The sequence below is a fragment of the Streptomyces sp. NPDC050842 genome (assembly GCF_044456565.1).
GTDB lineage: Bacteria > Actinomycetota > Actinomycetes > Streptomycetales > Streptomycetaceae > Streptomyces.
Genome location: NZ_JBITGA010000012.1, coordinates 167,332 through 225,002, shown reverse-complemented (window position 1 = coordinate 225,002; position 57,671 = coordinate 167,332). Strand labels below are relative to the sequence as shown.

Below are 57,671 nucleotides of genomic sequence, written 5' to 3'. Positions count from 1 at the left end.
GCGTACGTGGGGACGAGCGCCCCGCGCATATGCGTGTACGCCCCCGCAGCGTGACCCAACTCCCGGTGGCGCGTTGGTCAAGAGAGATTGACCGAATCGGGTCGCCGCTCCCCCCTGCGACCCGCCCCCTTTACACGCCGGTTCGAGAGGCTTTCACATGGCCGACCACGCAACCCACGACGCCCAAGCCCGGGCGAGTCTGCACCTGTTGGTGCGGGACATCGAGCGGGTCCGGCGGCAGGTGGACGCACTGCGCACGCTCACGGCCCAGTTGGGCAATGTCTACCGTCCCCGCCGCTCCGGCCCGTCGACGGGCTTCGTCGTCTACGGGCGCGCGCCCGCCCCGACCGTACGCCTCGCCCAGGAGCTGCGGGACAGCGTCGAGACCCTGGTGACCGCGGCGGTCGACTTCGACCGCTCGCTCGGTTTCTCGTGGGACGCGGTGGGTTCCGCGCTCGGTGTCACCAAGCAGGCCGTCCACCGCCGTTACGGTGCCCGGCGCGCGCCCCAGCCGGGGATCGTCGCGGAGCAGCAGGACCACGGTACGGAGCCGGGCGTGGCCCGCCCCCTTCCCTCGGTGCCCGCCGCCCGCTCGATGCCGCCGCAGCCCACCTCGGGCAGCGCCACCCTCCGCGAGGACCCGCGCCCGTCGGCCTTCCCCGGCCCGCGCAACGGCTGACCCGCCTAGCCTCCGACGGCCGCCCGCCCCCTGGGCCGGCGGCCGTCGGGCGTACCGGCCGATGTCCGGTCGGCACGCGCCACTGGTCCGGGTGCCGTCGGGCGTTCCGGCCGGTGCCGGCCGGCTTCAGCCGATGTCCGGCGGGTCGACGCGGATCCGTACGGGTTCGCCTCCGCCGCGCGCGAGCCCGGCCGCCCTGGCCTGCTTGAGGGCCGCCGCCAGGGCCGCCCCGCTGCCCGGCGGCACCCGGACCAGAGCGCGGTCCCACTGCTCGCCGGGAGGCGGGTCACCGGGCCGGCGCGGCCCGCCGGGGCGGACCACCGGCAGCGGCACCGGACCGAGGACCTCCGCGTCGCCCGGCAGCCCCGCCACCGCGAGGAACCCCTCGACGGCCTCCGGCGTACCGGACACCGCCGCCATCCGGGACACCGGCGGGAAGCCCAGCTCGGCCCGCTCGGCCAGCTCCCGCTGGGCGTGCCCCACCGGGTCCCAGCGGACGAGCGCCTGGACGGGCCGCAGCGTCGGCTCGGCGACCACGACGACCGTGCCGCCCTCGGCCTGGCCCCGCACCAGCGAGGCCGCGTCGATCCAGCGGCGCAGCGCCTCCTCGCCCGCGCGCAGGTCGGGCCGGCCGAGCATGGCCCAGCCGTCGAGCAGCAGCGCGGCCGCGTAGCCGCCCTCGGCGACGGGTTCGGCGCCGGGGGTGGAGACGACGAGCGCGGGCCGCCCGGGCACGGTGTCCAGGATGTGGTCGCGCCCCGAGGTCCGTACGGGCACCGCCGGGAACGCCCGGCCGAGCTCCTCCGCCGTGCGCCGCGCGCCGACCACCTGGGCCCGCAGCCGGTTCGAGCCGCATGCCACGCAGTGCCAGTCGGGAGCGCCGTTCCCGCACCAGCCGCAGCGCAGCTCCTGCTGCTCGGGGGCCTCCAGGGGCCCGGCGCAGTGGCGGCAGCGGGCGGGCGTCCGGCAGCGCTCGCAGGCCAGCCGGGGTACGTATCCGCGCCGGGGGACCTGGACGAGCACCGGCCCGGTCTTCAGCCCCTCCCGTACGGCCTGCCAGGCCAGCGAGGGCAGCCGGGCGGCGCGCGCGGCCTCGTCGCGGGCCAGCTCGCCGTCGCCGACGGTCCGGATCAGGGGGGCCGCCCTGCGGACCTGCTCGCGTCCGGCGGTCAGCGCCTTGGCCCAGCCGGACTCGACGAGCTGGGCCGCTTCGACGGTGCAGCTGGTGCCGCCGAGGAGGAAGGCGCACCGGTCGTGGGTGGCGCGCAGGATCAGTACGTCGCGCGCGTGGGGCTGCGGGGCGTGCGGCTCGCTGTGGCTGCCGTCGCCGTCGTCCCAGATGACGACGAGGCCGAGGTCCCGTACGGGGGCGAACATCGCGGCCCGGGTGCCGACGACGGCCCGCACCGCACCGCGCCGGACCGCGAGCCACTGCCCGTACCGCTTCTCGGGGCCCGCGTCGGCGGTGAGCAGCGCGTGCCGCCCGGGCCCCAGGACCTCGGTCAGCGCCGCGTCGGCCCGCCCGGCCGCCCGGCCGTCCGGGACGACGACGAGCGCGCCCCGGCCGGAGGCCAGGGTCGCGGCGACGGCCCGGGCGATCTCCTCGGCCCAGTGCGGTCCCGGCAGCGCGTTCCACACGGCCCGGGGCGCGCCGCCGCGCGCGAGGGAGTCCAGGAAGGCCGCCCCCTGCTCGTACCGCGTCCAGCTCCCCGGCTCCGGGGGCTTCGGCGGCGGCAGGGGCTCCGGAGAGGTCCGGCCTTCCGCGCGGGCGCTGCGCGGCGGTACGGCGAGCTGGAGCACGTCGGCGAGGCTGCCCGCGTACCGGTCGGCGACGGCCCGGGCGAGGCCGAGCAGCTCGGGGCCGAGGACCGGCTCGGGCGAGACGACGTCGGCGAGGGCGGCGAGGGGCCCGGAGTAGTCGGAGGTGGCGCGGCGCTCGACGAGGAAGCCGTCGATCAGCCGGCCGCCCTCACGGCGCCCGTTCCGCACCTGGTGCGCGCCCGCCCCGAACCGCACGCGGACACGGACTCCGGGCCGGGCGACGTCGTCCAGTTCCTCGGGGACCGCGTAGTCGAAGAACTGGTCGAGGTGGAGCGCCCCCTTGTTCACGACGACCCGGGCGACGGGCAGCTCCTTGGCCAGCGCGGCCCCGCGCCAGGTCCGCGGCTTGGCCTTCGGCACGTTCGCCTTCCGCACGGTCTCCCGAATGAGCGCGAGCTGCTCGGGCCCGTCGGAATTCTCCTTCTCGCTGCTCACAGCCCCATACCTACCAGACGGCACCGACAGTCGGGCAGACGGAAGCCCGGCACCCCAAGGGGTACCGGGCTTCCGTCACGTGCAGCCGGGAGTTCCGGGAGCTCTCACACTCCGGGACTCCGGGAATTACAGGCCTGCGGCCTTCTTCAGGGCGTCCACGCGGTCCGTGCGCTCCCAGGTGAAGTCCGGCAGCTCGCGGCCGAAGTGGCCGTAGGCGGCGGTCTGCGAGTAGATCGGGCGGAGCAGGTCGAGGTCGCGGATGATCGCGGCCGGGCGCAGGTCGAAGACCTCGCCGATGGCGTTCTCGATCTTCTCGGTGTCGACCGTGTTCGTGCCGAAGGTCTCGACGAAGAGGCCGACGGGCTCGGCCTTGCCGATCGCGTACGCGACCTGGACCTCGCAGCGCGAGGCCAGGCCCGCGGCGACGACGTTCTTCGCGACCCAGCGCATCGCGTACGCGGCGGAGCGGTCGACCTTCGACGGGTCCTTGCCGGAGAAGGCACCGCCGCCGTGCCGGGCCATGCCACCGTACGTGTCGATGATGATCTTGCGGCCGGTGAGGCCGGCGTCGCCCATCGGGCCGCCGATCTCGAAACGCCCGGTCGGGTTCACCAGGAGGCGGTAGCCGTCGGTGTCGAGCTTGATGCCGTCCTCGACGAGCTGCGCGAGCACGTGCTCCACGACGAACTCGCGGATGTCGGGGGCGAGCAGCGACTCGAGGTCGATGTCGGAGGCGTGCTGCGAGGAGACGACGACCGTGTCGAGGCGGATGGCCTTGTCGCCGTCGTACTCGATGGTGACCTGGGTCTTGCCGTCGGGGCGCAGGTACGGGATGGTCCCGTTCTTGCGGACCTCGGTGAGGCGGCGGGAGAGCCGGTGCGCGATGTGGATCGGCAGCGGCATCAGCTCGGGGGTCTCGTCCGAGGCGTAGCCGAACATCAGGCCCTGGTCGCCGGCGCCCTGCTTGTCGAGCTCGTCCTCGTCGCCCTCGACCCGCTTCTCGTACGCGGTGTCGACACCCTGCGCGATGTCCGGGGACTGCGATCCGATGGACACCGACACGCCGCAGGAGGCGCCGTCGAAGCCCTTCTTCGAGGAGTCGTAACCGATCTCGAGGATCTTGTTCCGGACGAGGGTGGGGATGTCCGCCCACGCCTTGGTGGTCACCTCACCGGCGACGTGTACCAGGCCGGTGGTGATCAGCGTCTCGACGGCGACGCGCGAGGTGGGGTCCTCTCGCAGCAGTGCGTCGAGGATGGTGTCGCTGATCTGGTCAGCGATCTTGTCGGGGTGACCCTCGGTGACGGACTCCGAGGTGAACAGACGACGGGACACAACGCTCCCTGGGGTTGCAGCGGCTGCTGGCTACTCGTGACGGACCGGCAGGGGGCTGCGCCCCGCGACGTTCCACGAACAGTCTATCGGTCGTGGTCGGGCAATGGACCAGGTGTCTCGCCTGGCGAATGGTCGGCGGTGACCGGAACCGGCGCCCGGCCCGGCGGGAGAGCCCCTTCCGGTGGGGCGTAAATCACTCGGGAATCACTCGCGAGTCGGCGTTTCTCACCCTGCGGAACGCCTCCGCAGGGTGACACCGCGCCAAGCCCGGGCGCGTCCGATCCCCCGCGAGGCCCCTCAGGCGGTGGGACGCAGAAGCGGCAGGACCAGGTCCCAGACCGTCTCGGCGAGCGCTTCCTTCGGCCCGTACGGCACGGGGGTCTCGGCGCCGTCCGCCGCGAGCACGACGGCCTCGTTCTCCTCGGAGCCGAAGGTCTTGCGCTCCCCCACCTCGTTGACGACGAGCAGGTCGCAGCCCTTGCGGCGGAGCTTCTCGCGTCCGTTGGCGAGGACGTCGTCGGTCTCGGCGGCGAAGCCGACGACGACCTGACCCGGCAGGGCGCGGTCGGCGGAGAGCTCGGCGAGGATGTCGGGGTTGCGGACGAGTTCGATGGTGGGCGCTCCCCCGTCGTCCTTCTTCTTGATCTTCCCCGAGGCGTAGACGGCCGGGCGGAAGTCGGCGACGGCGGCGGCCATCACCACGGCGTCGGCGTCCCCCGCGGCCTTGAGGACGGCCTCGCGGAGCTGGAGGGCGGCGCCGACGTGGACCACGTCGACCCCGGCGGGGTCGGGGATGCCGGTATTGGCCTCGACGAGCGTGACCCGGGCGCCGCGCGCGGCGGCCGCCCTGGCGAGGGCGTACCCCTGCTTGCCGGAGGAGCGGTTGCCCAGGTAGCGGACGGGGTCGAGGGGCTCACGGGTGCCGCCCGCGCTGACCACGACGTGACGACCGGCGAGGTCGGGGGCGGTGACGCCGCGCGCGACGATCCGCCGGCAGACCTCGAAGATCTCGGCGGGGTCCGGCAGCCGTCCCTTGCCGGTGTCGACGCCGGTCAGGCGGCCGACGGCGGGCTCGATGACGACGGCGCCGCGGCGGCGCAGCGTGGCCACGTTCTCCTGGGTGGCCGGGTGCTCCCACATCTCGGTGTGCATCGCCGGGGCGAAGACGACCGGACAGCGAGCGGTGAGCAGCGTGTTGGTGAGGAGGTCGTCGGCGAGGCCGTGGGCGGCCTTGGCGAGCATGTCGGCGGTGGCGGGGGCGACGACGACGAGGTCGGCGCCCTGGCCGATCCGTACGTGCGGCACCTCGTGGACCGACTCCCACACCTCGGTCGAGACGGGGTGTCCGGAGAGCGCGGACCAGGTCGCCGCGCCGACGAAGTGGAGGGCGGAGTCGGTGGGCACGACGCGCACGTCGTGGCCCGACTCGGTGAGCCGGCGCAGCAGCTCGCACGCCTTGTAGGCGGCGATGCCGCCACTGACGCCCAGAACGACCTTCGGCTTCGTCACCACTGCCACTCCCCGCACTCGGATGCCTACGACTCCATGAGACACCAAAGGCCCGGCGGTTTTCCGCCGGGCCTTCGGTGACGAACGTTACGTGCTTACTGCGCCGGGCCCTCGATGGCCTCGGACGTCAGCAGACCCGCGTTGATCTCCCGCAGGGCGATCGAGAGCGGCTTCTCGTGGACGTGGGTGTCGACGAGCGGACCCACGTACTCCAGCAGGCCCTCGCCGAGCTGGGAGTAGTACGCGTTGATCTGACGCGCGCGCTTGGCCGCGTAGATCACGAGGCTGTACTTCGAGTCGGTTGCCTCGAGCAGCTCGTCGATCGGCGGGTTGATAATGCCCTCGGGCGCAGTCATCGAAGAGGACACGCTCTACCTTCCGAAGATGGAAAAAAGATCAGACAGACACTGTGGGTTCTGGGGGCCTGTGGCGTCAGCCACTGATGTCCGGGTCCCCAGAAGACAGCAGCATCAACGTTAGCAGCTCGCGGGCGACGTCCTCGACTGAGGTATTGACGAGCGTGGTGTCGAACTCCGATTCGGCGGCCAGCTCGACCTTCGCGGCCGCCAGCCGGCGCTCGATGACCTCGGGCGACTCGGTGCCGCGGCCGGTGAGCCGGCGGACCAGCTCGTCCCAGCTCGGCGGGGCCAGGAAGACCAGCTGGGACTCGGGCATCGAGTCCTTGACCTGACGGGCGCCCTGGAGGTCGATCTCGAGGAGTACGGGCTCTCCCGAGTCGAGGCGGTCGAGCACCGCGCCACGCGGGGTGCCGTAGCGGTTGCCCGCGAACTCGGCCCATTCGAGGAGTTCACCATTGGCGATCAGCTTGTCGAACTCGTCGTCCGTGACGAAGAAATAGTGGACGCCGTGCTTCTCGCCGGGGCGGGGCTTCCGTGTCGTGGCCGACACCGAGAGCCAGACCTCGGGGTGGACCTTGCGCATATGAGCGACGACCGTGCTCTTGCCGACCCCTGAGGGGCCGGAGAGCACGGTCAGCCGCGGACGTACCTCTGCTGCCATGCAGCGATTATTCCAGCTTTACCGGTGTGCCCGGGACGCGTGTCCCGGATCAGGCGCCGGTGCTGCCGAACTCGCGCTCCAGGGAGGCGATCTGGTTGGAGCCGAGACCACGGACTCGGCGGCTCTCGGAGATGCCGAGGCGCTCCATGATCTGCTTGGCGCGGACCTTGCCCACGCCGGGCAGGGACTCGAGCAGAGCGGAGACCTTCATCTTGCCGATGACGTCGTTCTCCTGCCCGGTCTTGATGACCTCGTGGAGCGAGGCGCCGGAGTGCTTGAGTCGATTCTTGACCTCGGCCCGCTCCCGGCGAGCCGCGGCGGCCTTTTCGAGCGCGGCTGCGCGCTGTTCAGGGGTAAGGGGCGGAAGAGCCACGCCTACGTCACCTCGGATGTCGATCTGTCGGATACGGACCGGTGAGGAACCCAGCGCCCCACACCAGTGGAGCAACGTCCGACGGCGTGGCCGTTGAACGCCTGCTCTGCCCCGGAGACTAGCGGCCGAGGCCGCTCCAGTCAGCGAGAACAGCGGAAAAGTCCTGGTCAGCATCGACCGACCAGGACTTTTCCGGCATAACGACCCGGTTTTGAGCCAAGTTTTCGTCAAGTGGCGAGACGGCTGGTGAGACGGTTCCTCTCGCCGGACCGATTCACGGCCGGCTCACGGCCGATTCACGGCCGATCCTGTGGGCCGATCCGCTCCGACCTGCGGATTGACCGCGAGCCCGGCGGAAACGCGCTCACGCGTCGACGGCCGCGCGGATCTCGTCCGCGTACCGGTCCGCCGAGGCCCGCAGGGCGGACACGTCCGGACCGTGACGGAGAACACCCCGACTGACGTTCGGGACGACGTTGCGGACGGCCGCGCCGAAGACGGCGGGGAGGTCGGCCGGGGTCGCGCCCTGGGCCCCGATGCCGGGCGCGAGGAGCGGGCCGTTGATGTCCAGGTCGAACGAGGACAGGTCGCCGAGCGTGGCGCCGACGACCGCGCCGAAGGAGCCCATGGGGGTCTCCCCCGCGTTCTCCTCGGCGAGGTGCGCCAGCATGGTCGCGCCGATGGTGCGCCCGTCCTCGCGGACGGCCCGCTGGACCTCCGAGCCCTCCGGGTTCGAGGTGAGCGCCAGGACGAAGAGACCGGCGCCGGACTCCCGGGCCAGGTCCACGGCCGGCTTCAGGGAGCCGTAGCCGAGGTACGGGGAGACGGTGAGCGCGTCGGAGAAGAGCGGCGAGTCCTTGTGCAGGAACGCCTCCGCGTACGCGGCCATCGTGGAACCGATGTCGCCGCGCTTGGCGTCCATGACGACCAGGCCGCCCGCGGCGCGCACGTCGGCGACGGCGCGCTCCAGGACGGCGATGCCCCGCGAGCCGAAGCGCTCGAAGAAGGCGGCCTGCGGCTTGAAGACGGCGACGGTGCCGGCGAGCGCCTCGACGACCGTGAAGGTGAAGCGCTCCAGACCGGCGATGTCGTCGGTCAGGCCCCAGGAGTCGAGCAGGGCGGCGTGCGGGTCGATGCCGACGCAGAGCGGGCCGCGCTCGTCCATGGCGGAGCGCAGGCGGGTGCCGAATGTCAGGGGCCGCCCGACGGGCGTCGATGAGGGGCGGTGGTCGGGCGACGGGAGGGCGGTCACTTGGCGGCCTTTCGGGAGTCGGCGCCGACGGCTTCGGCGAGGGTGGCGTACGGAGAGGCGGCGAGGCGCGCGGCGAGGCCCTTGTGGATCGCGCGGGCGTAGAACGGGCCCTCGTAGATGAAGGCGCTGTAGCCCTGGATCAGGGTGGCTCCGGCGAGGATGCGCTGCCAGGCGTCCTCGGCGTTCTCGATGCCGCCGACGCCCACCAGGACGAGCCGGTCCCCCACGCGCGCGTGGAGGCGGCGCAGGACGGCCAGGGAGCGCTCCTTGACGGGCGCGCCGGACAGGCCGCCGGTCTCCTCGACCAGGGCCGGGTCGGACGTCAGTCCGAGGCCCTCGCGGGCAATGGTGGTGTTGGTGGCGATGATGCCGTCGAGGCCGAGCTCCAGGGCGAGGTCGGCGACCGCGTCGACGTCCTCGTCGGCGAGGTCGGGGGCGATCTTGACGAGGAGGGGGACCCGGCGGTCGGTGACCGCGCGGTCCGCCGCTTCCCGTACCGCCGTGAGCAGCGGGCGCAGCGACTCGGTGGCCTGGAGGTTGCGCAGCCCGGGGGTGTTCGGCGAGGAGACGTTCACGACGAGGTAGTCGGCGTGCGCGGCGAGGCGCTCGGTGGACTTCACGTAGTCGGCGGCGGCCTCGGCCTCCGGGACGACCTTGGTCTTGCCGATGTTGACGCCCACGACGGTCTTGAACACCGGCACGCGCGCGTGGAGGCGGTCGGCGACGGCGGCGGAGCCCTCGTTGTTGAAGCCCATGCGGTTGATCAGGGCGCGGTCCGGGACCAGCCGGAAGAGGCGCTTCTTGGGGTTGCCGGGCTGGGCCTCGCCGGTGACCGTGCCGATCTCGACGTGGTCGAAGCCGAGCATCGCCATGCCGTCGATGGCGACGGCGTTCTTGTCGAATCCGGCGGCGAGACCGAAGGGGCCGTGCATGCGGAGGCCGAGGGCCTCGGTGCGCAGCTCCTTGTACCGGGGCGCCAGGACGGCGGCGACGAAGGTCCGGAGAACGGGGACGCGCGCGGCGAGGCGGATCCAGCGGAAGGCCAGGTGGTGGGCCTCCTCGGGGTCCATGCGCTTGAAGACCAGGTGGAAGAAGAACTTGTACATGCGGGAGATCCAGGTGTGCTCATGAAGAGGGGGACACCGCGGTGTTTCCGGTGTCCCCCTGCTTCGTACGGGCTGCTAGTCGCGGGCCGCGGTCAGATGCTCCGCGTGTTCCTGGAGCGAGCGGACGCCGACGTCGCCGTGGTTGAGCGCGTCGATGCCCTGGACGGCCGCGGCGAGCGCCTGGACCGTGGTGAGGCACGGGACGCCGCGCGCCACCGCGGCCGTACGGATCTCGTAGCCGTCGAGGCGGCCGCCGGTGCCGTACGGGGTGTTGACGATCAGGTCGACCTGGCCGTCGTGGATCAGCTGGACGACGGTCTTCTCGCCGTTCGGGCCCTCGCCCTCGCTGAGCTTGCGCACGATCGTGGCATTGATGCCGTTGCGCTTGAGGACCTCGGCGGTGCCGGAGGTGGCGAGCAGTTCGAAGCCGTGGGCGACGAGCTCGCGCGCCGGGAAGATCATCGAGCGCTTGTCGCGGTTGGCGACGGAGATGAACGCGCGGCCCTTGGTGGGCAGCGGGCCGTAGGCACCGGCCTGCGACTTGGCGTACGCCGTGCCGAAGACCGCGTCGATGCCCATGACCTCGCCGGTGGAGCGCATCTCCGGGCCGAGGACGGTGTCGACGCCGCGGCCGTGGATGTCGCGGAAGCGCGACCACGGCATGACGGCCTCCTTGACGGAGATCGGCGCGTCGATCGGCAGGGTGCCGCCGTCGCCGTTCTTCGGCAGCAGGCCCTCTTCGCGCAGCTCGGCGATGGTGGCGCCCAGCGAGATGCGGGCGGCGGCCTTCGCGAGCGGGACGGCGGTCGCCTTCGAGGTGAAGGGGACGGTCCGGGAGGCGCGGGGGTTCGCCTCCAGGACGTAGAGGATGTCGCCGGCCATGGCGAACTGGATGTTGATCAGGCCGCGGACGCCGACGCCCTTGGCGATCGCCTCGGTGGAGATGCGCAGGCGCTTGATGTCGAAGCCGCCGAGGGTGATCGGGGGCAGGGCGCAGGCCGAGTCGCCGGAGTGGATGCCGGCTTCCTCGATGTGCTCCATGACGCCGCCGAGGTAGAGCTCCTCGCCGTCGTAGAGCGCGTCGACGTCGATCTCGATGGCGTCGTCGAGGAAGCGGTCGACCAGGACCGGCCGGGTGGGGCTGATCTCGGTGGACTCGGCGATGTACGACTCGAGGCGGGTCTCGTCGTACACGATCTCCATGCCGCGGCCGCCGAGCACGTACGACGGGCGTACGAGGACGGGGTAGCCGATCTCGTCGGCGATGGCCTTGGCGCCGGCGAAGGTGGTCGCGGTGCCGTGCTTCGGGGCGGGGAGGCCGGCCTCGGCGAGGACCCGGCCGAAGGCGCCGCGGTCCTCTGCGGCGTGGATGGCCTCCGGCGGGGTGCCGACGACCGGCACGCCGTTGTCCTTGAGCGCCTGCGACAGACCCAGCGGGGTCTGGCCGCCGAGCTGGACGACGACACCGGCGACGGGTCCCGCGAGGGTCTCGGCGTGGACGATCTCCAGCACGTCCTCGAGCGTCAGCGGCTCGAAGTACAGGCGGTCGGAGGTGTCGTAGTCCGTCGAGACGGTCTCCGGGTTGCAGTTGACCATCACGGTCTCGTAGCCGGCGTCGCTGAGCGCGAAGGAGGCGTGGACGCAGGAGTAGTCGAACTCGATGCCCTGGCCGATGCGGTTCGGGCCGGAGCCCAGGATGATCACGGCGGGCTTGGTGCGCGGCGCGACCTCGCTCTCCTCGTCGTACGAGGAGTAGAAGTACGGGGTCTTGGCGGCGAACTCGGCGGCGCAGGTGTCGACCGTCTTGTAGACCGGGCGGACGCCGAGCGCGTGCCGGACCTCGCGGACGACGTCCTCGCGCAGGCCGCGGATCTCGGCGATCTGGGCGTCGGAGAAGCCGTGGCGCTTGGCCTCGGCGAGGATCTCGGGGTCGAGCTTCTCGGCGGCGGTCAGCTCGTCGGCGATCTCCTTGATCAGGAAGAGCTGGTCGACGAACCACGGGTCGATCTTCGTGGCGTCGAAGACCTCCTGCGGGGTGGCGCCGGCGCGGATGGCCTGCATCACGGTGTTGATGCGGCCGTCGGTCGGGCGGACCGACGCGCTCAGGAGCTCGTCCTTGTCGCCGGGCTCGCCGACGAAGGTGAACTGCGAGCCCTTCTTCTCCAGGGAGCGCAGCGCCTTCTGGAGCGCCTCGGTGAAGTTGCGGCCGATCGCCATGGCCTCGCCGACCGACTTCATGGTCGTGGTCAGCGTGGAGTCGGCGGAGGGGAACTTCTCGAAGGCGAAGCGCGGGGCCTTGACGACGACGTAGTCGAGCGAGGGCTCGAAGGACGCCGGGGTCTTCTCCGTGATGTCGTTCGGGATCTCGTCCAGCGTGTAGCCGACTGCGAGGCGGGCCGCGATCTTGGCGATCGGGAAGCCGGTCGCCTTGGAGGCGAGCGCCGAGGAGCGGGAGACGCGCGGGTTCATCTCGATGACGATGATCCGGCCGTCGACCGGGTCGATCGCGAACTGGATGTTGCAGCCGCCGGTGTCGACGCCGACCTCGCGGATGATCGCGATGCCGATGTCGCGCAGCCGCTGGTACTCGCGGTCGGTGAGCGTCATCGCCGGGGCGACGGTGATCGAGTCACCGGTGTGGACGCCCATCGGGTCGAAGTTCTCGATGGAGCAGACCACCACGACGTTGTCGTTCTTGTCGCGCATCAGCTCCAGCTCGTACTCCTTCCAGCCGAGGATGGACTCCTCCAGGAGCACCTCGGTGGTCGGGGAGAGCGTGAGGCCCTGGCCGGCGATGCGGCGGAGCTCTTCCTCGTCGTGCGCGAAGCCGGAGCCGGCGCCGCCCATGGTGAAGGAGGGGCGGACGACGACGGGGTACCCGCCGAGCGTGTCGACGCCCTGGATCACGTCGTCCATGGTGTGGCAGATGACCGAGCGGGCGGACTCGCCGTAGCCGATCTTGGCCTTGACGGCCTCGACGACGCCCTTGAAGAGGTCGCGGTCCTCGCCCTTGTTGATGGCCTCGACGTTGGCGCCGATGAGCTCGACGCCGTACTTCTCCAGGACGCCCTGCTCGTGCATGGAGATCGCGGTGTTGAGCGCGGTCTGGCCGCCGAGGGTGGGCAGGAGGGCGTCGGGGCGCTCCTTGGCGATGATCTTCTCGACGAACTCGGGGGTGATCGGCTCGACGTACGTGGCGTCGGCGATCTCCGGGTCGGTCATGATCGTGGCCGGGTTGGAGTTGACCAGGATGACCCGCAGGCCCTCGGCCTTGAGGATGCGGCAGGCCTGGGTGCCGGAGTAGTCGAACTCGGCGGCCTGTCCGATGACGATCGGGCCGGAGCCGATGACCAGGACGGACTGGATATCGGTGCGCTTAGGCACGCTCGGCCTCCATGAGGGCTACGAAACGGTCGAAGAGGTACGCGGCGTCGTGCGGGCCCGCGGCCGCCTCGGGGTGGTACTGGACGGAGAAGGCAGGCTGGTCGAGCAGCCGGAGACCCTCCACGACCTGGTCGTTCAGGCACACGTGGGAGACCTCGGCGCGCCCGTAGGGCGTGTCGGAGACCTTGTCGAGGGGCGCGTCGACGGCGAAGCCGTGGTTGTGCGCGGTGACCTCGACCTTGCCCGTGGTGCGGTCCTGGACCGGCTGGTTGATGCCGCGGTGGCCGTACTTCAGCTTGTAGGTGCCGAAGCCGAGGGCGCGTCCGAGGATCTGGTTGCCGAAGCAGATGCCGAAGAGCGGGGTCTTGCGCTCCAGGACGGCGCGCATGACGGCGACGGGGCCGTCGGCGGTGGCCGGGTCGCCCGGGCCGTTGGAGAAGAAGACGCCGTCCGGGTTCACCGCGTAGATGTCCTCGGCGGTGGCGGTGGCGGGCAGCACGTGGACCTCGATGCCGCGCTCGGCCATCCGGTGCGGGGTCATGCCCTTGATGCCGAGGTCGACGGCCGCGACGGTGAACTTCTTCGTGCCGATCGCGGGGACGACGTACGTCTCCTTGGTGGCGACCTCGGCGGAGAGGTTCGCGCCCTTCATCTGGGGCTGCTCCTGGACCTTCGCGAGGAGGGCCTCGTCGCGGATGCCGGTCCAGGCGTCGCCGGAGAAGATGCCGACGCGCATGGCGCCGCGCTCGCGCAGGTGGCGGGTGAGGGCGCGGGTGTCGATGCCGGAGATGCCGACGACGCCCTGGCGCTCCAGCTCCTCGTCCAGCGAGCGCTGGGCGCGCCAGTTGGAGGAGACGCGGGCGGGGTCGCGGACGACGTAGCCGGAGACCCAGATGCGGCCGGACTCGGGGTCCTCGTCGTTGACGCCGGTGTTGCCGACGTGCGGGGCCGTCATGACGACGACCTGGCGGTGGTACGACGGGTCGGTGAGGGTCTCCTGGTAGCCGGTCATGCCGGTGGAGAACACGGCCTCGCCGAAGGTCTCCCCCACGGCCCCGTAGGCGCGGCCGCGGAAGATGCGGCCGTCCTCCAGGACGAGTACGGCGGGAGCCTTGGCGGCTCCCCTTGTGGAGGTCGTCATCGTGCGATGCCTTCCGTCGTGGTGTGGTTCATGGAGTTGAGGGCCTCGACCCAGGCGGTGTGCTCGGCCGCCCGGTCGGAGCGGAAGCCGGAGTCGAGCAGCTTCTCGCCGTGGGCCCAGGTGACGATCAGCAGGCCGCCCTCGGCGAGGACCTTGCCGGCGATGCCCTTGTCGAGGCGGGCCTCGCGCAGGGCGTCCGTCGGGATGAAGAAGTCGTTCGCCCCGGGGCGTACGACCGTGATTCCGGCGTCGGTGAGCGTGAGCTCGACGCGGCTGCGGGTGCCGAGGCCGTGGGCGACGATCCGGTCGAGCCACTGCCCGGCGGTCGTGGACCCGTGGTAGCGCCCGCTGAGAGTCAGTTTCGCCGCTCCGGGAGCCTCCGGCGCGGTGGGCGGTTCGGGCAGGTCCGACTGGAGGCTGCCGCGCCACTTCCAGCCCTGGCGCATCAGCCAGTAGACGAGGACGACGAAGAGCAGCAGTCCGGCGACCCAGCCGATCCGTCCGGCCCAGTCGGTCACTTCCGCCGACTTCTGATCCGCTGCCTCTGCGGCGATTGCGATGAGTGGTGTCACGCCAGCTTCCCGTCCACGACCGTTGCCCGGCCCCGCAGGATGGTGTGGGTGACGCGTCCCGGCAGCTCACGGCCCTCGTAGGGGGTGTTACGGCTGCGGGAGGCGAAGTCCGCGGGGTCCACGACACCACGGTAAGCCGGATCGACCAGCGTCAGGTTCGCGGGCTCACCAGCCGAGACGGGTCGTCCGTGGCCCTTGGCCTGTCCGATGCGGGCCGGGGCGAAGGACATGCGGTCGGCGACGCCGGCCCAGTCGAGGAGGCCGGTCTCGACCATCGTCTGCTGGACGACGGAGAGGGCGGTCTCCAGGCCGACCATGCCCATGGCGGCCGCGGCCCACTCGCAGTCCTTGTCCTCGTGCGGGTGCGGGGCGTGGTCGGTGGCGACGATGTCGATCGTGCCGTCGGCCAGCGCCTCGCGCAGCGCGAGGACGTCCTTCTCGGTGCGCAGCGGCGGGTTGACCTTGTAGACGGGGTTGTACGAGCGGACCAGCTCGTCCGTGAGGAGGAGGTGGTGCGGGGTGACCTCGGCGGTGACGTCGATGCCGCGGGACTTGGCCCAGCGGACGATCTCGACGGAGCCGGCGGTGGAGAGGTGGCAGATGTGGACGCGGGAGCCGACGTGCTCGGCGAGGAGGACGTCGCGCGCGATGATCGACTCCTCGGCGACGGCCGGCCAGCCGCCGAGACCGAGCTCGGCGGAGACGATGCCCTCGTTCATCTGGGCGCCCTCGGTGAGGCGGGGCTCCTGGGCGTGCTGGGCGACGACGCCGCCGAAGGCCTTCACGTACTCCAGGGCGCGGCGCATGATCACGGCGTCGTCGACGCACTTGCCGTCGTCGGAGAAGACGGTGACGCCGGCGGCGGAGTCGTGCATGGCGCCGAGCTCGGCGAGCTTCCTGCCCTCCAGGCCCACGGTGACGGCGCCGATGGGCTGGACGTCGCAGTAGCCGGACTCCTTGCCGAGCCGGTAGACCTGCTCGACGACACCGGCGGTGTCGGCGACCGGGTGGGTGTTGGCCATGGCGAAGACGGCGGTGTAGCCGCCGGAGGCGGCGGCGCGGGTGCCGGTGAGGACGGTCTCGGAGTCCTCGCGGCCGGGCTCGCGCAGGTGGGTGTGGAGGTCGACCAGGCCGGGCAGCAGGATCTGCCCCTCGGCCTCGATGACCGTCGCGCCCTCGGCCGACAGGCCCGTGCCGACCTCGGCGATGGTCTCGCCGTCGATCAGGACGTCCTGGGCCTCGCCGCCGAGCACCTGCGCACCACGGATAAGGATCTTGCTCATGATTACTTGCTCTCCTCGGTGCGGGTGGTGCTGGGGGCGGTGGCGGCGGAGTCGTTGCCGCCGAGCAGCAGGTAGAGGACGGCCATCCGGATCGAGACGCCGTTGGCGACCTGCTCGATCACCGTGCAGCGGTCGGAGTCGGCGACCTCGGCGGTGATCTCCATGCCGCGGACCATGGGTCCGGGGTGCATGACGATGGCGTGCTCGGGCATCTTCGCCATCCGGTCGCCGTCGAGCCCGTACCGGCGCGAGTACTCGCGCTCGGTGGGGAAGAAGGCGGCGTTCATCCGCTCTCGCTGCACACGCAGCATCATCACCGCGTCGGACTTCGGCAGCACCCTGTCGAGGTCGTACGAGATCTCGCAGGGCCAGGTCTCGACGCCGACGGGGACGAGGGTCGGCGGGGCCACCAGGGTGACCTCGGCGCCGAGGGTGTGCAGCAGGTCGACGTTGGAGCGGGCGACCCGGCTGTGCAGGATGTCGCCGACGATCGTGATGCGCCGGCCGGCCAGGTCCTTGCCGAGGCCCGCGTCACGGCCGACCAGCCGGCGGCGCATGGTGAAGGCGTCCAGGAGGGCCTGGGTGGGGTGCTGGTGGGTGCCGTCGCCGGCGTTGACGACGGGGGCGTCGATCCAGCCGGAGGTGGCGAGGCGGTACGGGGCGCCGGAGGCGCCGTGCCGGATGACGACCGCGTCGACGCCCATGGCCTCCAGGGTCTGCGCGGTGTCCTTGAGGGACTCGCCCTTGGAGACGCTGGAGCCCTTGGCCGCGAAGTTGATCACGTCGGCGGAGAGGCGCTTCTCGGCGGCCTCGAAGGAGATCCGGGTCCGGGTGGAGTCCTCGAAGAACAGGTTGCAGATGGTCCGGCCGCGCAGAGCGGGCAGCTTCTTGATGGGCCGGTCGGCCACCCGGGCCATCTCCTCGGCGGTGTCGAGGATCAGGACGGCGTCGTCGCGGGTGAGGTCGGCGGCCGAGATGAGGTGACGCATCATCGGGGTTTCTCTCCGTGGTGGGGAGGTGCGAGGGCATGCGGGGGCGCAGGGGTGTGCCCCTGCCCCGCGGGGAAGCCGGTCCGGCTAGGAGGAGGTCTTGGAACCGAGCAGGACGGTGTCGCGACCGTCTTCCTCGGCGAGCTGGACCTTGACCGTCTCCCGCAGCGACGTGGGGAGGTTCTTGCCGACGTAGTCGGCGCGGATCGGAAGTTCGCGGTGGCCGCGGTCGACGAGGACCGCGAGCTGGACGGCGCGCGGGCGGCCGATGTCGCCGAGGGCGTCGAGGGCGGCGCGGATGGTGCGGCCGGAGAAGAGCACGTCGTCGACGAGGACGACGAGGCGGCCGTCGATGCCGTCACCGGGGATGTCGGTGCGGCCGAGGGCGCGGGCCGGCTTCAGCCGCAGGTCGTCCCGGTACATCGTGATGTCGAGGGAACCGACCGGGATCTTGGCGCCGGTGATCGATTCGAGCTTCTCGGCCAGCCGACGGGCGAGGAAGACACCGCGGGTGGGGATACCGAGGAGAACCACGTCGTCCGCGCCCTTGGCGCGCTCGACGATCTCGTGGGCGATGCGGGTCAGGACCCGCGCGATGTCGGGGGCCTCGAGCACGGGCCGGGCGTCATCGCTGTACTGCTGAGTGTCCATGGGAAACGGACCTCCTTCTCCGCCTCACGGGACGGCTCTTAAAGGACGTCGGATTTGCGCGGCCCACACTACCAGGGGCAAGCGGTCGCGCCTCCGACGCCCCCGCCGCCACCCCGGGCGACGTCCCCCGGGAGGAGGCGGTACGGACCTTTCGGCTTGACGGGCAAGCGTAACGCTGCGTAACCTCACAGTGAGTTACCAGCCGCGCGGCGCAGCCGCATGTCGTCACAGCGTCCGGGAGCGTTATGTCCAGCGAATACGCAAAGCAGCTCGGGGCCAAACTCCGTGCCATCCGCACCCAGCAGGGTCTTTCCCTCCACGGGGTGGAGGAGAAGTCCCAGGGCCGCTGGAAGGCCGTGGTGGTCGGGTCGTACGAGCGTGGTGACCGCGCGGTGACCGTGCAGCGTCTCGCCGAGCTGGCCGACTTCTACGGGGTGCCGGTGCAGGAGCTCCTGCCGGGCACGACCCCGGGCGGGGCCGCCGAGCCGCCGCCGAAGCTGGTCCTGGACCTGGAGCGCCTCGCGCACGTCCCCCAGGAGAAGGCCGGCCCCCTCCAGCGCTACGCGGCGACGATCCAGTCGCAGCGCGGCGACTACAACGGCAAGGTGCTGTCGATCCGCCAGGACGACCTGCGCACCCTGGCCGTCATCTACGACCAGTCCCCCTCGGTCCTCACCGAGCAGCTGATCAGCTGGGGCGTCCTCGACGCGGACGCGCGCCGCGCCGTCGCCCACGAGGAGAACTGACCCTTCCGCTGCCCTTCCGAGGCAACAGCAGAAACGTACCGCCGGGCCCGTGGACGTCATCCGACGTCCACGGGCCCGGTGCTTTCTCCGGCCTGTACGGGCCGCTCAGGGCCTCCGGAGCACTCCGGCGCCCCGGAGTGCCCGGACACGTCGAAGGGGCCCGCAGCGTGAGCGCTGCGGGCCCCTTCGACGGCCGGTGACGGGCTACGGACTCAGACGTCCGCGTCCCGGCGGAGGCGCGGCTTCAAGTCCTTGAAGCGCGCCAGCAGGCCGTTGACGAAGTTCGGGGACTCGTCGGTGGAGAACTCCTTGGCGAGCTGGACCGCTTCGTCGATCGCGACCGCGTCCGGCGTCCCGTCCTCCCAGATCAGCTCGTACGCGCCGAGGCGCACGATGTTCCGGTCGGCGACCGGCATCCGGTCGAGGTCCCAGTCCACCGCGTAGGTGGCGATGAGCTCGTCGATGCGGTGGATGTGCGCCGCGTACCCCTCGACCAGCTGCATGGTGAAGTCGGTGACCGGCGGCTGACGGTCGTCCGACCGCGCGAGCCGGACCTGGTCCGCGAGGACCTCCTGGACGGAGGCGTCGCGCTGGTCGGCCTCGAAGAGGATCTGGAAGGCGCGCTTGCGGGCCTTGCTCCGAGCGGCCACGGTTAGTCGTTCACCCGGCCGAGGTAGTCGCTGGTGCGGGTGTCGACCTTGACCTTCTCACCGGTGGTGATGAAGAGCGGGACCTGGATCTCGTGACCGGTCACCAGCTTGGCGGGCTTGGTGCCGCCGGTGGAGCGGTCGCCCTGGACGCCCGGGTCGGTGTGCTCGATCGTCAGCACGACGGCGGCGGGGAGCTCGACGTAGAGCACCGAGCCCTCGTGCTGCGCGACCGAGGCGGTGAAGCCCTCGATGAGGAAGTTCGCGGCGTCGCCCACCGACTTGCGGTCGACGTGCAGCTGGTCGTAGGTCTCCATGTCCATGAAGACGAAGTAGTCGCCGTCCATGTAGGAGAACTGCATGTCGCGGCGGTCGATGGTGGCCGTCTCGACCTTCACACCGGCGTTGAAGGTCTTGTCGACGACCTTGCCGGACAGCACGTTCTTGAGCTTGGTGCGCACGAAGGCCGGGCCCTTGCCGGGCTTGACGTGCTGGAACTCGACGACGGACCAGAGCTGGCCGCCTTCGAGCTTGAGCACCATGCCGTTCTTGAGGTCGTTCGTGGAAGCCACGGTTGCGGAATCTCCTGGACTGACGTGGGACCGTGGAGGCGTACGCGCCTTACAGCGCGAGCAGCTCCTTGGTCGTGATGGTGAGTAGCTCGGGTCCGCCGTCCGCCTCCTGGCGTACGACGAGCGTGTCATCGATCCGGACCCCGCCCCGGCCCGGGAGGTGGACCCCCGGTTCGACGGTGACCGGCACACAAGCGTCCAGTTTACCCATGGCCGAGGGTGAGAGCTGCGGGTCCTCGTCGATTTCGAGCCCCACCCCGTGCCCGGTGAGCGGCACGGCGCCCTCCGCGTGGCCTCCGGCGTCCAGGATCTGGCGGGCCGCCCGGTCCACGTCGCGGTACTCGGCGCCCGGTGCGAGGGACTCGCGTCCGGCCCGCTGAGCGGCGAAGACGAGCTCGTACAGCTCGATCTGCCAGTCGGCGGGCGTCGTGCCGATGACGAAGGTGCGACCGATCTCGCACCGGTAGCCGCGGTAGTCGGCGCCGAGGCAGACGGAGAGGAAATCACCCTCCTCGACCCGGCGGTCGGTGGGCCGGTGCCTCCGGCGCCCGGAGTGCGGGCCGGTCGCCACCGATGTCGCGAAGGCCGCTCCGTCGGCGCCGTGGTCGACGAGCCGCCGCTCCAGTTCCAGGGCGAGGTGGCGCTCGGTCCGCCCCACCAGGATCGACTCCAGGAGTTCGCCGAGGGCCTGGTCGGCGATCTCGGCGGCGATCCGCAGGCAGGCGATCTCGTCCTCGTCCTTGACGATCCTGAGCTGTTCCACGGCGCAGGCGAGGTCGGCGAGGTGGAGTCCGGGCGCGACGGAACCCATCGCGCGGTGCCGGGCCACGGTCAGGTCGTGTTCCTCGACGGCGAGCGCGTCGGCGCCCGCCCGGCGGGCGAGGTCGACGGCGGCGACGGCCGGATCGCCCCCGCCGGCGGGCAGGACCTGTTGCCGGAGCAGCTCGTCGAGCCGTCCGTCGGCCGGCTCGCCGCCGGGCGTGACGGGGCAGAGCAGGACGTCCGCGGCCGGCTCGGGGCCGATGAGCAGGACGGCTCCCGCGGGCGAACCGCCCGCGAGATAGCGGACGTTGGCGGGGCGGGAGACCAGGGCCGCCGGGCTGCCCGCGGCCGCGCACCGATCGCGCAGCCGTACACGGCGGTCCGCATACACCTCTGACATGCTCCGAGCCTACGAGCAGCTCGGCGAGGTGGCCTGTTCTGCGCGGCCGACCGTGCGGGACCGGGTCCCCGTCACGGTCACCAGGAGGGCGGGCTGGCTATCGCGCGGGCGAGGACGTCGTCGAGGACGCGCGCGGTGGTCTCGACGTCGTACGTGGAGTTGTCGATGATCGGCAGGCCGGAGCCGTACCAGCCGGCCATCCGGCCGTGGATGGCGGCGACCTCCTCGTCCGAGAGGCGCCGGTTGCCGCTGCGCTCGGCGTTGCGCTCCAGGACGATCTCCAGGCCCGGCAGGAGCACGACGGGCAGCAGGCCGGGGCCGACGTGTCGCTTCCAGCCGCCGAGGCCGACGACGGGCCGGTCGGGGAAGACCGCGTCGTCGACGATGCAGGAGATGCCGTTGGCGAGGAAGTTGCGCGCGGCGAAGCCGCAGGTGCGGCGGGCGAGCCGGTACTGCGCCTCGGAGTGCTCGTTCCAGCCGGACTGCGGGTCGGCGAAGCCGGAGCAGACCCACTCGCGCACGTCGTCGAGGCTGATGTGCGCGGTGGGCACGCGGCGCCGCTTGGCCCAGTGGCGGGCGACGGTCGTCTTGCCCGCGCCCGCGGGGCCGATGAGCAGGACGGCGAGGGTCGCTCCGCCGGTCCCCCCGCCGTGCTCCACGAGCGGCGCGACGGGCGCGCCCACGGGAGGCAGCGGGACGTGGCCGGTGAGGTCCGCCCGGAGCGGCCCCTGGGCCGGGTGCTGCGGGGCAGCCGGATGCCGAGGGGACGCCGAGTGCTGCGGTACTGCTCCGGGGGCGCCCCAGCCCGGTCCGCCGGGGCCCGGGGCGGGCGGCGCGGAGTGCGGGGGCGGAGCGGGGTGCGGGGGCCGGGGGGCACCCGCCTGAAGGGCGGGGTGCACGCCGAGCCGGGACCCGGCGGACGGTGCGGGGTACGGGGCGCTCTGCGGGAGCGCGGGCGGAACGGGCGGGTGCACGCCCTGCGCGCCGCCCCCCGGCCCGGAGACGGGCCCTGCGACGGGTCCGGGACCCGATCCGGGAACCTGTCCCGAGGCCGGCCCTGGCGCGGCGCCTGCCACGGGTCCGGTGCCGGGCGCCTGGCCCGGCGACTGCTCGGGCGGTGGCAGCGGGCCCCCCACTGCGTGCTGCATCCGGTGCCACTCCGTCTCGTACGACTGACCGATGTATCAGGGACGCCGGAACGTTACCGTCCCTGCCCTCCACACGGGGAACGGCCGGGGGCGGCGCGTAGTGCCCTGCCCGCTCCCGGCCGTGTCCATTCCCGTGTCAGCCGGCCAGTTCCTCGGCCAGCGCCCGCAGGGCCAGCCGGTAGGAGCCGATCCCGAAGCCGGCCACCGTCCCGGTCGCCACGGCCGCGACGACCGAGGTGTGCCGGAACTCCTCGCGGGTGTACGGGTTCGAGATGTGCACCTCGATCAGCGGGGCCGTCCGCTGCGCGGCCGCGTCCCGCATCCCGTACGAGTAGTGCGTGAACGCCCCCGGATTGAGCACCACCGGGACCGAGCCGTCCGCCGCCTCGTGGAGCCAGCGGATCATCTCGCCCTCGTCGTTGGTCTCCCGGACCTCGACGTCGAAGCCGAGCTCCGCGCCGAGGGCCCGGCAGGACTCGACGAGCCCCTTGTACGAGGTGGCGCCGTAGATGTCGGGCTCGCGGGAACCGAGCCGCCCGAGGTTCGGGCCGTTCAGCACCAGCACGGGTCGGGGGTCGGTCACACCGCCACCTCGCCGTACGCCGCGAACAGCACGGCCGGGTCGGGCCCTTCCAGGACGGCCGGCTTGCCGAGCCCGTCGAGGACGATGAAGCGCAGCAGGTCGCCGCGGGACTTCTTGTCCACCTTCATCGTCTCCAGGAGCTTGGGCCACTGGTCGCCGCGGTACGTGAGCGGCAGGCCGACGGACTCCAGGACCGCGCGGTGCCGGTCGGCGGTGGCGTCGTCGAGCCGCCCGGCGAGCCGGCCGAGCTCGGCGGCGAAGACCATGCCGACGGAGACGGCGGCGCCGTGCCGCCACTGGTACCGCTCGTTCTTCTCGATGGCGTGGGCCAGCGTGTGGCCGTAGTTGAGGATCTCGCGGCGGCCGGACTCCTTGAGGTCACCGGAGACGACGTCGGCCTTGACCCGGATCGACCGCACGATCAGCTCGGCGGTGCGCGGCCCGGCGGGCGTACGGGCGGCCTCCGGGTCCTCCTCGACGAGGTCGAGGATCACGGGGTCGGCGATGAAGCCGGCCTTGATGATCTCGGCGAGCCCGCTGACGTAGTCGTTCACCGGCAGCGAGTCGAGCGCGGCGAGGTCGCAGATGACGCCCGCCGGCGGGTGGAAGGCGCCGACGAGGTTCTTGCCCTCGGCGGTGTTGATGCCCGTCTTGCCGCCGACGGCCGCGTCGACCATGGCCAGCACCGTGGTCGGGACGGCGATCCAGCGCACGCCCCGCAGCCAGGTCGCGGCCACGAAGCCCGCCAGGTCGGTGGTCGCGCCGCCGCCGACGCCGACGATGACGTCGGTCCGGGTGAAGCCGGTCTGGCCCAGCGCCTTCCAGCAGTAGGCGGCGACCTCGGCGGTCTTCGCCTCCTCCGCGTTCGGCACCTGGATGGCGACGGCCTCGAAGCCCTGGTCGGCGAGGTCCGCGCGGAGCGCCTCGCCGGTGCCGGCGAGCGCCTCCGGGTGGATCACGGCGACGCGCTTGGCCCGGCTGCCGATGAGGGCGGGGAGTTCGCCGAGCAGCTGCCGGCCGACCAGCACCTCGTACGGCTCCGTGCCCGCGCTGCCCGCGACCTGGATACGGGTCACTTCCTGGTCCGTCGTCATGCGTCCTTCTTCAGATCCAGTGCCGAGAGGACCGCGTCCGCGACCTCTTCGGGGGTGCGGTCGTCGGTGGTGACGACCACCCGTGCGACTTCGGTGTAGAGATGGCGGCGCGCCTCCATCAGCTCGCGCCACTGGCGGCGCGGGTTGACGGCGAGCAGCGGCCGCGCGGTGTTGAGGCCGACGCGGCGGACCGCCTCCTCGACGTCCATCGAGAGGTACGCGACGGGCAGTCCGGCGAGCAGGGCGCGGGTGTCGGCGTCGAGGATCGCGCCGCCGCCGAGGGCGAGGACGCCCTCGTGTGCGGTGACGGCCTCACGGACGGCGGCCCGCTCCAGGGCGCGGAAGTGCTCCTCGCCGTCCTCGACGAAGATGTCGGAGATCTCCCGGCCCTCGGCGGCGACGATGTCGGCGTCGGTGTCCCGGTAGGGCGCGCCGAGCCGTTCGGCCAGGAGCGCGCCCACCGTGGACTTGCCGGAGCCCATGGGTCCGACGAGGACGACCAGCGGTCCGGCGGTCACCGGATGTGCAGGTTGTCGAGGTACGACCGCACGTTGCGGCGGGTCTCCGGGACGCTGTCGCCGCCGAACTTCTCGACGACGGCGTCCGCGAGGACGAGCGCGACCATGGCCTCGGCGACGATGCCGGCGGCGGGGACGGCGCACACGTCGGAGCGCTGGTGGTGCGCGGCCGTGGCCTCGCCGGTGACGACGTCGATCGTGGCGAGGGCGCGCGGGACGGTCGCGATCGGCTTCATCGCGGCGCGGACGCGCAGCAGCTCACCGGTGGTCAGACCGCCCTCGGTGCCGCCGGAACGGCCGGAGGTGCGCTTGATGCCGTCCTCGGTGCGGACGATCTCGTCGTGGGCCTTCGAGCCGGGCACGCGGGCGAGCTCGAAGCCGTCGCCGACCTCGACGCCCTTGATGGCCTGGATGCCCATGAGGGCGGCGGCGAGCCGGGCGTCGAGGCGCCGGTCCCAGTGGACATGGGAGCCGAGCCCGACGGGCACACCGTACGCGAGCACCTCGACGACACCTCCGAGGGTGTCCCCGTCCTTGTGGGCCTGGTCGATCTCGGCGACCATCGCCTTCGACGCGTCGGCGTCGAGGCAGCGGACCGGGTCGGCGTCGAGCCGCTCGACGTCGGCGGGGGTCGGGTAGACGCCGTACGGGGCCTTGGCGGCCGCCAGTTCGACGACGTGCGAGACGATCTCGATGCCCGCGGTCTCCTTGATGAAGGAGCGGGCGATGGCGCCGAGGGCGACACGGGCGGCGGTCTCCCGGGCGCTGGCGCGCTCCAGGATCGGGCGGGCCTCGTCGAAGCCGTACTTCTGCATGCCGGCGAGGTCGGCGTGGCCGGGCCGGGGCCGGGTCAGGGGCGCGTTGCGGCCCGTCTCCTTCAGCTCGGCCGGGTCGACCGGGTCGGCCGACATGACCTTCTCCCACTTGGGCCACTCGGTGTTGCCGACCATGACGGCGATCGGGGAACCGAGAGAGAGCCCGTGGCGGACACCGCCGAGGAAGGTGATCTCGTCCTGCTCGAACTTCATCCGGGCGCCGCGCCCATAGCCGAGTCGCCGCCGCGCGAGGTGGTCCGCCACCAGCTCGGTGGTGACGGGGACGCCGGCGGGAAGACCCTCCAGCGTCGCGACCAGCGCGGGTCCGTGGGATTCCCCAGCGGTCAGCCAACGCAACCTGCTCAACGATGCTCCTCATGCTCGCGCCTGGGTACTGCGACGGCGCGGCCGGGTGCGCGGCCCGGGCCCGCCGTATCCGATCCTCCCACGTCCGGGCCGGTCGCCCGATCCCCGGTCCAGCTATCGGACGCGGGTCTCGACTTCCTGGACGGTTTCCACAGCCTCCGACGCGGTCTCCGGAGCGGTCTCAGAAACCTCCGGCCCGGCCTCCGAGGCAGAGGCGGAACGGTTCCGCAGCCAGGAGACGAAGCCGTACACCAGGGTCGCGCCGAACAGCGCGAGCACGGTGCACCGCGCCCACAGGGGCAGCGAGCTGAAGAACCCCACCCACAGGAAGCGCAGCACGTCGAAGCCCATGTCCCACTTGGACGCCAGTACCAGTTCCTCGCCCATATCCCCCGTACCCCCCTGCTCGCCGACCGATCCGGCGCAGACGAGCCTACCTGGCGGCCAGCGCCCGCTCCCCCGCCGCACGCATCGCCGCGAGCGGGGCGGGCGTGCGGCCCGTCATCTGCTCGACCTGGAGGACGGCCTGGTGGACGAGGAGGTCGAGGCCGCCGACCACCTTGCCGCCGCGCTCGGCCCAGGCCGCGGCGAGCGCGGTCGGCCAGGGGTCGTACAGGACGTCGAAGAGCGTGCCGACCGCGTCCGGGACGGCGGTGGCGAGGGCGTTCGTGGTGCCGGCCGGGGTGGTCGCGATGACCAGCGGCGCGGCGAAGCCCTCGGCCGCGCGCTCCCAGTCGGCGGTACGGACGTCCACGCCGAGCCGCTCGCCCCAGCCGCGCATCTCCTCGGCGCGCGCCTCGCTGCGGACGTACGCGGTGACGGGACCCGCGCAGACCCGGGCGAGCGCGGCCAGCGCGGAGGAGGCGGTGGCGCCGGCGCCGAGGATCGCCGCCGACTCCACCTTCTCTACCCCCCGCTCACGCAGGGCGGCGATCATGCCGGGGATGTCGGTGTTGTCGCCGACCCGGCGGCCGTCCTCACGGAAGACGACCGTGTTGACGGCCTCCACGGACGCGGCCGTGTCGCTGATCTCGTCGAGCAGCGGGATGATCGCCCGCTTGAGCGGCATGGTCAGCGAGAGACCCGCCCAAGCGTCGTCCAGCTCGCCGACGAAGCCGGGCAGTCCGGCCTCGTCGACCTCGAACCGGTCGTACGACCAGTCGTCGAGGTCCAGCTCGGCGTATGCCGCCCGGTGCAGGACCGGGGAGAGCGAGTGGGCGATCGGCGAACCGAGGACGGCCGCGCGGTGCTGCTTGCTCACTGGCCCTGTTCCCGTTCCTTCTCGTACTCCGCGACGTTCTGGTTGTGCTCCTTGAGGGTCACGGAGAAGACGGTCTTGTTCTCGTTGATCGACACGAAGTAGTACCACGGCCCGTCGGCCGGGGTCATCGCCGAGTTCAGCGCCTCGATGCCGGGATTGCTGATGGGGCCGGGAATGAGGCCCTTCACGTCGAACGCGTATGTGTTGTACGGGTCCTTGATCTTGCGCATCTTCTCGACCGAGCCGACGTCGAGGGTGGTCGTGCCCCTGAGGTAGTTCACCGTCGAGTCGAACTCCAGGCGGCCCACGGTCTCCACGTTGTTCGGCTTGAGCCGGTTGTAGACGACCCGTGCGACCTTGTCGAAGTCGTGCTTGTACTTGCCTTCGACCTGCACGAGGCTCGCGACCGTCAGCAGCTCCCACGGCCCTTCCAGGCCGTGCTCCTGCGCCTTCGCCTCCAGGTCGAGCTTCGTGTACTCCGCGTTCGCGCGGGACACCATCTTGCGGAGCACCTCCTCGGGCTTGGCCGTCTTGGAGACCGGGTAGCTGGCCGGGAAGAGGAAGCCCTCCAGGGGGTCCTTGACGTCCTTGTGGTTCTTGGCCCAGTCGGGCAGCCCGAGGGAGTCCGCCTTCGCGCGGGCGATGCCCTTGGTGGTGCCCGCCTCGAGGTCGAGGCGCTTGTCGAGCTGGTCGTACACCCAGGTGTTGCGCTTGCCCTCGGGGATGACGAAGTTGGCCTGGCTCGCCGGGTTGAGCATGAGGGCGACCGCGCTCTCGGCCGACATCTCCTTCTTCAGCGTGTAGACGCCCGCCTGGATCGAGAGACCCTTCGCGTTCCGCCCCTGCGCCGAGACGAAGGCGTCGACGCTCTTCACCACGCCGGCCTTCTTGAGGATGTTGCCGATCTGGTAACCGCCGGAGTCCTTCGGGATCTCGACCTGGACCTCGCCGGAGCCACTGCCCGCATAGTCCTCGGCCGCGCCGAACTCGCCCTGCCAGAACTGGTAGCCGAAGTAGCCGATGCCGCCGACGCCGCCCACCAGGACGGCCGCCACGACGAGGCAGGCCACGCCGTTCTTGCCCTTGCGTTTCTTCGACTTGCTCCGGCGTTCGCGGTCGCCGCCGCGGGAACCGCGTCCCGGCGCCGGCTCGTCGTCGTACTCGTCGTCGTCCGAGTCGTCGGCGCCGGTGAAGAAGGGGTGCTGCTCCTCCTCCGGCTCCGGACGCGCCTCTTCCTCCGGCGCCCAGTCGATCACCGGCTCCGGCGGGTTCTGCCGGTGGCCGGGAGGCTGGGGCGGCGGGTACGCCTCGGGCGTGCCGTAGAAGTCGGGGTTCTGGCCGCCGTACGGATCGGCCGGGGGCGCGCCGTACGCCATCGCCGCCTGGCCCGACTCCCAGCCGCCGTCGTACTGCTGTCCGAGGTCCCCGGGCGTGTCGTAACCGCCCGGGTACCCCGTCCCGTACTGCTGCTGCGGGTGCTGCTGGTACTGCTGCGGCGGGTGCTGCTGCATCTGCTGCTGGTACTGCGGATCCGCGTAGCCCTGGGACTGCTGCGGGTCCTGGTACTGCTGCCCTGGGTACTGCTGCTGCTCCTGGTACGGGGGCTGCTGCTGGTACTGCTGCTGATACGGGGCGTCCTCGTACCCCTGACCGCCGCCCTGGCCGTACTGGCTCGCCTGCTGCGGCTGCTGCGGCTGCTGGTACTGCTGCTGACCTTCCCACCCCTGGTCCCCGTACAACGGGTCCGTGGGGTGCCACGGTTCGGAGCCGGGGCCCCGTCCATACTCAGTCATCGATCCCCAAACAGCCGCGAGGCTTCCGGACGATCCGCCTCTACGTAGTGCGGCAATTGTTCGAACACCGCCGCATCGCGCGGAACGTTACCGTATCGCGATCAGATGACCACTTCGACGCCCTCACCGGGCGGATTACCTGATACCCGTTCGGACTCAAGAGCGGCTTGCAGGATGATCACAGCGGCGGCCTGATCGATGACGGACCGCCCCTTCTTCGCCTTCACTCCCGAGGCCCGCAGCCCCTGGGTCGCCGTGACGGTCGTCATCCGCTCGTCGACCAGCCGGACCGGCACGGGCGCGATGCCCTTGGCCATCTCGCGGGCGAAGGCGCGGACCTTGGTCGCGGCCGGGCCCTCCCGCCCGTTGAGCGAGCGGGGCAGGCCCACGACGACCTCGATGGGCTCGTACTCCTCGACGATCTGGCGGAGCCGCCGGTGGGCGGCCGGGACGTCGCGTCCCGGCACGGTCTCCACCGGCGTGGCGAGGATCCCGTCGGGGTCGCACGAGGCGACCCCGATCCGGGCGTCCCCGACGTCGACCGCGATACGGCGGCCGCGGCGCAGCGTCACGCCGTCTCCGTCACGAGACGCTCGACGGCGGCGATGGCCTCGCCGACGGCCTCCGGGTTCGTGCCGCCGCCCTGGGCGACGTCCGGCTTGCCGCCGCCACCGCCGCCGAGCGTCTTGGCGGCCGTGCGGACGAGCTCGCCGGCCTTGAGGCCGCGCTCGCGGGCGGCCTCGTTGGTGGCGATGACCGTGAGCGGCTTGCCGTTGGCCGTGGTGAACAGGGCGACGACGGCCGGCCGGCCGCCGGAGATGCGGCCACGGACGTCGAGGACCAGCCTGCGCAGGTCGTCGGCGGTGGTGCCGTCCGGGACCTGACCGGTCACGAGGGCGACGCCGCGGACGTCCTTGGCGGAGTCGACGAGCCCGGCGGCGGCCTGGAGGACCTTCTCCGCGCGGAACTTCTCGATCTCCTTCTCGGCGTCCTTCAGCTTGCCGAGCATGGCGGAGATCTTCTCCGGCAGCTCCTCCGGACGGCCCTTGACCAGCTCCTGGAGCTGGGCGACGACCGTGTGCTCCTTGGCGAGGAAGTTGTACGCGTCGACACCGACGAGGGCCTCGATACGGCGCACGCCGGAGCCGATGGACGACTCGCCGAGCAGCTTCACCAGACCGAGCTGGGAGGTGTTGCGGACGTGCGTGCCGCCGCACAGCTCCTTGGAGAAGTCGCCGATGGTGACGACGCGGACCTGCTCGCCGTACTTCTCGCCGAACTCGGCGATGGCACCCTGGCGCTTGGCCTCGTCGATGGCCATGACCTCGGCGTGGACCTCCAGCTCGCGCGAGAGGATCTCGTTGATCTTCTGCTCGACATCGACGAGGACCGTGCCGGGGACGGCGTTCGGCGAACCGAAGTCGAAGCGGAAACGGCCCGGCTGGTTCTCGGAACCGGCCTGGGCGGCCGTCGGGCCGAGGGCGTCGCGCAGCGCCTGGTGGGTCAGGTGGGTGGCCGAGTGGGCGCGGGCGATGGCCGTCCGGCGCCGGACGTCGATGGTGGCGTAGGCGGTGGAGCCGACGGTCACCTCGCCGACCTGGACGGAGCCCTTGTGCACGGAGACGCCCGGGACCGGCTGCTGGACGTCACGGATGTCGATGACGGCGCCGCTGTGCAGCTTGATCCGGCCCTGGTCGGCGATCTGGCCGCCGCCCTCGGCGTAGAACGGGGTGCGGTCGAGGACGACCTCGACCTCGTCGCCCTCGGAGGCCGCCGGCGACGGGACGCCGTTGACGAGGAGGCCGACGACCGTGGTCTCGCCCTCGGTGTTGGTGTAGCCGGTGAACTGGGTGGCGCCGTTGCCGTCGGCGATCTCCCGGTACGCGGTCATGTCGGCGTGACCGGTCTTCTTGGCCTTGGCGTCGGCCTTGGCGCGCTCCCGCTGCTCCTTCATCAGGCGGCGGAAGCCGTCCTCGTCCACGGAGAGGCCCTGCTCGGAGGCCATCTCCAGGGTGAGGTCGATCGGGAAGCCCCAGGTGTCGTGGAGCAGGAACGCCTTGTCGCCGGAGAGGATCGTGCCGCCGGCGGCCTTGGTCTCGGTGACGGCGGTGTCGAGGATGTTCGTGCCGCCCTTGAGGGCCTTCAGGAAGGCGGCCTCTTCGGCGAGGGCGACCGTCTCGATGCGCTTGCGGTCGCTGACCAGCTCCGGGTACTGCTCGCCCATCGTGTCGATCACGGTGTCCACGAGCTCCTGGACGACCGGGCCGGTGGCGCCGAGCAGGCGCATGTTGCGGACGGCGCGGCGCATGATGCGGCGCAGCACGTAGCCGCGGCCCTCGTTGCCGGGGGTGACGCCGTCGCCGATGAGCATGACGGACGTGCGCATGTGGTCGGCGACGACGCGCAGCGAGACGTCGCTGTCGTGGGCCTTGCCGTAGGCGACGCCGGTGAGCTCGGTGGCCTTGTCGATGACGACCTGGAGGGTGTCCGTCTCGTACATGTTCTGGACGCCCTGGAGGATCATCGCCAGGCGCTCCAGGCCGAGGCCCGTGTCGATGTTCTTCGACGGCAGCTCACCGAGGATCGGGAAGTCGTCCTTGCCGGAGCCCTCGCCGCGCTCGTACTGCATGAAGACCAGGTTCCAGATCTCCACGTACCGCTCGTCGTTGACGGCCGGGCCGCCCTCGACGCCGAACTCGGGACCCCGGTCGTAGTTGATCTCGGAGCACGGGCCACAGGGTCCGGGGACGCCCATCGACCAGTAGTTGTCCTTCTTGCCGAGGCGCTGGATGCGCTCGGCGGGGACGCCGACGACGTCACGCCAGATCCGCTCGGCCTCGTCGTCCTCCAGGTAGACGGTGATCCAGAGCTTCTCCGGGTCCAGCCCGTAGCCGCCGTGCTCCACCGAGGAGGTCAGCAGCTCCCAGGCGAGCTTGATGGCGCCTTCCTTGAAGTAGTCGCCGAAGGAGAAGTTGCCGCACATCTGGAAGAACGTGCCGTGGCGGGTGGTCTTGCCGACTTCCTCGATGTCGGGCGTCCGCACGCACTTCTGCACGCTGGAGGCGCGTGTGAAGGGCGGCTTCACCTCGCCCAGGAAGTAGGGCTTGAAGGGCACCATGCCGGCGGGGACGAGCAGCAGAGTCGGGTCGTCCGCGATGAGCGACGCCGAAGGGACGACGGTGTGCCCGCGCTCCTCGAAGAAGCTCAGCCAGCGGCGGCGGATTTCAGCCGACTCCATCAGTGGTCCTCATTCCGGTTGTACGAGATCGTGGGGATTGAATACGTCGTGGTCGGGCGCGCGGTGGGATCGAGCGCTGCCCTGCGGCGCGGCTGCGGAAGCTCGCGGTCCTGGTCCGCAGATGCGTCCAGGCCGAGTGCCTCGCCCAGTTCGGCCTCCCGCTGGACCATGCCCGCCCTCACGTCGAGGGCGAAGTCCTTGAGCCGGTGACCGGTCTCGACGGCCTTGTTCGCCGCCTGGGCGGCGAGGCTCTCGGGGGTCAGCTGCTTCAGCTTCCGGTTGACCTTGGCGGTGGCCCACACGCCGGCGGCTGCGCCGGCCGTGAACCAGAACGTGCGGCGGAACATGGTGGCTCAGCCCTTCTGCTTCCGGCGCCGTGCGGACGGCACCGTACGGCCGACGATCACAGTACGTCGCGCGGTGGTCCGCGGCACGTCCTCGCCGTCCCGGCCGCGGCCGAGCGCCTTGCGCACGCCGTAGCCGAACGCGGCCACCTTGACGAGCGGGCCGCCGAAGGTGGAGGCGACGGTGGAGGAGAGCGCGGACGCGTTGGAGGTGACCTCCTGGACGTCCGAGGCGATGGCGTCGACCCGGTCGAGCTGGGTCTGCGCGGAGCGCACGGTCGCGGAGGCGTCGGCGAGCAGGGGAACGGCCTGCTCGGTCACGTCCGCCACCAGCTTGGTGGTCGCCCTGAGCGTCTGCGCCAGCCTCACCAGCACCACGGCGAGGAAGGAGACCAGGATCGCCCAGAAGACGGCCACCAGGATCCCGGCAACCTCTCCACCGGTCACTCTGCACCGCTCTCTGCTGTCGTTCGCCCTTGGGGCCCTTGCCAAAAGTAGTCACCCGAGCCTATCGCGCCCGGGCTGTCCCGCCGTACCGCATTACCGCTCGTGGGAAGGGAGTTGCGGAATCCGATTGTACGGAGCGCGTGCGGATGGGTACGCTCCGTGTCCCATGCGACGGAGCAATCTCCCGGCGGAGCCGAACCGGTTCGTCGGACGGGCCGCCGAGCAGGCCGAACTGACGCGACTCCTCGAGGAGTCGCGTCTCGTCACGGTCGTCGGGGTGGGTGGGGTCGGCAAGACGAGGCTCGCGCTGTGTGCGGCCTCGGAGGCGCAGAAACGCTACGGCGAAGAAGTACGGCTCGCCGAGCTCGCGCCGCTCCGTGATCCGGATCTGGTGGACCACGCCCTGGTCGAGGCGCTCGGGCTGACCGACCACACGCTGCGGGGCCCGCGCGAGGTGCTGGTCGAGCATCTCGCGGAGCGGCGGCTCCTGCTGGTGCTCGACGGTTTCGAGCACCTGGTGGAGAGCTGTGCGCCGCTGGTCGGGGAACTGCTCGCGCACGCTCCCGGGCTCACGGTGCTCGCCGTGGGCCGCCGCCCGCTGCGCGTGGCGGGCGAGGCCGTGTTCCGGCTGGCACCGATGAGCGAGGCGGACGCGGTGACGCTGCTCGCCGAGCGGGCCGCGGAGGCGGGCGCCCCGGTCGTCCAGATGCACGACTCCACGCGCGAGCTCTGCCGTCGGCTCGACGGGATCCCGCTCGCTCTCGAACTGGCGGCCGGTCGTCTGCCCCTCCTCTCCGTCGAGCAGATGCTGTGCCGTCTCGACGACCGCTTCCTGCTCCTCACGGTCGGCGCGCGCGGGGCGCTCCCCCGCCACCAGACCCTGCGCACGGCGATCGGCTGGAGCCACGAGCTGTGCACCCCGGAGGAGCGCCTGCTGTGGGCGCGGCTCTCCGTGTTCGCCGGCACCTTCGACCTGGAGGCGGTGGAGTACGTGTGCGGCGGCGCCGAGCTGCCGCCGGACGGGATCCTGGACCTGCTCGGTGGGCTGCTCGCGCAGTCGCTGGTGGTGCGGGAGGACACGCCGGCCGGGCCGGGCTACCGGATCCTGGACACGGTCGCCGCGTACGGGGCGGAGTGGCTGGCCGCGCTCGGCGACACGGAGCGGCTGCGCCGCAGGCACCGCGACTGGTACATGGGCCTGGCGACCTGGTGCGAGCTGGAGTGGTTCAGCCCGCGCCAGGCGGAGGTCGCGGCCCGGACGGACGCGGCGCTGCCGAATCTGCGGGCGGCCCTCGACCTGTGTCTCGAACTCCCGGAGGACGCGCATCTCGCGCAGCACCTGGCCGGCACCCTCTGGTTCGCCTGGGTGGGCTGCGGGCGCCTCTCGGAGGGCAGGCACTGGCTGGAGCGGGCGCTCGCGCTGGAGTCCGGGCACGAGGAGGCCCGGCTGAAGGCGCTGTGGGTGCTCGGCTACGTGACGATCCTCCAGGGCGACGGTACGGCCGCGGTGGCGGCGCTCCACGAGTGCGGGGAGCGGGCCCGGGCCTCCCGGAACGCGCTGGCGGAGGCGTACGCGACGCACCGGATGGGCTGTCTGGCGCTGCTCTCGGACGACATGCCGCGGGCGGAGGAGCTGATCGGGCGGGCGCTGGACGGGTACCGGGAGCTCGGCGAGCTGAACAGCAACGTGCTGATGGGGCAGGTCGAGCTGGCGATGGCGCGGGCCTTCGCGGGCGATCTGGAGGGGGCGGTCGCGATCTGCCGCGAGGTGCGGGAGGTCTGCGAGGAGCGCGGGGAGCGCTGGACCCGGGCGTACGCCCTCTACGTGCTCGCGTTCTCGGCGTGGACCCGGGGCGAGTTCGGGGAGGCGCGGGAGCTGCTCGCCGAGTGCGTGACGATCAACCACGCCTTCCGTGACCAGGTGGGGCTCGTCCTCGCGATCGAGCTGCTCGCGCTGGTGACGGTGAGCGAGGGCGATCCCGTGGAGGCGGCGGTGCTGCAGGGCGCGACGGTGCCCGTCTGGGACACCGTGGGGATCCGGCTCTTCGGTTCCGCCTCGTTCAACGGGCCGCGGGCGCTGTGCGAGGAGCACGCGGGCGCGGCGCTGGGGGCGGAGGCGTATGCCGCCGCGTTCCGCGAGGGGCGGGGGCTCTCCTTGGACGCGGCGGTGGAGCGGGCGCTCGCGAACCGTCGGGATCCGGCCATCGGCGGAGCGACTGCGGCTGCCGGTCCCGCGGCCCCGCGCCCCTTCCGTACGGCCCGGTCGGCGACGGTCCCGGGAACGCGGAAGCCCGCCGGCTCCCCCACCGGCAAGGGTGGGGAAGCGGCGGGCTGAACACCGCGAGGGTGGTACTACGTCCCCCGGCTGTCGCCGGGGGCCCGGATCAGCGGGCGTAGTACTCGACGACCAGCTGCTCGTCGCAGATGACCGGGATTTCCTTGCGGTTCGGGTCGCGGTCGAGGCGGAAGGCCAGGGCCTTCAGGTTGACCTGCAGGTAGCGCGGGGTCTCACCGTCGGCGGCGAAGCCACCCTCACGGGCGACCTCGAACAGCGGCTTGGTGCGGCTGCGCTCGCGGACCATCACGACGTCGTCGGGACGGACACGGAACGACGGCTTGTCGACCTTGCCACCGTTGACCTGGATGTGGCCGTGGACGACCATCTGACGGGCCTGGTAGATGGTGCGGGCGATGCCCGAACGCAGGACCAGGGCGTCGAGGCGACGCTCGAGCTCGACGACCAGCGCCTCGCCCGTCTTGCCCTCGGCCTTCTTGGCGCGGTCGTACGCGCGGGCCATCTGGCGCTCGGAGATGTCGTACTGAGCGCGCAGACGCTGCTTCTCGAGCAGACGGACCTTGTAGTCCGAGTTCTGCTTGCGACCACGGCCGTGCTCGCCCGGCGGGTAGGGGCGGGCCTCGAAGTACTTGACAGCCTTCGGGGTCAGCGCGATACCGAGCGCACGCGACTTCTTGACCTTGGGACGGGACTGGTTCGGCATGAACCAACCTCTCTATCTGAACGAAAACGGCTTCACCAGGGTTAAGGGAGGTCGCATCCGCAGCCGGGAAACCCGCCGGGTCCGTACAGGACGGACCTGTTGGGCAGCCGCTCCCAGGTCTGGGCACATACGTGCAGCACGCGAACGACCCACCGTCGCTCCCGGAATCCGGGTGATGGTGGGTGACCCGCGACACCTTCGAAGGTGCGCGACACTCCTGGAAACCCCGCCCGAGGGCCGGGTCTCCGGCTGACTGTCCCGTTCTGGTGGTGCCGACCGGAGCCGGGCACGGGACGCAGCAATCCTGACCAGTGTACCGGGTCCACGGGGCGCCCTCGCCCGGGGGCGGACGCCTCGAACGGCGGGTGCTACTCGTCGCCCTTCAGGCGGGCCCGCACCCGCTCCACCACGTCCGCGTAGCGCGCCTCCGCGCCGTAGCGCGTGGGCTCGTAGTACGTGCGGCCGTGGATCGTGTCCGGCGCGTACTGCTGGGCCGCGATGCCGCCCGGCACGTCGTGCGGGTACACGTACCCCTGGGCGTGGCCGAGCTTGGCCGCGCCCTTGTAGTGGCCGTCGCGCAGGTGCGGCGGGACCGAGCCCGCGAGGCCGTTCCGTACGTCCGCCAGGGCGGCGCCGATCGCGGTCGTCGCCGCGTTCGACTTCGGGGCCAGGGCCAGGGCGATCGTGGCGTGGCTGAGGGTGAGCGCGGCCTCCGGGAAGCCGATCATGGCGACGGCCTGCGCGGCGGCGACGGCGATCGGCAGCGCGTTCGGATCGGCGAGGCCGATGTCCTCGCTCGCGGAGATCATCAGTCGCCGGGCGATGAACCGCGGGTCCTCCCCCGCCTCGATCATCCGCGCCAGGTAGTGCAGGGCCGCGTCCACGTCCGAACCTCGGATCGACTTGATGAGCGCGCTGGCCACGTCGTAGTGCTGGTCGCCGTCCTTGTCGTACTTCACGGCCGCGCGGTCGACGGTCTCCTCGACCGTCTGGAGCGTGATCTCCGGCTCGCGCTTGGCGAGGGCGGCGCCGGCCGCCGCCTCCAGGGCGGTCAGGGCGCGCCGGGCGTCGCCGCCGGCGACCCGGAGGAGGTGGGCCTCGGCGTCCTCCGGGAGGGACACGGCCCCGGCGAGCCCCCGCTCGTCGGTGAGCGCCCGGGCCATCAGGCCGCGCAGGTCGTCGTCGGTCAGCGGCTCCAGGGTGAGGAGCAGCGAGCGGGAGAGGAGCGGGGAGATGATCGAGAAGTACGGGTTCTCGGTGGTGGCCGCGATGAGCGTCACCCAGCGGTTCTCGACGGCGGGCAGCAGAGAGTCCTGCTGGGCCTTGGAGAAGCGGTGGATCTCGTCGAGGAAGAGGACGGTCTCCTTGCCGTAGCCACCGACCGCGCGCCGGGCGCCGTCGATGACGGCCCGGACCTCCTTGACGCCCGCGGTGATCGCGGACAGTTCCACGAACCGCTTGTTGGTCGCCTTGGAGACGACGTACGCCAGGGTCGTCTTCCCGATGCCGGGCGGACCCCAGAGGATCACGGAGGAGGCGCCGGCGGGGCCGCCGTCGCCGTCGCCCACGAGCCGGCGCAGCGGCGATCCGGGCTTGAGCAGGTGCTTCTGCCCCACCACCTCGTCGAGGGTGCGCGGGCGCATCCGGACGGCCAGCGGGCTGCTGGACGGGTCCTTCTCCTGGCGGTCTTCGGCGGCTGCGGTAAAGAGGTCGGGCTCCACAGTCATGAAGCCTAGGTCACGCCACTGACAGCACCGCCCGCCGTCAGCCGGTCCAGAAGTCCCACCAGCGGGTCAGGATCAGCATCCCGATGATCCCGATGTGCAGGACGGGCAGGAGCCAGGTGAACTCGTCGAAGAAGGTCTTGAGGCCGCCGGGGGCGGGGATGACACCGCTCCGGACGTTGTGCGAGGTCACGTACCAGAACATGACGATGGTGGCGACCCAGGCCAGACAGCACCACAGGCAGAGCGAGTTGATCTCGTACAGCGACTGGTACATGAGCCAGGTGCAGAAGCCGACGCCGAAGAGCGTGCCCGCGTTGAGGCCGAGCCAGTACCAGCGGCGGTAGCGGGCGCCCGCGAGCAGGCCGACGCCGATCGCGACGACCATGGCGAACGTCACGAGGCCGAGCATCGGGTTCGGGAAACCGAAGACCGCCGCCTGCTCGCTCTTCATGATGTTGCCGCAGGAGACGATCGGGTTGAGGCTGCAGCCCGGCGTGAAGTTCGGGTCCTCCAGGAGCTTGAACTTGTCGATCGTGATCACCCAGGAGGCGAGCAGACCGGCCGCTCCGGTGATCACGAGCAGCCAGGCGAAGGCCTTGCTCGCACCGATCCTGCCGCCGTCGTTCCGGCTGGACGCGGCTTCGTCCACCGCTGCCTTCGTCATGTCGCGGATTCCCTCGCTCGCGGGCCGTCTGGGCACGGTCATTCTGCCGTACGGGGGAACCCTCCCACCGTTCGCGGGGGATAAGTGAGGCCGGCATAAGGGCGACGCGCAGGGGCCCGGACCAGCGCGTGTGCGTGGTCCGGGCCCCTGCGTCCGTACGGTCCGTCAGGCCAGCTTGGCGCGTACCGCGTCCAGCAGGGCGTCCACGGCGACGGCCTGCTGCTCGCCGGACTCCATGTCCTTGAGCTGGACGACGCCCTCGGCGAGGTCGCGCTCACCGGCGACGACGGCGAGCCGGGCACCGGAGCGGTTGGCGTCCTTCATGGCGCCCTTGAGGCCCTTGCCGCCGAAGGAGAAGTCCGCGGCGATGCCCTCCCGGCGCAGCTCCGTGACCTTGCCGAAGAGGACGCGTCGCGCCTCCTCGCCGAGGGCCACCGCGAAGACGCTGGTGGCGCCGGGGATGTCGAGCTCGACACCCTCCGCCTCCAGGGCGAGGACCGTGCGGTCCACGCCGAGCGCCCAGCCCACGGACGGCAGCGCGGGGCCGCCGATCATCTCGGAGAGGCCGTCGTAGCGGCCGCCGCCGCCGACCGCCGACTGCGAGCCGAGACCGTCGTGGACGAACTCGAAGGTCGTCCGGGTGTAGTAGTCGAGGCCGCGCACCAGCTTGGCGTCGTCCTCGAAGACCACGCCCGCCGCGGTGATGAGGGCGCGCACCTCCTCGTGGTACGCCTTGCACGCGTCGCACAGGTAGTCGCGCAGGAGCGGCGCGCCGACGAGCTGCTTCTGCACGGACTCGCGCTTGTCGTCGAGGACGCGCAGCGGGTTGATCTCGGCGCGGCGCAGCGTCTCCTCGTCGAGGTCGAGGCCGCGCAGGAAGGACTGGAGCGCCTCGCGGTAGACGGGACGGCACTCCTTGTCGCCCAGCGAGTTCAGCAGGATGCGGAAGTTCCGCAGGCCGAGCGTGCGGTACGCCTGGTCGGCGAGGATGATCAGCTCGGCGTCGAGCGCCGGGTCCTCGGCGCCGATCGCCTCGGCGCCGACCTGCGAGAAGTGGCGGTAGCGGCCCGCCTGGGCGCGCTCGTAGCGGTAGTACGAGCCGGAGTACCAGAGCTTGACCGGCAGGTTGCCGAGCTTGTGGAGGTTGCCCTGGAGCGCCGCGCGCAGGACGGACGCGGTGCCCTCCGGCCGCAGGGCCAGCTCGTCGCCGCCCTTGGTCGTGAGGGTGTACATCTCCTTGGACACGATGTCGGTGGACTCGCCGACACCGCGGGAGAACAGCTTCACGTCCTCGAAGCCGGGGGTCTCGACGTAGCCGTAGCCGGAGTTCCGCAGCGGGGTGGAGATCGCCTCGCGCACCGCGAGGAACGTCGCGGAACGGGGCGGCAGCAGGTCGTAGGTGCCCTTGGGGGCCTTGAAGGTGCTCACGTGGATCTTCGTCACATTCCTCGTCGGGGAGCCTTCGCGCTCCCGAGGCCGGAGGCCACGTCCCGCAGATACGGGTTCGTGGCGCGTTCCTGGCCGATGGTCGTCTGGGGACCGTGTCCCGAAAGCACCACGGTCGAGTTGTCGAGGGGCAGGCACACGCGGGCCAGCGATTCGAGCATCTCGTCCATGTCACCGCCGGGCAGGTCGGTGCGTCCGATGGAGCCGGCGAAGAGCAGATCCCCCGAGAAGAACACGGAAGGAACGTCCGCGCTCGGGGGCATCCGGAAGGTCACCGACCCCTTGGTATGACCGGGCGCGTGGGCGACGGAGAAGTCCAGACCGGCGAGCTTCAGCTCGGCGCCGTCGGTGAGCTCCCGCACGTCGTCGGGCTCCCCCACCGTCAGCTCGCCCATGAGGGGCATCCCGATGGAGCGGCCGAGGGCCTTCTCCGGGTCGCTCATCATGTACCGGTCGGAGGGGTGGATCCACGCGGGGACGTCATGGGCGCCGCACACCGGAACGACGGAGGCGACGTGGTCGATGTGTCCGTGGGTGAGGACGACGGCGACGGGCTTGAGCCGATGCTTCTTGAGCGTCTCCTCGACTCCCTGGGCGGCCTGGTGGCCCGGGTCGATGATCACGCACTCCTCGCCTGCGGCGGGGGCGACCAGATAGCAATTGGTCCCCCAGGCCCCGGCGGGGAACCCGGCAATCAGCACGTTCGTCCTTAGATGTCGTCCGGCACGGGGGCGCGGAACTCGTGGAAAACACGGAATGCGGCAGATCAGAGCCTACCGGCGCTGCCGGTTCCACAGCCAACCCGTATACGGTACGGGCACATCCGGCCAGGACAGGAACAGACGAGCGACGGGAGCGAAACCGGTGGTCACGAGCGATCAGCGGCGGCGGCAGCTTGCCAGGGAGAAGTACGTGCGGCAGCAGCAGCGGCGGGAGGAGAAGCGGCGCAAGGCGAAGCGGCGCAATACCGTCATCGCGGCCTCCCTGGCCGTGGTGCTGGCGGCAGGCGGTGCCGTGTACGCCTCGGTGGCGCTGACGGGCGACTCGAAGGGCTCGGACGCCGCCTCGGGCGACTCGCCCACCACGCCGACCCCGGAGCCCACGCAGAGCGAGTCGAAGGCCCCCGAGCCGAAGATGGCCGTGGACGCCAAGGGCACGTACACCATGTCCCTCGCGACCAACGAGGGCGACATCGCGATCGCGATGGACGCGGCGAAGACCCCGCGCACGGTGAACTCCTTCCACCACCTCGCCGCGAAGAAGTACTTCGACGGGAGCAAATGCCACCGCCTGACGACCGACGGCATCTACGTGCTCCAGTGCGGCGACCCGACGGGCGAGGGCACCGGCGGCCCGGGCTACAACATCCCGGACGAGAACCTGGACGCCCTGGGCAAGGCGGGCGCGGACGGCAAGGTGACCTACCCGGCCGGCACGGTCGCCATGGCCAACACCGGGCAGCCCGGCACGGGCGGTTCGCAGTTCTTCCTCGTCTACAAGGACAGCAAGCTGCCGCCGCAGTACACCCCCTTCGGGAAGATGGACGCGGCCGGTCTCAAGGCGGTCGAGGACGTGGCCGCGGCCGGTGGCGTGGACGGTGCCTCGGACGGCGCCCCGAAGAAGCCCGTCACCATCGAGAAGGCCACCGTCGCGAAGAAGTGAGCCGGGCGTCCGCACACGTGCGTGACCGTGGAATTTCGGTCGCGCTGAGTGCGGACAGCCGGGCCGCCGTTCGCCTAGATTGGCGTTGTGCAGCGTGGGCCTGTCGGCCGCGCCGCGGAAGGCGGGCGAGGCCCGCCGGGAAACTGTGGACGATGCCCGGGGGGTACGACCCCGCGACGGCATCATGGTGAGGAGGCGCTGTGAGCAGCGACCCGTGGGGCCGCGTCGACGAGACGGGCACCGTGTACGTGCGGACGGCCGAGGGTGAGAAGGTCGTCGGATCGTGGCAGGCCGGCACCCCTGAGGAGGCCCTGGCCTACTTCGAGCGCAAGTACGAGGGCTTGGTGGTCGAGATCGGCCTCCTCGAGAAGCGTGTGAGGACCACCGACCTCTCGGCGAAGGACGCCACCACGGCGATCGAGCACATCCGCCAGCAGATCGACGAGCACCACGCCGTCGGCGACCTGGCGGCGCTCGGCGTCCGGCTGGACAAGCTCGTCGCGTCGGTCGACTCGCGCCGCGAGGAGCGCAAGGCCCAGAAGGCCAAGCAGACCGACGAGGCGCGGGTCGCCAAGGAGGCCCTCGTCACCGAGGCCGAGGAGCTGGCCCAGAGCGAGCAGTGGCGTTCCGCGGGCGAGCGGCTCCGCGCGCTCGTGGACACCTGGAAGGGTCTCCCCCGGCTGGACCGCAAGTCCGACGACGAGCTGTGGCACCGCTTCTCGCACGCCCGCTCGGCGTTCTCGAAGCGTCGCAAGGCCCACTTCGCCTCCCTGGACGCCCAGCGCGAGGACGCCCGCAAGGCGAAGGAGCGTCTGGTCGCCGAGGCGGAGTCGCTGTCCGGCTCCACCGACTGGGGGAACACGGCGGCCCGCTACCGCGAGCTGATGACGGAGTGGAAGGCCGCCGGCCGGGCGCAGCGCGAGCACGAGGACGACCTGTGGAACCGCTTCCGCGGCGCCCAGGACGTCTTCTTCGCGGCGCGCGGCGAGGTCTTCGCCGAGCGGGACGCGGAGCAGACCGAGAACCTCAAGCTCAAGGAGGAGCTCGCGACCGAGGCCGAGAAGCTGCTGCCGGTGACGGACCTGAAGGCGGCCCGCGCGGCCTTCCGCTCCCTCAACGAGCGCTGGGAGGCCATCGGCCACGTGCCGCGTGACGCCAGGCCGAAGGTCGAGGCCCGGATGCACACGGTGGAGCGGGCGCTCCAGGAGACCGAGGAGGCCGAGTGGCGCCGGACGAACCCGGAGGCACGCGCGCGTGCCGCGGGTCTGACCGGTCAGCTCCAGGACGCCGTCGAGAAGCTGCGCAAGCAGATCGACGCGGCCCGCGCCGCCGGGAACGACGCGAAGGCCGACAAGCTCGCCCGTGAGCTGGAGGGCCGTCAGGCCCTGCTCGACCAGGCCATGAAGGGCCTGGAGGAGTTCGGCGGCTGACGCGGAAGCCGTGACCGTACGAGGAAGGCCCCCCGGCATCACGCCGGGGGCCTTCCTCATGGGCGTCTCTACGGCCTGCGTGCCGAGGTCACGCGGTAGACGTCGTAGACGCCCTCCACGCCCCGGACAGCCTTCAGGACGTGCCCCAGGTGCTTGGGGTCGCCCATCTCGAAGGTGAAGCGCGAGGTGGCCACCCGGTCGCGGGACGTCTGGACGGCCGCCGAGAGGATGTTGACGTGCTGGTCCGAGAGGACCCGGGTGACGTCCGAGAGGAGCCGGGAGCGGTCCAGGGCCTCGACCTGGATGGCGACCAGGAAGACCGAGGACTGGGTGGGCGCCCACTCGACCTCGAGGATGCGCTCCGGCTCGCGGGAGAGCGACTCCACGTTCACGCAGTCGCTGCGGTGAACCGATACGCCACTGCCCCGGGTGACGAACCCGATGATCGGGTCGCCGGGGACGGGCGTACAGCAGCGCGCCAGCTTCACCCAGACGTCCTCGACGCCCTTGACGACGACGCCCGGGTCGGCGCTGGAGCGGCGCTTGGAGCGGCCGCGGGTCGGCGGGGCGGCCTCGTCGATGTCCTCGGTGGCCGCTTCTTCGCCGCCCAGCGCCTGGACCAGCTTCTGGACGATCGACTGGGCGGTGACGTGGCCCTCGCCGATCGCCGCGTACAGCGAGGAGATGTCGCTGTAGCGCATCTCGTGCGCGAGGGTGACGAGCGAGTCGCCGGTGAGGATCCGCTGGATCGGCAGATTCTGCTTGCGCATGGCCCGCGCGATGGCGTCCTTGCCCTGCTCGATGGCCTCGTCGCGGCGCTCCTTGGAGAACCAGGCGCGGATCTTGTTGCGGGCGCGCGGGGACTTGACGAAGCCGAGCCAGTCGCGGGAGGGGCCGGCGCCGGCGGCCTTGGAGGTGAAGACCTCGACCAGGTCGCCGTTGTCGAGGGTCGATTCGAGCGGGACGAGCCGCCCGTTGACCCGTGCTCCTATCGTGCGGTGGCCGACCTCCGTGTGGACCGCGTACGAGAAGTCGACGGGGGTCGCGCCGGCGGGCAGCGCGATGACGTCGCCCTTGGGCGTGAAGACGAAGACCTCGTTGCGCGAGAGGTCGAAGCGGAGGGACTCCAGGAACTCGCTGGGGTCCTCGGTCTCCTTCTGCCAGTCGAGGAGCTGGCGCAGCCACGCCATGTCGTTGAGGTGGTCGTCCTTGCCGGCCTTCTTCGGCACGTCGGTGCGCACCTTGGAGGCGCCGGCGGAGGGATCCTGCTTGTACTTCCAGTGCGCGGCGATGCCGTACTCGGCGCGCCGGTGCATGTCGAAGGTGCGGATCTGGAGCTCGACGGGCTTGCCGTTGGGTCCGATGACCGTCGTGTGCAGCGACTGGTACATGTTGAACTTCGGCATCGCGATGTAGTCCTTGAACCGGCCGGGGACCGGGTTCCATCGCGCGTGGACGGTGCCGAGCGCCGCGTAGCAGTCGCGGACGGTGTCCACGAGGACGCGGATGCCGACCAGGTCGTAGATCTCCGCGAAGTCACGGCCGCGGACGATCATCTTCTGGTAGACGCTGTAGTAGTGCTTCGGGCGGCCGGTGACGGTGGCCTTGATACGGGCGGCGCGCAGGTCGGTCTGGACCTCGTCGGTCACTATGGCGAGGTACTCGTCCCGCTTGGGGGCGCGCTCGGCGACGAGCCGGACGATCTCGTCGTACATCTTGGGGTAGAGGATCGCGAAGGCGAGGTCCTCCAGCTCCCACTTGATGGTGTTCATGCCCAGGCGGTGGGCCAGGGGCGCGTAGATCTCGAGGGTCTCGCGGGCCTTCTTCTCCTGCTTCTCCCGCTTGAGGTAGCGCATGGTGCGCATGTTGTGCAGGCGGTCGGCGAGCTTGATGACCAGGACGCGCGGGTCCTTGGCCATGGCGACGACCATCTTGCGGACGGTCTCGGCCTGCGCGGCCTCGCCGAACTTGACCTTGTCGAGCTTGGTGACGCCGTCGACGAGCAGGGCGACCTGGTCGCCGAAGTCGCGGCGGAGGGTGTCGAGGCCGTACTCGGTGTCCTCGACGGTGTCGTGCAGGAGACCGGCCATCAGCGTCGCCGGGTCCATGCCGAGCTCGGCGAGGATCGTCGTGACGGCGAGCGGGTGCGTGATGTACGGGTCGCCGCTCTTGCGCTTCTGGCCCCGGTGCCAGCGCTCGGCGACCTGGTAGGCGCGCTCGATCTGGCGGAGGGTCGCCGTCTCGATCTTGGGGTCGTTGGAGCGGACGATCCGCAGCAGCGGTTCGAGGACCGGGTTGTACGGGGAGGAACGCTGGACGCCGAGGCGGGCGAGGCGGGCGCGGACGCGGTTGGACGAGCCGCCCGAGCGGGCGGGCGCGGCCGGGGTGGGCCGGGCGGCGGGAGCCGGAGTGGGCGCCGGGGCGGGCGTCTCGGGCGCGGGCCCGGTCTCCGCGGGCTTGTCCTGGGGCGTGCCGGTCCCCGGCGCGGCCTTTTCGGCCTTCGGGTCGGGCTGCGCGGCGGAGAGTGACTGGGCCTCGTCTGGCAAGAGCGCTCCTCGTGCGGTTCCGGGTCCCCCGGTCAGGCCCGGAGATGCCATGGTATCGAGCCACGACCCGCCCTGCTCACGCGCCCGGGGCGCGGACGGCACGGGCGCCGGGGAAGCGCGCCATTCGGGCCCCGTACGGGGACATACCGGGAAAACAGCGGGGGCGCCCCGGGGATTCCCCGGAGCGCCCCTGTGGGCCTTGCTGTGGGCCGTGCTGTCGGACCCTGGGGTCAGACCGTGATCAGCGCCGTGAGCGGGGCGCCGTTCAGGGCCGGTTCCAGACGGGCGCGGCCCGGGAGGAAGCCGAGTTCCATGAGGACGGCGACGCCCGCGACCTCGGCGCCGGCACGGCGGACGAGCTCGATCGAGGCCTCGGCCGTTCCGCCGGTGGCGAGGACGTCGTCGATGACCATGACGCGGTCGCCCGCGGCGAGGTCCTCGGCGTGCACCTCGATCTCGGCGGTGCCGTACTCCAGCTCGTAGGCCTGGCGGAGCGTGGCACCGGGGAGCTTGCCGGCCTTGCGGACCGGGATGAAGCCCAGGCCCGCGCGGATGGCCACCGGGGCGGCCAGGATGAAGCCGCGGGCCTCCAGGCCGACGATCTTCGTCGCGCCGTGCGCGGTGCACAGTGCGGCGAGGGCGTCGGTGAGGGCCGTGAAGGCCTCCGGGTCGGCGAGCAGCGGCGTGATGTCCTTGAACAGCACGCCCGGCTTCGGGTAGTCGGGGACGTCGCGGATGCGGCTGAGCAGCAGCCCGGTGACGTCCTGCGTTCCTGTGGTCGTCATGCGCGGTGCTCCTGAGCGCCGTGACGGCTCGGGCGCGGGCCCACGACCGCGGCCTCGCCGGGCAGGTCGTCCGCGGCGTCCAGCGGCTCGCCCTTGGCGGCGGCGGAGGCCCGCTTGACCATGATGCGCTTCTTGAGCGCCTTGATCGCCGGCTCGCGCTCCTTGAGGTCGGCGACGAGCGGGGTGGCGATGAAGATCGAGGAGTACGCGCCGGCGGCGAGACCCACGAACAGCGACAGCGAGATGTCGTTCAGCATGCCGGCGCCGAGGACGCCGCCACCGATGAAGAGCAGGCCGGCGACGGGCAGCAGCGCGACCACGGTGGTGTTGATCGAACGGACCAGGGTGCCGTTGATCGAGCGGTTGGCGAGCTCGCTGTAGGTGAAGCGGGTCTGCTTCGTGATGTCCTTCGTCTGTTCCTTGAGGGAGTCGAAGACGACGACCGTGTCGTACAGCGAGTAGCCGAGGATCGTCAGCAGACCGATGACGGTACCGACGGTGACCTCGAAGCCGACCAGTGAGTAGATGCCCACGGTGATCGTGAGGTCGTGGATGAGGGCGATGAGTGCCGCGACCGCCATTCTCCACTCGAAGGCGATCGCCAGATAGATCACCACGAGGATCATGAAGATCCCCAGACCCGTCCAGGCCTTGGTGGCGATCTGCTCGCCCCAGCTGGGGCCGACGAGCTCCGCCGCGATCTTGTCCTCGGGGACGTTCAGGTCCTTGGCGAGCTCCTCGCGGACCTGGTCGGACTGGGCCGTGTCGAGGCCGCCGACCTGGATGCGGAGGGAGCCGTTGCCGAGCTGCTGGACGATCGCGTCGTGGCCCGAGGCCTCTTCCGCGTACTCCTGCGCCTGGCTGACGGAGACCTCGCTCTTCGGGGTGGTGAAGACCGCGCCGCCCTGGAACTCGATGCCCATGTTGAGGCCGCGGACGGCCAGGGCGACGATGGCGGTGATGGTGATCAGGATGGACAGGCCATACCAGATCTTGCGGTTGCCGATGAAGTCGTAACCGACCTCACCGCGGTGGAGCCGGGCGCCGAGATCGCCGAGCTTCGACATCTCACGCCTCCTTCGGGTCGGCAGCGGCAGGGGCAGTGGCACGGCGGGAGCGGCGCAGCGGCGGCTTGGCACCGAGACGCTTCGGGTCGAGACCCGACCACGGGTGACCGTTGCCGAAGAACTTGGTCTTCGCGAGCATCGTCATGATCGGCTTGGTGAAGAGGAAGACCACGACGATGTCGAGCAGGGTGGTGAGGCCGAGCGTGAACGCGAAGCCCTGGACCTTGCCGACGGTGACGATGAAGAGCACGGCCGCGGCCAGGAACGACACGAAGTCGGAGACCATGATGGTGCGGCGGGCACGCGGCCAGGCGCGCTCGACGGCCGGGCGGAGCGTGCGGCCCTCGCGGAGCTCGTCGCGGATTCGCTCGAAGTAGACGATGAACGAGTCCGCGGTGATACCGATGGCGACGATGGCGCCGCAGACGGCCGGCAGGTTCAGCGCGAAGCCGATGGCCGGGCCGAGCAGGGCCATGATCACGTAGGTGAGGAGCGCCGAGACACCGAGGCTGAGGATGGCGACCAGCGACAGGCCCCGGTAGTAGGCGACCAGGTAGATGATGACCAGGGCGAGACCGATGGCACCGGCGATGAGGCCGGCTTCCAGCTGGTCACCACCGAGCGCGGCGGTGACGGTGTCGACGCTCTGGGTCTCGAAGGTCAGCGGCAGGGCGCCGTAGGACAGGATGTTGCCGAGGTCCTGGGCGGACTGCTGGTTGAAGTTGCCGGAGATCTCCGCGCTGGCGCTGAGCGTCTGGCGCACCGAGGGCGCCGAGACGACCTCGCCGTCCAGGACGATCGCGAACCGGTTCGCCGGGTCGGCCTGCTGCGAGAGCTTGCCGGTGATCGACTGGAACTTCTTCGAGCCCTCGCCCGTGAAGTCCATGGTGACGATCCACATACCGCGCTGCTGGTCGAACTGGCCCTTGGCGTCGTCGACGTCACGGCCCTCGACCTCGGCCGGGCCGAGGAGGTACTTCGCCCACACGCCCGGGGCGTCCTCGCCGCAGGCCACGGTGGGCTCGGTCGGCTTGACGCCCTGGCCGGCAGCGGTGCGCTGCTTGGGGTCGAGGCAGTTCAGGGTGGCGAACTTCTGCTGCAGCGCCACGGTGGCGGCGTCGGCGGAAGGGGTCGCCTGCGGGGTCCCGGTGGCCTTCGGCTTCGCGGAGGTCGAGGAGCTCGCGGTGGGCGTCGGGCTCGGGGCCTTGAGGGCCTCGCTGACCGCGCGGCCCTGCGTGGTGGCGGTGGCCGTCGGGGTGGCCGACTTCTCGCCGACGCTCGCGCCGGAGGCGGAGGCGGACGGCTTGGCCGAGGGAGTTCCCGAGGCGGAGCCCGAGGGGGTGGCGCTCGGCGCCGCCGGGGGCGCGCCGTCGGCGACGGTGAGAACGGGCCGGAAGTAGAGCTGGGCGGTGGTGCCGACCTGCTCGCGGGCCTGCTTCTCGTTCGTACCCCGGGGGATGTTGACGATGATGTTCTCGCGGCCCTGGGTCTGGACCTCTGCCTCGGAGACACCCAGACCGTTGACACGGCGCTCGATGATGCCGACCGCGGTGTTCATGTTGGTCTCGTTGACCGCCGACTCCTGGCCGGGCTCGGCCTTCGCCTTGAGCGTGATCGACGTTCCGCCGGCGAGGTCGATGCCGAGGCGCGGGGTGGTGTGCCCCGACCAGAACATTCCGCCGGTGAGCGCGACCATGGCGATCAGGATGAATGCCAGGGCGCGGCCCGGACGGCTCTGTCCCCCCGCCGCCCCTCGGCCCTTCTTCGGTGCTGCCACCTGTCGTATCTCCCTGTCCAACCGTCTCGCGCCGGGTATGCGTGAGACGGCCACGAAGTGTGTGTGGGGACCTGCCCCCGCAGACGTGCAACCGTTCCGGAGACCGCGCACGCCGGTGGGCGTGCGCGGGGTCCCCGGCCGCGACTACTTCGCGTCGGTCTCGCCGTCGGCCTTGCCGTCCTTCTGCCCCTCGGTCCCGGCCTCGGCCGCGTCCGCCTTCTTCGTCAGGTCGGCCTTCGGCGCCGCGTCCTCGGACTCGGCGGTCTCCGCGTCCTTGACCGCGTCCTTCTCCGAGGCCTCGGCGGTCTCGGTGAGCGAGGAGGCGTCGTCGGGGACGACGGCGTCGGTGTCCGACTCCGGGTCGTCGCCGTGGACGATGCGGTTGTACTCGGAGTCCTCGAGGACCGCGCCGATCGAGTTCTTGGCGTAGACGGCGTGGACGCCGGGCGCGACCTCGAGGAGGACGGTCTCGTCGCCGATCTCCTTGACGGTGGCGTACATCCCCCCGATCGTCCGCACACCGGTGCCGGGCTGCATCTCATTGCGCATCTGCGCGGCCGCCTGCTGCTTCTTCTTCGCAGAGCGGGTCATCAGGAACATGGCCCCGATGAGGACGATGAAGGGGAGGAGGGTCACGATGCTCACGGGACGGGTTTCCTTCGCACGGTCGCGGAGAACCCGCGGCCTGATCTTCGGGGGTGGGCGCGCCGACCAGAAAGGGCGGCATCGGCGGAGTCTAGGCGAGTCCGCATCGATGGAACAACGTCCAGCATCGCACCCCGGTTCCGGTCCAGGCGAGTGTCGCCACCGTCACGCCCCGAAGAGCCCCTGTTGTCCGCTTCCGGACGTCCCCGGGCCCGCTGCCTGCGGCGGAACGAGTCCGAGATGGGCCCATGCCGCGGGAGTGGCGACCCGACCACGGGGCGTGCGGGCCAGCAGGCCTTCGCGTACGAGGAAGGGTTCCGCGACCTCCTCGACGGTCTCGCGCTCCTCCCCCACGGCGACCGCGAGGGTGGACAGGCCGACCGGGCCGCCGCCGAACAGCTTGAGCAGCGCCTCCAGGACCGCGCGGTCGAGGCGGTCGAGGCCCCGGCTGTCCACCTCGTACACCCGGAGGGCGGCCTCGGAGATGTCGCGGGTGATCACTCCGTCGGCCCTGACCTGCGCGTAGTCGCGGACCCGGCGCAGGAGGCGGTTGGCGATGCGGGGAGTGCCGCGGGAGCGGCCGGCGATCTCGGCGGCACCGGCGGCGTCGATCTCGACGTCGAGGAGGCCGGCGGAGCGGTGGATCACGCGCTGGAGCTCGCCCGGGTCGTAGAACTCCATGTGGGCGGTGAAGCCGAAGCGGTCGCGCAGCGGGGGCGGCAGGAGTCCGGCCCGGGTGGTGGCGCCGACCAGCGTGAAGGGCGGGAGCTCCAAGGGGATGGCGGTGGCGCCGGGGCCCTTGCCGACGATGACGTCGACGCGGAAGTCCTCCATCGCCATGTACAGCATCTCCTCGGCGGGCCGGGACATCCGGTGGATCTCGTCGAGGAAGAGGATCTCGCCCTCCTGGAGGGAGGAGAGGATCGCGGCGAGGTCGCCGGCGTGCTGGATGGCGGGGCCGGAGGTGATGCGGATCGGCGCGTTCATCTCGGCGGCGATGATCATCGAAAGGGTGGTCTTGCCGAGGCCGGGGGCGCCGGAGAGCAGCACGTGGTCGGCGGTGGCGCCGCGCTGGCGGGCCGCCTTGAGGACCAGGTCGAGCTGCTGGCGGACCTTCTCCTGGCCGACGAACTCGCTGAGGTCCTTCGGGCGCAGGGCCGCCTCGACGGCCTGGTCGTCCCCCTCAGCGGCGGCGCCGACGATCCGCGCCTCGGCCTCGGCTGCCTCGGCGGTGATGTCGTCGTCCCAGTTCACGGTGGATGCCTTCTCGTTCGTACGGTCGGGTGGCGCCCGGCCCGCCGGGGCCGGGCGGGGAGGTCAGCGGGCGCGGTTGAGGGTCTGCAGGGCGGCGCGGAGCAGCTGCGGTACGGGCGCGGCGCCGGTCTCGGCGAGGGCGGCTTCGGCCTGCGGGGTGACGGCGCTGACGGCTTCCTCGGCCTCGCGGCTCGCGTAGCCGAGCCCGATCAGCGCGGCGGACAGCTGCTCGGTCCAGGGCGCGGGTCCGGAGGCCGCGGCGCGCTGGGCGCCGACCAGGCCGCTGCTGCCGAGGGGGGCGCCGAGCTTGTCCTTCAGTTCGAGGAGGAGCTTCTGCGCGCCCTTCTTGCCGATGCCGGGGACGGCGGTGAGCGCCTTCTCGTCGCCGGTGGAGACGGCGACGCGCAGCGCGTCGGGGCTGTGCACGCCGAGCATCGCCTGCGCGAGGCGGGGGCCGACGCCGCTGGCGGTCTGGAGCAGCTCGAAGACCTGCCGCTCGTCGTCGTCGGCGAAGCCGTACAGCGTGAGCGAGTCCTCGCGCACGACCAGGGAGGTGGCGAGCCGGGCTTCCTGACCGATCCTCAGGGCGGAGAGGGTGTTCGGCGTGCACTGGACGGCCATGCCCACGCCGCCGACCTCGATCACGGCGGTGGTGGGGGCGAGCGCGGCGACCGGGCCGCTGACGAAGGCGATCATCGGGTTCGGCCTTTCACGGCGGATGTCTGGTGTGGAGCGGTTGCCTGCTGCGGGCCGGGTGCCTGCTGCGGAGCGGCCGCCTGCTGCTTGGCGATCGCCTGCTGGAGGCGGTTCTGGGCGACGGCCTGCTGGAGCCTGTTCTGGGCGGGCGCCCGCCAGATGTGGCAGATGGCGAGCGCGAGGGCGTCGGCGGCGTCGGCCGGCTTGGGCGGTGCGGAGAGCCGCAGGAGCCGGGTCACCATGGCCCCGACCTGGGCCTTGTCGGCCCGCCCGCTGCCCGTGACGGCGGCCTTGACCTCGCTCGGGGTGTGCAGGGCGACGGGGATGCCGCGGCGCGAGGCGCACAGCATGGCGACCGCGCTGGCCTGGGCCGTGCCCATCACCGTACGCACGTTGTGCTGGCTGAACACCCGCTCCACGGCGACCAGTTCGGGCGAGAAGCGGTCGAGCCACTCCTCGATGCCGCGCTCGATGGCGACGAGGCGCACGCCGATGTCCGCGTCGGCCGGCGTCCTGACCACGCCCACCCCGAGCATGGTCAGGGGCCGGCCGGCGACGCCCTCGACGACGCCGACGCCGCACCGGGTCAGCCCGGGGTCCACCCCGAGAACGCGCACTGTGCCCCTCCCTGGACCGCTGTCGCTCAACTGTTTGTGCAGGCTATCGGCTGGCACTGACAACGCAGCGGGCCGACGGGGGTGTGTCCCCGTCGGCCCGCTGTGGAAACAGCCGTGATCAGGCGTGATCCGACACCATTCAGGCGTCGACCTTCTCCATGACCTCGTCGCTGACGTCGAAGTTGGCGAAGACGTTCTGCACGTCGTCGCTGTCCTCCAGCGCGTCGATCAGCTTGAACATCTTGCGCGCGCCCTCTTCGTCGAGCTCGACCTGCATGGTCGGGACGAAGCTGGAGTCCGCGGAGTCGTAGTCGATGCCGGCCTCCTGGAGGGCGGTACGGACCGCGACCAGGTCGGTGGCCTCGCTGATGATCTCGAAGGACTCACCGAGGTCGTTGACCTCCTCGGCGCCGGCTTCGAGCACCGACTCCAGGACGTCGTCCTCGGACAGCTCACCCTTGGGGAGCACGACGACACCCTTGCGGTTGAACAGGTACGAGACCGAGCCCGGGTCGGCCATCGAGCCGCCGTTGCGGGTCATGGCGACGCGGACGTCGGAGGCGGCACGGTTGCGGTTGTCGGTGAGGCACTCGATGAGCACCGCGACACCGTTCGGGCCGTAGCCCTCGTACATGATCGTCGCGTAGTCGACGCCGCCGGCCTCGAGGCCGCCGCCGCGCTTGATCGCCGAGTCGATGTTCTTGTTCGGGACCGAGCTCTTCTTGGCCTTCTGGACGGCGTCGAACAGCGTCGGGTTACCGTCCAGGTCGGCACCGCCGGTGCGGGCCGCGACCTCGATGTTCTTGATCAGCTTCGCGAAGAGCTTGCCGCGCTTGGCATCGATCACGGCCTTCTTGTGCTTCGTCGTAGCCCATTTAGAGTGGCCGGACATCTGCCTGTCTCCTTCGCGTAACCCATTTCTGAACGAACCCCAGAGATCCTACCGGGATCGAGTCACCGCGCGGCGCGCACCATGTCGACGAACAGGCCGTGCAGTCGGTGATCCCCGGTGAGCTCGGGGTGGAACGAAGTGGCGAGGGCGTTCCCCTGCCGTACGGCCACGATGTGGCCGCCGTGCTCGGCGAGGACCTCGACCTGGGCGCCGACGGATTCGACCCACGGGGCACGGATGAAGACGCCCTCGACGGGGCCGTCCTCGATGCCCGTGACGGTGACGCCGGCCTCGAAGGACTCGTTCTGCCGCCCGAAGGCGTTGCGGCGGACGATCATGTCGATGCCGCCGAAGGTCTCCTGGCCCGAGCGCGGGTCGAGGATCTTGTCGGCGAGCATGATCAGCCCTGCGCAGGTGCCGTAGACCGGCATGCCCGCGGCGATGCGCTCGCGAAGCGGCTCCATGAGGCCGAAGAGCACGGCCAGCTTGGAGATGGTGGTGGACTCACCACCGGGGATGACCAGGCCGTCGACCTCGGCGAGCTCCTCGGGGCGCCGGACCGGCCTGGCCACGGCGTCAGCCGAGGCCAGGGCGATCAGGTGCTCCCGTACGTCGCCCTGGAGGGCCAGGACACCAATGACGGGAGTGGGGTTCATCGGTGCTTACCAGCCCCGGTTGGCGTAGCGCTCGGACTCGGGGAGGGTGTCGCAGTTGATGCCGACCATGGCCTCGCCCAGGTTGCGGGAGGCGTCCGCGATGACCTTCGGGTCGTCGAAGAACGTGGTGGCCTTCACGATGGCGGCGGCGCGCTTGGCCGGGTCGCCCGACTTGAAGATGCCGGAGCCGACGAAGACGCCCTCGGCACCGAGCTGGCGCATGAGCGCGGCGTCGGCGGGGGTGGCGACACCACCGGCGGAGAACAGCACGACCGGCAGCTTGCCGAGCTCGGCGACCTCCTTGACGAGCTCGTACGGGGCGCGCAGCTCCTTGGCGGCGGCGAACAGCTCGTTGTTGTCGTAGCCGCGCAGCCTGGCGATCTCGTTCTTGATCTGGCGCAGGTGGCGGACGGCCTCGACGACGTTGCCGGTGCCGGCCTCGCCCTTGGAGCGGATCATGGCCGCGCCCTCGGCGATGCGGCGGAGGGCCTCGCCCAGGTTGGTGGCGCCACAGACGAAGGGGGTCGTGAAGGCCCACTTGTCGGAGTGGTTGACCTCGTCGGCCGGGGTCAGGACCTCGGACTCGTCGATGTAGTCGACGCCGAGGGACTGCAGGATCTGCGCCTCGACGAAGTGGCCGATGCGGGACTTGGCCATGACCGGGATGGAGACCGCGCCGATGATCTCTTCGATCATGTTCGGGTCGGACATGCGGGCCACGCCGCCGTCCTTGCGGATGTCCGCGGGGACCCGCTCCAGGGCCATGACGGCCACGGCGCCGGCGTCCTCGGCGATCTTCGCCTGCTCGGCGTTGACCACGTCCATGATCACGCCGCCCTTGAGCTGCTCGGCCATGCCGCGCTTGACGCGCGCGGTGCCGGTCTCGGGGGACTGGAAGGTGGTGGAAGGCGTGGTGGACACGGATACCTCACTCGTGACAACAGGGGTTGACGACAAGATGAGGAAACAGGCCACATGGGGTCCACATCAAGGGCCAATGTGGACCCGGTGGATCGTTTTCGCAGGTGACGCGGGCTCAGGCCGGGCGATCGGCAAGGGCCACGGGCGGCTCGTCGTCCATTTCGAAGGCCAGCGGGAAGGGCGCGTGGCCTGCGAGCCGGAACCAGCGCACCTTGCGGTGGCGGCGCAGGGCGCGGGCGGCCCGTACTGCGTCGTTGTGGAAGCGGCGCGCCATCGGCACCCGGCGCACGGCCTGGGCCAGCTCCCCCGCGGCCTCCGGGCCGCCGGGCGCCTCCCGTACGAGCTCCACCTGCTCGGGCTCGCCGAAGACGGCCCGCAGCGCCTGGCTGAGTTCGCTCTCGGCGACCTCCCGGTGGTCCTCCTCGGCCTGCCGGGCGGCGTGCGCGGCCTCGTACAGCACGATCGAGGCGGCGGGGTCGAGGACGCCGGAGGTGGCCAGCTCCTGGGTGACCGAGGCCCGGCGGAGCAGCTGGGCGTCCAGGGCGGCGCGGGCGGCGTCGATACGGGAGTGCAGCCGGTCGAGCCGTCCGGCGGTCCAGCTGAGATAGACGCCGATGAGGATCAGCGCGACAACGGTCCAGATCAGGGTTTCGGTCACGGGCGCACAGGCTACCGGGACGGCGCCGTCTTGCCGGGCCTAGGCTTCCGGGCCTGACCCGCACCCCGTGTTGCGCCGCGCTGGTGGTGCGGGTCGGCACAGGGGGGCGGAGGCGCCCGCAGAGGGCGCCGTCCCGTGTGCCCACCCGTCCCGCCCTGCGGGACGATTGCCCACACGGGGGGGCGGCTCGGCCTGAGGTTCGCCGTCCCTACAGGCCCAGTCTCGCGCGGAGCCCGACCCGCTCGTCCGTGTCCACCGCCGCCGCGCCGTCCGTGACCGTCTCGTAGACGGCGAGGATGTCCGCGCCGACCGTGCTCCAGTCGAAGCGCCGTACGTGCGACGAGCCCCGCGCGCTCAGCTCCGCGCGCCGCGTCTCGTCGCCCAGGAGCCGGATCGCCGCCTCCGCGAGGGCGTCCGCGTCCTCGTTGGCGAAGAGCTCGCCCGCCGACCCCTGGTCCAGGACCTGCGCGAACGCGTCCAGGTCGGAGGCGAGGACCGGCGCTCCCGCCGACAACGCCTCGACGAGGATGATGCCGAAGCTCTCGCCGCCGGTGTTGGGCGCCACGTACACGTCGACGCTGCGCAGCAGCCGCGCCTTGTCCTCGTCGCTGACCATGCCGAGGAACTCCACCCGGGAGCGCATCTCGCGCGGCAGCGAGGCCACCGCCTCCTCCTCGTCGCCGCGGCCCGCGACGAGCAGCCGGGCGCCCGGCCGCTCGGTGAGGATCCTGGGCAGGGCCCGCATGAGGACGGGCAGACCCTTGCGCGGCTCGTCGATCCGCCCGATGAAGCCGAGCGTCTCGCCCTGCCACTCCTTCTTCGGCTCGGCGCGGGCGAAGAAGTCCACGTCGACGCCGTTGGGGATGAGGACGGCGTCGCCGCCGAGGTGCTCGACGAGGGTCCTGCGCGCGTACTCGCTCACCGCGATCCGGGCGCTGATCTTCTCCAGCGCGGGCTGGAGGATCGGGTACGCGGCGATCATCGCCCGCGAGCGCGGGTTCGACGTGTGGAAGGTCGCCACGATCGGCCCCGACGCCGCCCAGCAGGTGAGCAGCCCCAGCGACGGCGAGGTCGGCTCGTGGATGTGGACGACGTCGAAGGTGCCGTCGTGCAGCCAGCGGCGTACGCGGGCGGCGGAGAGGAAGCCGAAGCTGAGCCGCGCCACCGAGCCGTTGTACGACACGGCCACGGCGCGGCCCGCCGACACCACGTACGGCGGCAGCGGGGTCTCGTCGTCGGCGGGGGCGAGGACGGAGACCTCGTGCCCGAGCCGGATGAGGTGTTCGGCGAGGTCGCGGATGTGGAACTGGACGCCGCCCGGCACGTCCCAGGAGTACGGGCAGACGATCCCGATCCTCACGCGGTCCGCTCCCCTTCCCGGTCCGGGCCCTGCGGGCCCTCGGGGCGTTCGTCCAGGTCCGCGAGCCACAGTCGTTGCAGCATGTGCCAGTCCTCCGGGTGGTCCGCGATGCCGGCGGCGAAGGCGTCGGCCAGCGCCTGTGTCGTGACAGACGTCCTCTCGGCCCGCGTACCTGACTCCGGTACGTCGACGGGCGGGTGGATCCGCCCCCGCATGACGGCGGTGTCGTCGTACCAGAGCGTCACCGGCAGCAGCAGTGCGCCCGTCTGCTGCGCGAGGATCGCCGGGCCGGCCGGCATCCGCGCCGTGTCGCCGAAGAACGTGACCTCGATGCCGGACGCCGACAGGTCGCGGTCGGCGACCAGGCAGACCAGGCCGCCGGCCCGCAGCCGCCGCGCGAGCGTCCCGAAGGCGGAGCCCCCGGTGTGCGGGAGGACCTCCATGCCGAGGGACTCGCGGTAGGCGACGAAGCGGTCGTACAGGGTCTCCGGCTTGAGCCGCTCCGCGACCGTCGTGAAGGGCAGGCCGAGCGCGCGGGTCACCCACACGCCCGCGAGGTCCCAGTTGGCCAGGTGCGGCAGCGCGATGATGACGCCCCGCCCGGCGGCGACCCCTTCGAGCAGGTAGTGGGCGCCCTTGATGTCGACGTCGCTCTCGACCCGCTCCTTGCTCCAGGTCGGCAGCCGGAAGGACTCCATCCAGTACCGCATGTACGAGCGCATGCCGGCCTTCGACAGCTCGGCGAGGCGCTCGGGCGTGGCGTCCGGCACCACGCGTGCGAGGTTGGACTCCAGCCGCAGGACGCTCTTGCCGCGCCGCTTCCAGGTGAAGTCGGCGATCCGCCGGCCGAGGCCGGTCGCCACCGGCTCCGGCAGCTTCTTCACGGTCGACCAGCCCAGGCCGTACAGCCCGTCGGTCAGCCTGTCCTTGAGTGCGCTCACGACGTCGCCTCGCTCCCCCTGGCCGCGGCGTCCGCCTCGGCCGACTCCCGTCGTACCGTCACCACGCGCTGTCCCAGGGTCACCGCGCTGCCGACCGCCACGATCCACAGGGCGATCGGGAGCAGCACCTGGACGCCGGGCACGCCGAAGGCGTGCAGTCCGGCGAGACCGGCGGCGACCAGCGAGATGACGAGGCGCTCGGCGCGCTCGATGAGACCGTTCACCGCGACCGGCAGGCCAATCGATTCGCCACGGGCCTTGGTGTACGAGACGACCTGGCCGCTCGCGAGGCAGAAGATGGCGACGGCGCACAGCACGTTGTCGTCGCCCGTGCCCGCGTACCAGAGCGCGAAGCCGCCGAAGATGGCGCCGTCCGCGACCCGGTCGAGCGTCGAGTCGAGGAACGCCCCCCAACGGCTGGAGATCCCCGCCTGCCGGGCCATGTTGCCGTCGACGAGGTCGGAGAAGACGAAGAGGGTGATGACGATCGTGCCCCAGAAGAACTCTCCCCGGGGGAAGAAGACCAGCGCACCGGCCATCACTCCCGCCGTGCCGATGAGCGTGACCGCGTCGGGGCTGACGCCCCGGCGGAGCAGAAACGCGGCGAACGGTGTGAGGACACGCGTAAAAAAGGCACGCGCGTA

Annotated in this window: 54 protein-coding genes (1 of these 54 running past the window's edge); 5 read left to right on the top strand and 49 right to left on the bottom strand. The window is 71.4% G+C overall.

Annotated features, from left to right (window positions below):
* Positions 1-157 precede the first annotated feature (157 nt).
* A complete protein-coding gene (locus ACIBG6_RS33840) occupies positions 158-679 on the top strand; it encodes a hypothetical protein (RefSeq protein ID WP_399226526.1) in 522 nt (173 codons plus the stop codon).
* 126 nt (positions 680-805) lie between these two features.
* Here ACIBG6_RS33840 and ACIBG6_RS33835 read toward each other — a convergent pair whose 3' ends face one another.
* From ACIBG6_RS33835 to pyrR, 14 genes are all read right to left on the bottom strand, one after another.
* Positions 806-2,935, bottom strand: a complete 2,130-nt coding sequence (locus tag ACIBG6_RS33835; protein WP_399226525.1) for a primosomal protein N' — start codon at positions 2,933-2,935, stop codon at positions 806-808.
* A gap of 126 nt (positions 2,936-3,061) precedes the next feature.
* Positions 3,062-4,270 carry a methionine adenosyltransferase gene (gene metK, locus ACIBG6_RS33830; protein ID WP_399226524.1) on the bottom strand — a complete coding sequence of 403 codons (1,209 nt, stop codon included), beginning with the start codon at positions 4,268-4,270 and terminating at the stop codon, positions 3,062-3,064.
* Positions 4,271-4,567: 297 nt separating this feature from the next.
* Entirely contained in the window at positions 4,568-5,779 is a 1,212-nt protein-coding gene (gene coaBC / locus ACIBG6_RS33825; RefSeq protein ID WP_399226523.1) for a bifunctional phosphopantothenoylcysteine decarboxylase/phosphopantothenate--cysteine ligase CoaBC, read from the bottom strand.
* A 95-nt stretch (positions 5,780-5,874) separates the two neighbouring features.
* Complete coding sequence (rpoZ, locus tag ACIBG6_RS33820) at positions 5,875-6,147, bottom strand: DNA-directed RNA polymerase subunit omega (RefSeq protein ID WP_017242218.1); 273 nt, start codon at positions 6,145-6,147, stop codon at positions 5,875-5,877.
* Between the two features lie 64 nt (positions 6,148-6,211).
* Positions 6,212-6,799 (bottom strand): guanylate kinase, encoded by a 588-nt coding sequence (gmk, locus tag ACIBG6_RS33815; RefSeq protein ID WP_399226522.1) that lies wholly within the window; start codon positions 6,797-6,799, stop codon positions 6,212-6,214.
* A 49-nt stretch (positions 6,800-6,848) separates the two neighbouring features.
* A complete protein-coding gene (locus ACIBG6_RS33810) occupies positions 6,849-7,172 on the bottom strand; it encodes an integration host factor (protein WP_030204477.1) in 324 nt (107 codons plus the stop codon).
* 364 nt (positions 7,173-7,536) lie between these two features.
* Positions 7,537-8,367, bottom strand: a complete 831-nt coding sequence (pyrF, locus tag ACIBG6_RS33805; RefSeq protein ID WP_399226613.1) for an orotidine-5'-phosphate decarboxylase — start codon at positions 8,365-8,367, stop codon at positions 7,537-7,539.
* Between the two features lie 53 nt (positions 8,368-8,420).
* Positions 8,421-9,530, bottom strand: a complete 1,110-nt coding sequence (locus ACIBG6_RS33800) for a quinone-dependent dihydroorotate dehydrogenase (protein ID WP_399226521.1) — start codon at positions 9,528-9,530, stop codon at positions 8,421-8,423.
* A gap of 75 nt (positions 9,531-9,605) precedes the next feature.
* Entirely contained in the window at positions 9,606-12,914 is a 3,309-nt protein-coding gene (gene carB, locus ACIBG6_RS33795) for a carbamoyl-phosphate synthase large subunit (RefSeq protein WP_399226520.1), read from the bottom strand.
* On the bottom strand, positions 12,907-14,055 hold the full coding sequence (carA, locus tag ACIBG6_RS33790; protein ID WP_399226519.1) for a glutamine-hydrolyzing carbamoyl-phosphate synthase small subunit: 1,149 nt from the start codon (positions 14,053-14,055) through the stop codon (positions 12,907-12,909). The genes carB and carA overlap by 8 nt, the downstream gene beginning before the upstream one ends.
* On the bottom strand, positions 14,052-14,627 hold the full coding sequence (locus ACIBG6_RS33785) for a hypothetical protein (RefSeq protein WP_399226518.1): 576 nt from the start codon (positions 14,625-14,627) through the stop codon (positions 14,052-14,054). Before ACIBG6_RS33785 ends, carA begins: the two co-directional genes overlap by 4 nt.
* Entirely contained in the window at positions 14,624-15,910 is a 1,287-nt protein-coding gene (locus ACIBG6_RS33780) for a dihydroorotase (RefSeq protein WP_399226517.1), read from the bottom strand. The genes ACIBG6_RS33785 and ACIBG6_RS33780 overlap by 4 nt, the downstream gene beginning before the upstream one ends.
* Positions 15,911-15,912: 2 nt before the next feature.
* Entirely contained in the window at positions 15,913-16,902 is a 990-nt protein-coding gene (locus tag ACIBG6_RS33775; RefSeq protein ID WP_317593777.1) for an aspartate carbamoyltransferase catalytic subunit, read from the bottom strand.
* Positions 16,903-16,986: 84 nt separating this feature from the next.
* The gene (pyrR, locus tag ACIBG6_RS33770; protein ID WP_399226516.1) at positions 16,987-17,550 is read right to left on the bottom strand and encodes a bifunctional pyr operon transcriptional regulator/uracil phosphoribosyltransferase PyrR; all 564 of its coding nucleotides are present in this window, start codon (positions 17,548-17,550) and stop codon (positions 16,987-16,989) included.
* A gap of 245 nt (positions 17,551-17,795) precedes the next feature.
* On the opposite strand from pyrR, the gene bldD reads away from it, so the two are divergent.
* Positions 17,796-18,296 (top strand): transcriptional regulator BldD, encoded by a 501-nt coding sequence (gene bldD / locus ACIBG6_RS33765; RefSeq protein WP_015032294.1) that lies wholly within the window; start codon positions 17,796-17,798, stop codon positions 18,294-18,296.
* Between the two features lie 212 nt (positions 18,297-18,508).
* On the opposite strand, the gene nusB is transcribed toward bldD, so the two are convergent.
* From nusB to ACIBG6_RS33690, 15 genes are all read right to left on the bottom strand, one after another.
* On the bottom strand, positions 18,509-18,946 hold the full coding sequence (gene nusB / locus ACIBG6_RS33760) for a transcription antitermination factor NusB (protein ID WP_329624522.1): 438 nt from the start codon (positions 18,944-18,946) through the stop codon (positions 18,509-18,511).
* A gap of 2 nt (positions 18,947-18,948) precedes the next feature.
* Complete coding sequence (gene efp, locus ACIBG6_RS33755; protein ID WP_384150300.1) at positions 18,949-19,515, bottom strand: elongation factor P; 567 nt, start codon at positions 19,513-19,515, stop codon at positions 18,949-18,951.
* Positions 19,516-19,564: 49 nt separating this feature from the next.
* Complete coding sequence (locus tag ACIBG6_RS33750; protein ID WP_399226515.1) at positions 19,565-20,677, bottom strand: aminopeptidase P family protein; 1,113 nt, start codon at positions 20,675-20,677, stop codon at positions 19,565-19,567.
* Between the two features lie 77 nt (positions 20,678-20,754).
* Positions 20,755-21,825 (bottom strand): AAA family ATPase, encoded by a 1,071-nt coding sequence (locus ACIBG6_RS33745; protein WP_399226514.1) that lies wholly within the window; start codon positions 21,823-21,825, stop codon positions 20,755-20,757.
* A 136-nt stretch (positions 21,826-21,961) separates the two neighbouring features.
* Positions 21,962-22,408 carry a type II 3-dehydroquinate dehydratase gene (gene aroQ / locus ACIBG6_RS33740; protein ID WP_317593782.1) on the bottom strand — a complete coding sequence of 149 codons (447 nt, stop codon included), beginning with the start codon at positions 22,406-22,408 and terminating at the stop codon, positions 21,962-21,964.
* Positions 22,405-23,502, bottom strand: a complete 1,098-nt coding sequence (gene aroB, locus ACIBG6_RS33735; protein ID WP_399226513.1) for a 3-dehydroquinate synthase — start codon at positions 23,500-23,502, stop codon at positions 22,405-22,407. The genes aroQ and aroB overlap by 4 nt, the downstream gene beginning before the upstream one ends.
* Entirely contained in the window at positions 23,499-24,020 is a 522-nt protein-coding gene (locus ACIBG6_RS33730; RefSeq protein ID WP_399226512.1) for a shikimate kinase, read from the bottom strand. Before ACIBG6_RS33730 ends, aroB begins: the two co-directional genes overlap by 4 nt.
* Positions 24,017-25,201, bottom strand: coding sequence for a chorismate synthase (gene aroC / locus ACIBG6_RS33725; RefSeq protein ID WP_384150284.1), 1,185 nt, complete (start codon positions 25,199-25,201; stop codon positions 24,017-24,019). Before aroC ends, ACIBG6_RS33730 begins: the two co-directional genes overlap by 4 nt.
* Before the next feature lie 114 nt (positions 25,202-25,315).
* A complete protein-coding gene (locus tag ACIBG6_RS33720; protein WP_399226510.1) occupies positions 25,316-25,588 on the bottom strand; it encodes a hypothetical protein in 273 nt (90 codons plus the stop codon).
* 46 nt (positions 25,589-25,634) lie between these two features.
* A complete protein-coding gene (locus tag ACIBG6_RS33715) occupies positions 25,635-26,462 on the bottom strand; it encodes a shikimate dehydrogenase (RefSeq protein ID WP_399226509.1) in 828 nt (275 codons plus the stop codon).
* On the bottom strand, positions 26,459-28,255 hold the full coding sequence (mltG, locus tag ACIBG6_RS33710) for an endolytic transglycosylase MltG (RefSeq protein ID WP_399226508.1): 1,797 nt from the start codon (positions 28,253-28,255) through the stop codon (positions 26,459-26,461). Before mltG ends, ACIBG6_RS33715 begins: the two co-directional genes overlap by 4 nt.
* 101 nt (positions 28,256-28,356) lie before the next feature.
* On the bottom strand, positions 28,357-28,827 hold the full coding sequence (gene ruvX, locus ACIBG6_RS33705; protein ID WP_024758274.1) for a Holliday junction resolvase RuvX: 471 nt from the start codon (positions 28,825-28,827) through the stop codon (positions 28,357-28,359).
* Positions 28,824-31,493, bottom strand: coding sequence for an alanine--tRNA ligase (alaS, locus tag ACIBG6_RS33700; RefSeq protein WP_399226507.1), 2,670 nt, complete (start codon positions 31,491-31,493; stop codon positions 28,824-28,826). Before alaS ends, ruvX begins: the two co-directional genes overlap by 4 nt.
* On the bottom strand, positions 31,493-31,840 hold the full coding sequence (locus ACIBG6_RS33695; RefSeq protein WP_329624511.1) for a DUF6167 family protein: 348 nt from the start codon (positions 31,838-31,840) through the stop codon (positions 31,493-31,495). Before ACIBG6_RS33695 ends, alaS begins: the two co-directional genes overlap by 1 nt.
* A gap of 6 nt (positions 31,841-31,846) precedes the next feature.
* Positions 31,847-32,284: a DUF948 domain-containing protein gene (locus ACIBG6_RS33690; RefSeq protein ID WP_399226506.1), complete on the bottom strand. Its 438-nt coding sequence runs from the start codon at positions 32,282-32,284 to the stop codon at positions 31,847-31,849.
* A 166-nt stretch (positions 32,285-32,450) separates the two neighbouring features.
* On the opposite strand from ACIBG6_RS33690, the gene ACIBG6_RS33685 reads away from it, so the two are divergent.
* A complete protein-coding gene (locus tag ACIBG6_RS33685; protein ID WP_399226505.1) occupies positions 32,451-34,619 on the top strand; it encodes an ATP-binding protein in 2,169 nt (722 codons plus the stop codon).
* Positions 34,620-34,668: 49 nt separating this feature from the next.
* Here the strand turns inward: ACIBG6_RS33685 and rpsD are convergent, their stop codons facing one another.
* The 5 genes from rpsD to ACIBG6_RS33660 all read right to left on the bottom strand — a co-directional run bounded on the left by rpsD (position 34,669) and on the right by ACIBG6_RS33660 (position 39,821).
* Positions 34,669-35,283, bottom strand: coding sequence for a 30S ribosomal protein S4 (gene rpsD / locus ACIBG6_RS33680; protein ID WP_024758279.1), 615 nt, complete (start codon positions 35,281-35,283; stop codon positions 34,669-34,671).
* Between the two features lie 368 nt (positions 35,284-35,651).
* A complete protein-coding gene (locus ACIBG6_RS33675) occupies positions 35,652-37,004 on the bottom strand; it encodes a replication-associated recombination protein A (RefSeq protein WP_399226612.1) in 1,353 nt (450 codons plus the stop codon).
* A 43-nt stretch (positions 37,005-37,047) separates the two neighbouring features.
* On the bottom strand, positions 37,048-37,674 hold the full coding sequence (locus ACIBG6_RS33670; RefSeq protein WP_399226504.1) for a vitamin K epoxide reductase family protein: 627 nt from the start codon (positions 37,672-37,674) through the stop codon (positions 37,048-37,050).
* Positions 37,675-37,839: 165 nt separating this feature from the next.
* Positions 37,840-39,102: a histidine--tRNA ligase gene (gene hisS / locus ACIBG6_RS33665; RefSeq protein ID WP_399226503.1), complete on the bottom strand. Its 1,263-nt coding sequence runs from the start codon at positions 39,100-39,102 to the stop codon at positions 37,840-37,842.
* Between the two features lie 11 nt (positions 39,103-39,113).
* Complete coding sequence (locus ACIBG6_RS33660; RefSeq protein WP_399226502.1) at positions 39,114-39,821, bottom strand: MBL fold metallo-hydrolase; 708 nt, start codon at positions 39,819-39,821, stop codon at positions 39,114-39,116.
* A gap of 163 nt (positions 39,822-39,984) precedes the next feature.
* Here ACIBG6_RS33660 and ACIBG6_RS33655 point away from each other — a divergent pair, with 163 nt between their 5' ends.
* Positions 39,985-40,782 carry a peptidylprolyl isomerase gene (locus ACIBG6_RS33655; RefSeq protein WP_399226501.1) on the top strand — a complete coding sequence of 266 codons (798 nt, stop codon included), beginning with the start codon at positions 39,985-39,987 and terminating at the stop codon, positions 40,780-40,782.
* A gap of 200 nt (positions 40,783-40,982) precedes the next feature.
* Positions 40,983-42,212, top strand: coding sequence for a DUF349 domain-containing protein (locus ACIBG6_RS33650; RefSeq protein WP_399226500.1), 1,230 nt, complete (start codon positions 40,983-40,985; stop codon positions 42,210-42,212).
* Between the two features lie 68 nt (positions 42,213-42,280).
* On the opposite strand, the gene ACIBG6_RS33645 is transcribed toward ACIBG6_RS33650, so the two are convergent.
* From ACIBG6_RS33645 to pgsA, 15 genes are all read right to left on the bottom strand, one after another.
* The gene (locus ACIBG6_RS33645) at positions 42,281-44,758 is read right to left on the bottom strand and encodes a RelA/SpoT family protein (RefSeq protein WP_399226499.1); all 2,478 of its coding nucleotides are present in this window, start codon (positions 44,756-44,758) and stop codon (positions 42,281-42,283) included.
* Positions 44,759-44,988: 230 nt separating this feature from the next.
* Positions 44,989-45,543, bottom strand: a complete 555-nt coding sequence (locus ACIBG6_RS33640; protein WP_399226498.1) for an adenine phosphoribosyltransferase — start codon at positions 45,541-45,543, stop codon at positions 44,989-44,991.
* Positions 45,540-46,610: a protein translocase subunit SecF gene (gene secF, locus ACIBG6_RS33635; RefSeq protein ID WP_399226497.1), complete on the bottom strand. Its 1,071-nt coding sequence runs from the start codon at positions 46,608-46,610 to the stop codon at positions 45,540-45,542. Before secF ends, ACIBG6_RS33640 begins: the two co-directional genes overlap by 4 nt.
* A 1-nt stretch (position 46,611) precedes the next feature.
* On the bottom strand, positions 46,612-48,387 hold the full coding sequence (gene secD, locus ACIBG6_RS33630; protein ID WP_399226496.1) for a protein translocase subunit SecD: 1,776 nt from the start codon (positions 48,385-48,387) through the stop codon (positions 46,612-46,614).
* Positions 48,388-48,531: 144 nt separating this feature from the next.
* Entirely contained in the window at positions 48,532-49,032 is a 501-nt protein-coding gene (gene yajC / locus ACIBG6_RS33625; RefSeq protein ID WP_399226495.1) for a preprotein translocase subunit YajC, read from the bottom strand.
* A 165-nt stretch (positions 49,033-49,197) separates the two neighbouring features.
* Complete coding sequence (ruvB, locus tag ACIBG6_RS33620) at positions 49,198-50,286, bottom strand: Holliday junction branch migration DNA helicase RuvB (protein WP_399226494.1); 1,089 nt, start codon at positions 50,284-50,286, stop codon at positions 49,198-49,200.
* A gap of 63 nt (positions 50,287-50,349) precedes the next feature.
* Positions 50,350-50,982, bottom strand: a complete 633-nt coding sequence (gene ruvA, locus ACIBG6_RS33615) for a Holliday junction branch migration protein RuvA (protein WP_399226493.1) — start codon at positions 50,980-50,982, stop codon at positions 50,350-50,352.
* Positions 50,979-51,599 (bottom strand): crossover junction endodeoxyribonuclease RuvC, encoded by a 621-nt coding sequence (gene ruvC, locus ACIBG6_RS33610; protein WP_399226492.1) that lies wholly within the window; start codon positions 51,597-51,599, stop codon positions 50,979-50,981. Before ruvC ends, ruvA begins: the two co-directional genes overlap by 4 nt.
* Positions 51,600-51,738: 139 nt before the next feature.
* Positions 51,739-52,491 carry a YebC/PmpR family DNA-binding transcriptional regulator gene (locus ACIBG6_RS33605; protein WP_317593802.1) on the bottom strand — a complete coding sequence of 251 codons (753 nt, stop codon included), beginning with the start codon at positions 52,489-52,491 and terminating at the stop codon, positions 51,739-51,741.
* Between the two features lie 62 nt (positions 52,492-52,553).
* Positions 52,554-53,147 carry a pyridoxal 5'-phosphate synthase glutaminase subunit PdxT gene (gene pdxT / locus ACIBG6_RS33600; RefSeq protein WP_399226491.1) on the bottom strand — a complete coding sequence of 198 codons (594 nt, stop codon included), beginning with the start codon at positions 53,145-53,147 and terminating at the stop codon, positions 52,554-52,556.
* A gap of 6 nt (positions 53,148-53,153) precedes the next feature.
* A complete protein-coding gene (gene pdxS / locus ACIBG6_RS33595; RefSeq protein ID WP_317593804.1) occupies positions 53,154-54,068 on the bottom strand; it encodes a pyridoxal 5'-phosphate synthase lyase subunit PdxS in 915 nt (304 codons plus the stop codon).
* A gap of 115 nt (positions 54,069-54,183) precedes the next feature.
* Positions 54,184-54,726, bottom strand: a complete 543-nt coding sequence (locus ACIBG6_RS33590; protein WP_024758567.1) for a hypothetical protein — start codon at positions 54,724-54,726, stop codon at positions 54,184-54,186.
* A gap of 208 nt (positions 54,727-54,934) precedes the next feature.
* Entirely contained in the window at positions 54,935-56,086 is a 1,152-nt protein-coding gene (locus tag ACIBG6_RS33585) for a glycosyltransferase family 4 protein (protein WP_399226490.1), read from the bottom strand.
* Entirely contained in the window at positions 56,083-57,027 is a 945-nt protein-coding gene (locus ACIBG6_RS33580; RefSeq protein WP_399226489.1) for a phosphatidylinositol mannoside acyltransferase, read from the bottom strand. The genes ACIBG6_RS33585 and ACIBG6_RS33580 overlap by 4 nt, the downstream gene beginning before the upstream one ends.
* Positions 57,024-57,671 carry the 3' portion of a phosphatidylinositol phosphate synthase gene (gene pgsA / locus ACIBG6_RS33575; protein WP_317593807.1) on the bottom strand. The gene runs 12 nt beyond the window's last position, so 648 of the gene's 660 nt are visible here — the last part of the coding sequence; the start codon falls outside the window, past its right edge; its stop codon occupies positions 57,024-57,026. The genes ACIBG6_RS33580 and pgsA overlap by 4 nt, the downstream gene beginning before the upstream one ends.

Coding starts and splice junctions, on each gene's coding strand:
- ACIBG6_RS33695 (WP_329624511.1), bottom strand. CDS start 31,840: ATGTTCCGCCGCACGTTCTGGTTCACGGCCGGCGCAGCCGCCGGCGTG.
- carA (WP_399226519.1), bottom strand. CDS start 14,055: ATGACGACCTCCACAAGGGGAGCCGCCAAGGCTCCCGCCGTACTCGTC.
- ACIBG6_RS33780 (WP_399226517.1), bottom strand. CDS start 15,910: ATGAGCAAGATCCTTATCCGTGGTGCGCAGGTGCTCGGCGGCGAGGCC.
- rpsD (WP_024758279.1), bottom strand. CDS start 35,283: ATGCCGAACCAGTCCCGTCCCAAGGTCAAGAAGTCGCGTGCGCTCGGT.
- ACIBG6_RS33640 (WP_399226498.1), bottom strand. CDS start 45,543: ATGACGACCACAGGAACGCAGGACGTCACCGGGCTGCTGCTCAGCCGC.
- ACIBG6_RS33720 (WP_399226510.1), bottom strand. CDS start 25,588: ATGGGCGAGGAACTGGTACTGGCGTCCAAGTGGGACATGGGCTTCGAC.
- ACIBG6_RS33800 (WP_399226521.1), bottom strand. CDS start 9,530: ATGTACAAGTTCTTCTTCCACCTGGTCTTCAAGCGCATGGACCCCGAG.
- ACIBG6_RS33750 (WP_399226515.1), bottom strand. CDS start 20,677: ATGTCAGAGGTGTATGCGGACCGCCGTGTACGGCTGCGCGATCGGTGC.
- alaS (WP_399226507.1), bottom strand. CDS start 31,493: ATGGAGTCGGCTGAAATCCGCCGCCGCTGGCTGAGCTTCTTCGAGGAG.
- gmk (WP_399226522.1), bottom strand. CDS start 6,799: ATGGCAGCAGAGGTACGTCCGCGGCTGACCGTGCTCTCCGGCCCCTCA.
- pdxT (WP_399226491.1), bottom strand. CDS start 53,147: ATGAACCCCACTCCCGTCATTGGTGTCCTGGCCCTCCAGGGCGACGTA.
- bldD (WP_015032294.1), top strand. CDS start 17,796: ATGTCCAGCGAATACGCAAAGCAGCTCGGGGCCAAACTCCGTGCCATC.
- pyrR (WP_399226516.1), bottom strand. CDS start 17,550: ATGGACACTCAGCAGTACAGCGATGACGCCCGGCCCGTGCTCGAGGCC.
- ACIBG6_RS33775 (WP_317593777.1), bottom strand. CDS start 16,902: ATGATGCGTCACCTCATCTCGGCCGCCGACCTCACCCGCGACGACGCC.
- secF (WP_399226497.1), bottom strand. CDS start 46,610: ATGTCGAAGCTCGGCGATCTCGGCGCCCGGCTCCACCGCGGTGAGGTC.
- mltG (WP_399226508.1), bottom strand. CDS start 28,255: ATGACTGAGTATGGACGGGGCCCCGGCTCCGAACCGTGGCACCCCACG.
- ACIBG6_RS33670 (WP_399226504.1), bottom strand. CDS start 37,674: ATGACGAAGGCAGCGGTGGACGAAGCCGCGTCCAGCCGGAACGACGGC.
- ACIBG6_RS33605 (WP_317593802.1), bottom strand. CDS start 52,491: ATGTCCGGCCACTCTAAATGGGCTACGACGAAGCACAAGAAGGCCGTG.
- ruvA (WP_399226493.1), bottom strand. CDS start 50,982: ATGATCGCCTTCGTCAGCGGCCCGGTCGCCGCGCTCGCCCCCACCACC.
- ACIBG6_RS33840 (WP_399226526.1), top strand. CDS start 158: ATGGCCGACCACGCAACCCACGACGCCCAAGCCCGGGCGAGTCTGCAC.
- ACIBG6_RS33745 (WP_399226514.1), bottom strand. CDS start 21,825: ATGCAGCACGCAGTGGGGGGCCCGCTGCCACCGCCCGAGCAGTCGCCG.
- ACIBG6_RS33685 (WP_399226505.1), top strand. CDS start 32,451: ATGCGACGGAGCAATCTCCCGGCGGAGCCGAACCGGTTCGTCGGACGG.
- aroB (WP_399226513.1), bottom strand. CDS start 23,502: ATGACGACGGACCAGGAAGTGACCCGTATCCAGGTCGCGGGCAGCGCG.